Origin of the sequence: Methylobacterium sp. UNCCL125 (genome assembly GCF_900116795.1) — a bacterium.
Lineage (GTDB): Bacteria > Pseudomonadota > Alphaproteobacteria > Rhizobiales > Beijerinckiaceae > Methylobacterium > Methylobacterium fujisawaense.
The window spans coordinates 1-56,235 of record NZ_FPBW01000022.1 but is presented as its reverse complement, the minus strand read 5'-3'; the positions used below and the strand labels follow the sequence as shown (position 1 = coordinate 56,235).

Sequence of the window (56,235 nt, the reverse complement as noted above, 5' to 3'; positions counted from 1 at the left end):
GGCATCGCCTTTTTCTCCGACGGCATGTCACATCCCGCGTCGTCCCCTCGTCTTGACGTCGAACGAGCGCCTCAGCGGCACCCCGCCGCGCCGCCCGGTTCACGCAGGAGACGCGCGTCATGAAGATGGTTGTGATCGGCGGGAGCGGGTTGATCGGCAGGCAGTTGACCGCCGAACTCGGCCGCAGGGGACACGAAGCCGTCGCCGCCTCCCCGCGGACGGGCGTCGACGCCCTGACGGGTGAGGGGCTCGCCGAGGTTCTCGTCGGCGCCGAGGTCGTGGTCGACGTCGCGAACGCACCGTCCTTCGAGGATGCGGCGGTGCTCAATTTCTTCGAGCGGTCGAGCCGCAACCTCCTGGCCGCCGCGCGTCGGGCCGGCGTGACGCACCATGTCGCCCTCTCGATCGTCGGCACGGATCGCCTGGACGGGAACGGATACTTCCGGGCGAAGGTCGCGCAGGAGCGGCTGATCGTGGCGTCCGGCCTGCCCTACACGATCGTTCGTGCAACCCAGTTCTTCGAGTTCGTCGCCACGATCACCGCGGCGTCGGTCGTAGGCGATCGCATCGTCGTCCCCGACGCCGATTTCCAGCCCATCGCCGCCGCCGACGTCGCGGCCGCGCTGGCGGACGTCGCCGTCCACGAGCCCCGCAGCCGGACGATCGAGATCGCCGGACCGGACAGGCTGCCCTTCCGCGACTTCGTCGCCCGATGCGCCGCCGCCGCCGGCGACCGCCGGGCGGTGTCGGCCGACCGCGGCGCACGGTATTTCGGCGCCGCGCTGGAGAAGGGCTCGCTCGTTCCCGAGGATGCTGCCGCGGCGCGCCTCGGATCCACGCGCTTCGCGACTTGGCTCGCGACCGTCTGACGGCCTCCCTCACCACGCTGGACGAACCCCCATGGTCAAAGCACTCATCCTCTCCGCTTGCCTGGCCGGCTTCGCGCTCCCGGTCGGGGCGGCGGAGCTGCGGGCCGGCGAGGCCCGCGTCACGACGATCTTCGACCACCCCCTGCCGGGCATCCCCGGCAAGAGTCTGCGCGGCGTCCTCGTCGCGTACGGGCCGGGCGGGTCCTCCCCCGCCCACAGGCATGCGCGCTCCGCCTTCATCACCGCGACGGTGATCGAGGGCGCGATCCGCAGCCGCATCAACGACGGGCCTGAGCAGATCTTCCGGGTCGGCGAGAGCTTCGTGGAGCAGCCGGGCGACCACCACGCCGTGAGCGCCAATGCCAGCGCCACGGAGCCGTCCCGCCTTCTCGCGGTGTTCGTCGTCGACACGGACGACCGCGACCTGACCGTGCCGGACCGGCGGTGACACCCCCTCCGGCCGCGTGCGAGGATCCCCGGGTCTCGCCATCGCTCCGCAGACAGATCCCATGCCGCCGACCGACACGCAGACCGACGCGGCGACCGCCACCTTCGAGGCCCATCGTCCGCGCCTCCTGCGCATCGCCTACCGCATGCTCGGCTCCCGCAGCGAGGCCGAGGACATGGTGCAGGACACGTGGCTGCGCTGGATCGCGGCGGATCGGGGCGCGGTCGCGGCCCCGTATCCGTTTCTGGCCCGCATCGTGACCCGGCTCTGCCTCGACCAGATGAAGTCGGCCCGCGCCCGCCGGGAGACCTATGTCGGCGCCTGGCTGCCGGAGCCCCTGGTCGAGACGGGGGAGGACGGCGTGGACGAGGACGATCTCACGCTGACGCTGATGATGGCGCTGGAACGCCTCTCGCCCCTCGAGCGCGCAGCCTTCCTGCTCCACGACGTGTTCGGCATCCCGCTCGGCGAGGTGGCGGACACGCTTGATCGGGAGGCGGCCGCCGTGCGTCAGCTCGCGGTGCGCGCCCGCCGGAACGTGCAGTCCGCACGGCCGCGCTTTCCCGTGGCGCGGGAGGAGGGCGAACGGATCGCCCACGCCTTCTTCGCGGCCTCCGCCAGCGGGGACATCGCGACCCTGCGCACGCTGCTCGCGGAGGACGTGGTGCTCTGCTCGGACGGCGGCGGCAAGGTCCTGGCCTTTCCCAACCCCATCGTCGGGTCGGAGCGCCTGCTCCGTCTCTTCGCGGGCGTCCGGCGCAAATGGGGGCCCGAGCGGGCCGCGCTGGTCGCGCCGGTCTGGATCGACGGATTGCCGGGATACATCAGCCGGGAACGCGGCGATCTCCTTCAGACGACCGCGCTCGCCATCGAGAACGGTCGGATCGCCGCCCTCTACATCACCCGCAACCCCGACAAGCTCCGCCATGTGCTCCGTCAGGTCCTGCCGCCTGTGGCGGGCGCAGCCGGCACCGGGCCGCATGCGGAGCCGCAACCGCGCGGATCCGGGGAGCGGCGCCCGGGAGGGGCGGTTCCTTGACCGCATCGCCGAGAGCGGCCGCGCATCCGCCCGGCCCCGAGGCCCCCGGAATCGCGCTGGCTCTCTCCGCATCACGGAAACTTGAACCGAAATTTAATCGTGTTCGTTGACGTTTCGCCTGATGCACACAGGTGGAACCATGTCCTTGCTCTCCAACGCTAAAATATTGACAAAGCTGTCAGCGGTCATCGTGCTTATCGGTGGAGTGATCGGTGGCTGTATTTGGTTTGCGCAGGCGCGGATCGGCCAGATCGATAAGGCCTACAGTTCTTTCATCGATCGCGATGCGAAGGCGGTTGCAACGGCGCGTCGCCTGAATCGCAGCGTCTTCGAGATGAATTACTGGGTGTATCGCATCCTCGCTGAGACAGACGAAGCTCAGATGAAGGTGGCCAACACTGGATTCGACGACGCCATCCCCACCCTGACAAAGGCTCTGGCCGACCTGCGCCGACTCGCGCCGGATTTTGGCGCGCGCATCGACGAGCAGGCGGCCCGTATCCATCAGTTCGTCCAGCAGGTCTCCGAGGTTCGCCAGCTCTGCCTGGCGGGCCGGAACGCCGAGGCCCTCGCGCTGGTCCATCGTACGATCGACCCGACCTTCGTCGCCATGGTGCAGGGCAGTTCGAAGCTCGGGAACGACATCGATGGCGCGATGGAGAAGGGCTCGGCCGAACTGACCGAGCAGACCAACGCCACCCGCATCTCCCTGGTGTCGTTCAGCGCGCTCGGCTTGCTGGTCGGGCTCGCTGCGGCCGCCCTCGTGACGATCGTCGGCATCACGCGCCCGCTCGGCAGATTGGTCGTCGTCCTGCGACGCATGGCGCAAGGGGAGATCGAGGCGGAGATCCGGGAGGCTGGCCGGGGCGACGAGATCGGCGCGGTCGGCCGGGCAGTGGAGGGGATCAAGGCCCTGGTCGCCCGCAAGGCCGCCGAGGAGGCCGAGGTCAAGCGGCTGGCCGACGCGGCCGCGGCCCAGGCGCGCCGGCGCACCATGATCGAACTCGCCGACGGGTTCGAGCGGGCGGTCGGCGGCGTCGTCGGCATGGTCTCGTCCTCGGCCACGGAGCTGCAGGCCACCGCCCGGCAGATGACTGCCACCGCCCAGGAGACGGCCTCGCAATCCACCACCGTGGCGGCCGCCGCGGAAGAGGCCGCCGCCAACGTCCAGACCGTGGCGGCCGCCGCGGAGGAGCTGGGCTCGTCGGTGCAGGAGATCGGCCGGCAGGTCACCGGCTCGGCCCGGCTCGCGCAATCGGCGGTGGGCGAGGCCGACCAGACCGCCGCCCTGGTCCAGGCGCTCAGCCAGACCGCCGCCCGGATCGGCGACATGGTCGGGATGATCTCCGGGATCGCCGGGCAGACCAACCTGCTGGCGCTCAACGCCACGATCGAGGCGGCGCGGGCCGGCGCCGCGGGGCGGGGCTTTGCGGTGGTGGCTGCCGAGGTGAAGGCGCTGGCCGAGCAGACCGCCAAGGCGACCGAGGAGATCGCCCGGCAGATCGGCGCGGTGCAGGAGGTGACCGGGCAGGCCGTGACGGCGATCGGCGGGATCACCGGGCGGATCCGGGAGATCGACGGCGTGGCGACCTCGATCGCCGCGGCGGTGGAGCAGCAGGGGGCGGCGACGCAGGAGATCGTGCGCAACGTGGCGCAGGCCTCGACCGGCACCACCGCGGTGACCGGCACCATCGCGGGCGTCGCGCAGGCCTCCGAGGAGACCGGCGCCGCGGCCAGCCAGGTGCTCGCCTCCGCGTCCGAACTCTCGCGCCAGTCCGAGCATCTCGGTGCCGAGGTCGCCCGCTTCCTCGCAACCGTCCGCGCCGCCTGACGAGCCCCTGGCCGGATCCTCCCGGTCCGCCCTCCCGGCGCGGGCCGGCTCCGCCGCTTGCGGGCCGGCCCGACGGCGGTGCAGGGGCAGGGCGCGGATTGCGGGGGCCGGGTGGCGCCCATTGAGACCGGGGCGTCCTCGGCCGACGGCCTTGAGCAGGCCGTCGGCCTTCGCCTGCACGACCCGTTCCCGGCAGAGGGGCCTGGAGCCCCCCAGGGAACGGGCTTGGCGTGGTCCAGCCCTGTCGGCGCGCGTCGTCGGCGCGCGTCATGGAGATGCCCGCACCATCCCGATCCCGGCCGGGACGACCGGACGCGTCGAAGCCCTGGGGCGCACCTATCTGTCGGGGGCCGACACGGGGGCCGACACGGGGGCCGACACGGGGGCCGGCGCGGTCAGCCGGGCCGCGCGGTGCGTGCGTGCATGGCGCAGGGTGGCGTCCGGCGGCAGGGTGCCCACGGAAACCTTCGGGACGGCGATGCGCTGGGACAGGTAGATGCCGCTGTGCCCGGAGCACAGGTAGGCCAGGAAGCAGGCGGTCGCGATGTAGACGCCGTGCGTGGCGCCGAACAGCTCGATACCCATCAGCGTGCAGGCCAGCGGCGTGTTGGCCGCTCCGGCAAACACGGCGACGAACCCGAGGCCGGCCAGGAGATCCACCGGCGCCCCCAGCACCCCGGCCAGCGCGTTGCCGAGGGCCGCGCCGATGAAGAACAGCGGCGTGACCTCGCCGCCCTTGAACCCGGCGCTCAGGGTGACGACCGTGAACAGCATCTTGAGCGCCCAGCTCCAGGGATGCACCTCCGGACCGAAGAAGCGGGCGATGGTCAGCCCGTGCGGATCCGCCGACCAGACGCCCAGTCCCAGGTAATCCCGCGTGCCACAGAGGTAGACCAGGGCGATCACCGCGAGGCCGCCCGCCACGGGGCGGAGGGGCGCGAAGGCGATGACCCGCTTGCACCATCCGCCGAGCATGTGGTTCGCCTCGGCGAACACCAGGCCGGCCAGTCCGAAGGCCACGCCTGCCACCGCGACCTTGGCCAGGAGCAGCGGCTCGACCATGTGCGTGCCGACGGCTCCGGCGTGGTCGTCGATACGGTAGGCCCCGTGTTCGATGCCCCACAGCTGACAGGTCCAGTCGCCGACCACGGCCGCGACGAGGCAGGGCACGAGGGCCGCATATTCGACGCGTCCGACAGCGAGGACCTCGAGCGCGAAGACCGCGCCGGCCAGTGGCGTACCGAAGACGGCGCCGAACCCCGCGGCGATCCCGGCCATCAGCATGATCCGGAAGCTCGGCGCATCCAGGCGGACCGCCTTGCCGAAGGCGCTTGCGAGGCTGCCGCCCAGTTGGACGGCCGTGCCTTCGCGGCCCGCCGATCCGCCGAACAGATGCGTGACCACCGTGCCGAGGAAGATCAGCGGCGCCATGCGCAGGGGCACGCCGCCCCCGGGCACATGGATCTGCTCGACGATGAGGTTGTTGCCGCCCTCCACGGACTGGCCGAAGCGATGGTAGAGCAGCCCGATAGCCAAGCCGCCGAGCGGCAGGAGAAACAGCAGCCCGGGATAGGCGAAGCGCGCCCGGGTGGCCGCATCGAGGCTCCAGAGGAAGGCCGCGCACAGGGAGCCCACGGCGGCGGCCATGGGCAGCAGAATCAGGATCCAGCGCGCGACCGAGACGGCATGATCGTGCCGCGTGCGGACAAAGGCCGCTACGTTGAAGCGTGTGAACAGATTTTGGAAGGTTGCGCGCATGACATCCCCTTGATGCGATGCCGCAAGACTTTGCGGGATCGCAAGAAGTAGGAGTCATCAGCCTGACGGCGGTTCGGCCTTGATGGCCCGGCAGACACCATTGCCGTCCTCGAGAGATACGGGACCCCTCCGAACCGCGTCAAGGCCCTTCGTGCAGGCCTGCGGCGTCCGGGGGGCGAACCCGTCGCTCCCCCGAGGGTGGACGCGGAGACAGCGGATCCGGTCGGCCCTCGGGGCGCCGGGACCCGCACAGACCTGCCCCACGGGCGGCCGGTCGCCGCCGCGATCACGACGGCGCCCGCGTGGACGGTCGCATCGGCGGCGGTGTGTCTCAGCGCTTCACAAAGCCGATGTCGGCGGCCACGGCGCTCAGCCGCTCCGGCGCGCGCTCCTTCCGCTCGCTGTATCGGTCGACGAGGTCGTCGGCCCGCTCCCGGGTCAGCAGCGTGAACTTCATCAGCTCCTCGCACACGTCCACGACGCGCTCGTAGAGCGGCCCCGGCTTCATCCGGCCGGCCTCGTCGAACTCCTTGTAGGCCATCGGGACCGACGACTGGTTCGGGATCGTGATCATCCGCATCCAGCGGCCGAGAATCCGCAGGCTGTTCACGGCGTTGAAGCTCTGCGAGCCGCCGGACACCTGCATCACGGCCAGCGTGCGGCCCTGGGTCGGCCGCACGCTGCCTTCGGAGAGCGGCAGCCAGTCGATCTGGCTTTTCATCACGCCGGTCAGCGTGCCGTGCCGCTCCGGCGACACCCACACTTGGCCCTCGGACCAGATCGAGAGGTCGCGCAGCTCCTGCACCTTCGGATGATCGGCGGTCGTGTCGTCGGGCAGGGGCAGGCCGTGCGCGTCGTAGATCCGCACCTCGCCGCCCATGGCTTCCAGGAGCCGGGCGGCCTCGTAGGCGAGGAAGCGGCTGAACGAGCGCTCCCGCAGGGAGCCGTAGAGGATCAGGAACCGGGGGGCGTGGGTGAGCGGCTTGACCGCCTCCAGGCGCGCGCGGGTCGGCACCACGAAATGCGCGGCGCTCAGGTTCGGCAGGCCATCGGTGAAAGGCTGGCGCGGCTTGTCCAAGGTTCAGCTTTCTTGTACGTTCAAAGAGTGATTTGAAGATTGTAACGAATATGGACGAGCCGCAAGCCCTCGCCGCCTTCGCGGCCCTCGCCCAGGAGCACCGTCTGCGCCTGGTGCGGGTGCTCGTGACCGCCGGCCCGGACGGGCTGGCCTCCGGCGTGCTGGCTGAGGCGGTGGGCGTCTCCGCCGCCACCGTGTCCCATCATCTCAAGGAACTGAGCCACGCGGGCCTGGTCGCATCGCGGCGCGCGGGCCGCTCGATCATCTACAGCGCCGCCTACCCGGCGCTGTCCGGCCTGATCGCCTTCCTGATGAAAGATTGCTGCCAGGGCCGCCCGGAGGTCTGCACCCCGGCGATGGCCGCCCTGGCACCCTGCTGCCCCGCCCTTGGAGAGACCGCCCATGCCTGAGCCGTTCGACGTCGTGATCTACCACAACCCCGAATGCGGCACGTCCCGCAACACCCTCGCGATGATCCGCAACGCCGGCATCGAGCCGCACGTGATCGAGTACCTCAAAACCCCGCCCGCGCGGGCGCTGCTGGTGCAGCTCCTGGCCCGCGCCGGTCTGTCGGTGCGTGCGGTGCTGCGGGAGAGCGGCACGCCGTTCGCGGAGCTGAACCTCGGCGATCCCGCGCTGACGGATGCGCAGCTCCTGGACGCCATCGCGGCGCACCCGATCCTCCTCAACCGCCCGCTGGTGGTCACGCCCAAGGGCGTGCGCCTGTGCCGACCGTCGGAAGCCGTGCTCGATCTTCTGCCGGTGCAGCAGGGCGAGTTCGTCAAGGAAGACGGTGAGCGGGTCGTGGACGAGCACGGCCGCCGCGTCGCCACGGCCTGAGCCTCACACCGATCCATAAGACGAAAACGCCCGGATGCTCGCGCTCGCCATTTTTCTTGCCACCCTCGTGTTCGTCATCTGGCAGCCCAGGGGCCTCGGGATCGGATGGAGCGCACTGGCCGGCGCGGGGGTCGCTCTCGCCGCGGGCGTGATCCATCCGGGCGACATTCCGGTGGTCTGGCATGTCGTCTGGGACGCCACGTTCACCTTCGTGGCGCTCATCATCCTCTCCCTGCTGCTCGATGAGGCCGGGTTCTTCCATTGGGCGGCCCTGCACATCGCCCGCTGGGGCGGCGGCCGGGGCCGGCGGCTGTTCCCGCTGGTCGTGCTCCTCGGCGCGGCCATCGCGGCGGTGTTCGCCAACGACGGCGCGGCGCTGCTGCTGACGCCGATCGTGCTGGCGATCCTGCTCCGGCTCGATTTCAAGCCGGCGGCGGCCCTGGCGTTCATCGTCGCCTGCGGGTTCGTGGCGGACAGCACCTCCCTGCCGCTGGTGATCTCCAACCTGGTCAACATCGTCTCCGCCAACTTCTTCGCCGTGACCTTCGGCCGGTACGCCGCCGTGATGGTGCCGGTGAACTTGGTGTCCCTGGCGGCGACGCTGCTGGTGCTGTGGGCCTATTTCCGGCGCGACGTGCCGGAAGCCTACCCGGTCGATGCCCTCGAACGCCCGGCCGACGCGATCCGCGATCCGCTGGTGTTCCGGGCGGCGTTCCCGCTGCTCGGCGTGCTGCTCGCCGCCTACTTCGTCACCGCGCCGTTCGGGGTGCCGGTGTCGGCCGTCACCTGCGCCGGCGCGGCGGTGCTCCTGCTGCTCGCCAACCGGGGCGGGATCATCCCGATCCGCAAGGTGCTGACCGGCGCCCCCTGGCAGATCGTGCTGTTCAGCCTCGGCATGTACCTCGTGGTCTACGGCCTCCGGAACGCCGGCCTGACCGACGCGCTGGCGAAGGGCCTGGTCTGGCTCGCCGGCCACGGCCCGTGGGCCGCCACCATCGGCACCGGCTTTGCCGCCGCGATCCTGTCGTCGCTGATGAACAACATGCCGAGCGTGCTGATCGGGGCGCTCGCGATCGAGCGGGCGCCGGACCTGTCGCCGCTGACCCGCGAGCTGATGGTCTACGCCAACGTGATCGGCTGCGACCTCGGGCCGAAGTTCACGCCGATCGGCAGCCTCGCCACCCTGCTCTGGCTGCATGTCCTGGACAGCAAGGGCCAGAGGATCACCTGGGGCCAGTACATGAAGGTCGGTCTGGTCATCACCCCGCCCGTGCTGCTGGCCACGCTGCTGGCGCTGGCGGCCTGGCTGCCGCTGCTCGGTCCCCGGTAGGCCGCGCGTGTCCGGGGGGAGGCGCTGGCCGGTGATCTCCGCCCTCGGCGTGATCGAGATCCTCGCCTGGGGGTCCTCGTTCTACCTGCCCGCCGTGCTCGCCGGCCCGGTGGCGGAGAGCACCGGCTGGCCGCTGGCCTGGGTGGTCGGCGGTCTGTCCCTCGGGCTCCTCGTTGCCGCGTTCGCCGCGCCGCATGTCGGGGCGGCGATCCACCGCCACGGCGGCCGTCCGGTTCTGGCGCTGGCGGCGCTGCTGCTGGCGGCCGGCCTGATCACGCTGGCCGCCGCGCCGGTCCTGCCGGTCTACCTGGCCGGCTGGCTTCTGCTGGGGCTCGGCATGGGCTGCGGCCTGTACGATCCGGCCTTCGCCACCCTCGGGCGCCTCTACGGGGCGGCGGCACGGCCGGCGATCACCACCCTGACCCTGTGGGGCGGGTTCGCCAGCACCGTGTGCTGGCCGCTCTCGGCGTTCCTGGTCGCGCAGGTCGGCTGGCGGGGCGCCTGCCTCGCCTATGCCGGCCTGCATCTCGGGGTCACGCTGCCGCTGGTGCTCCTGCTGATCCCGAACCCGCCGGCGGCGGCGGCGGAGCACCGCGCGGCGCGCACCGGCCCTCTGTCCGCCGCCGAGCGGCGGGCGTTCCGGCTGTTCGCCGGGGTGCTGGTCCTCGGCGGCGCGATCATGGCGCTGGTGTCGGTGCATCTGCTGACGCTGCTGCAGGCGCAGGGCGTGGCGCTGGCGTCCGCCGTGTCCTACGCGGCGCTGATCGGCCCGGCGCAGGTCGGCGCCCGCATCGTGGAGATGTCGTTCGAAGGGCGGCATCACCCGCTCTGGACTCTCACCGCCGCCCTGGGCCTGGTGGCGCTGGGTTTGGTGCTGCTGGCCCTGAGGCTGCCGGGCGTCGGGATCTGGCTGGTGCTCTACGGCGGCGGCAACGGGATCTATTCGATCGCGCGGGGCACGGTGCCCTTGGCCCTGTTCGGTCCGGTGCGCTACCCGCTGGTGGTCGGCCGCCTGGCGCGGCCGGGGCTGGTCGCGCAGGCGCTCGCCCCGCCGGCCGGCGCGTTCGTGCTGACCCAGGCCAGCCCGGAGGCCCTGTTGTGGCTCTTGCTCGCCCTGAGCCTCGCCAATCTCGGGCTGGTCGGCGCGCTGTGGCATCTCCACCGCGCGGAGCGGTGAGACGGCGGCCAAGCCGACAGGCAGGGGATCGCGACACCGGCCCCGTCCCGCCGGCCGACGGGAGGGGGGATCGCGCGACCGCGACGAACCCTGCATGTTCGGCTGTTCGGGGCTCGGTCCATCGTCCCACTCCGCCGGGTCCAAGATCGGCCGATCCCCTCGCCTTGGCGGCGCCCGTCTTTCACAGGTGAATCATCGCGGGCCGTCGATCCTGGGCGCGCCGAAATACCGTGATGCAGGTGTATCGTTGGGTCTGTTGCTGTCCCGTATCGGTTGGGACGTTTAAATAAGACGTAAATACATCGTGTGCCCGATCTGACGGGGGATCGCGGGATTCGGTAGTCCGCCTTGGTTGATAACAATTTTTGAGGCCATGGCTCAGCTGCGAAATGTGCTATCGATAGAGCACAGGCGACCGAATCGGGCCCGTTTGCGCATCGAACCTGTATTGTCGCAGGGCGGGGCATCTGTGTTGGGCCGCCAAAGTCAGGATCGACCGGGTTGTCCGGTTGGCGCGCTGCGCGGGTGTGTCGATCATGATGTTTGCCGTTCCTGCCCTGCTGATGGAGCTGGCGTTGGCGACGCCGGTCTCGGACACGATGCCGGTCTTCGACGTTCACGGCAGCTGCCGGGCGGCGACGCAGCAGATGACCCTCGATGCCGGCCGGCAGAAGCTCTGCCTCGAGGATGAGGGGTCGGCGCGGGCCGAGGTCGAAAAAAAGTGGTCCAGCTACCCGGCCGGTGACCGGACACGCTGCGCGGCGGAAGCGCAACTCGACGGCCTGCCCAGCTATGTCGATCTGCTCGAATGCCTGACCCTCGCCCGGGAAGCCAAGGCCGAGGATGGTCAGTAGCCGCGGCAGGACCGAGGCCAAAGACCATCCGTAACGATCTCAGGTTGAGGGCCGGCCGTGCCGATCGTGCTGCAGCTTCCCGGATCCGTCCGTCTTCTCGCCCTCGCGGCCATCGCCGGATGCGCCGCCGGTTGCCGCGATTCGAACCAGTACGTCCCGCCACCGCCGCCCGGCGTCTCGGTCTCGCAGCCGGTCGTGCGCACGGTGACGCGCTACTTCGAACTCACCGGCAACACCAAGGCGTTCGCGGCCGTCGATCTCGAGGCGCGGGTCCAGGGCTTTCTGGAGGCGATCACCTACAAGGACGGCGCCGTGGTGAAGGCGGGCGCGCCGCTCTTCGCCATCCAGCGCAACACCTACGAGGCGCAGCTCAAGCAGGCGCAGGGCGCCCTGGCGGCGCAGCAGGCCGCCCTGGCGAACGCCCAGTCCGAATATCAGCGCCAATCCACGCTGGGGCGGCAGGAATTCGCCTCGCAGGCCCGGGTCGAGGACGCGAAGACCAAGCAGGACCAAGCCAGCGCCGCCGTCATGGAGGCGCAGGCCAACCTCGACATCGCCACCATCAACCTCGGCTACACGCAGGTCTCCGCGCCCTTCGACGGCGTGGTCACCAACCACCTGGCGGATGTCGGGGCGCTCGTCGGCATCAGCGGGCCGACCAAGCTGGCGCAGCTCGTCCGCATCGATCCGCTCTACGTCTACTTCAACGTCAGCGAGCAGCAGGTGCTGCTGGTCAAGCAGCACCTGCGCGCGACGCAGCAGCCGCTGGGCGATCTGGCCAAGATACCGGTGGAGATCGGCCTGCAGACCGAGACCGGCTATCCGCATACCGGCCGGCTCGACTACCTCGCGCCGCAGGTCGATCCGTCCACCGGCACCCTGCTGGCCCGGGCGCTCATCGAGAACGGCGATCACGCGCTCCTCCCGGGCCTGTTCGTGCGGGTCCGGATCCCGGTCGGCCGCGACGACAAGGCGCTGCTGGTCCGCGACGACGCCATCGGGACGAACCAGCAGGGCAGCTACGTGCTCACGGTCGGGGCCGACAACACGGTCGCGCAGCGGGTGGTGACGCTCGGGGCGCGGGACGGGCGGTACCGGGTGATCGAGGCGGGGCTCGCCCCCGGCGACTGGGTCGTCACGGACGGCATCCAGCGAGCCATCCCCGGGGCCAAGGTCGCACCCCAGAAGTCGGCGGTGGCCGAGGCCTCCCCAAGCCCGGCGCCGCTTCAGCGGTGAGACACCGGCCGGTGCGCCCGGCCGAGCCCGCGAGACCGATGGTCCAGGGCACCGATCCGCCCGGTCACCGGAGGCCGGCATCCGCCCATCCGCGGCCCGCCGATGCGGCGGACCGCCCCTGAGACGCCGGCACCGAGGGCCAACGGCATGATCTCGCGCTTCTTCATCGAGCGGCCGGTCCTGGCCAACGTGCTGGCCCTGATCATGGCGCTGGTCGGCGCGGTGTCGCTCCTCAACCTGCCCGTGTCGCAATACCCCAACGTCGTGCCGCCGACGGTCCAGGTCACCACGCGCTATCCGGGTGCGAGCGCCCGCACGGTGATCGACACGGTGGCGCTGCCGATCGAGCAGCAGGTCAACGGCGTCGAGGGCATGCTCTACATGCAGTCGACCAGCGCGAGCGACGGCACCTACACCCTCACGGTCACCTTCGCGATCGGGACGGACGGCGATCAGGCGCAGGTGCTGGTGCAGAACCGCGTCGCGATCGCGATGTCCTCGCTGCCGCAGGCGGTCCAGGTCCAGGGCGTCACGACCCAGAAGAAATCCACCGCAATCCTGCAATTCGTGACGCTGTCGGCCACCGACGGGAAGTTCGACAGCCTGTTCCTGTCGAATTACGGCGTGATCAACGTGCAGAACGAGCTGGCCCGGCTCCCCGGCGTCGGCAACGTCACAGTGTTCGGCGCCGGCCAGTACGCGATGCGGATCTGGCTGGACCCCGATCTGCTCCAGGCCCGGGGCCTCACCCCCGACGCCATCATCAACACCGTGCAGCAGCAGAGCCAGGAGGTCACCGCCGGGGCCCTGGGGATGCCGCCGGTGCCGACCGGACAGGATTTCCAGTACACCCTCAACATCAACGGTCGGCTGAACGACGCCCCGGACTTCGAGAACATCATCATCAAGGCGGACGCGCAGGACGGCGGCCGCATCACCCGCCTGCGCGACGTCGGCCGGGTCGAACTCGGCGCGCAGACCTACAGCCAGTCCTTCACCCTGAACGGTCAGGCCGCCGCCGGCATCGGCATCTACCAGCTGCCGGAGGCGAACGCGCTCACGGTGGCGAACGCCGTCGGCACCCGGATGGCCGAACTCGCCAAGACCTTCCCGCCGGGCCTCGTCTACGCCATCCCGTTCGACACGACCGCGTTCGTCCAGGCCTCGATCCACGAGGTCTACAGGACGCTGTTCGAGGCCGCCGTGCTGGTCCTGATCGTCATCCTGGTCTTCGTCCAGGACTGGCGGGCCATGCTGGTGCCGGCGACGACGGTGCCGGTGACCATCATCGGCGCCTTCGCCGCCATGGCGGCGATGGGCTTCAGCGTGAACCTCTCGACGCTGTTCGCCATCGTGCTGGCGATCGGCATCGTGGTGGACGACGCCATCGTGATCGTCGAGGGCGTGGCCCACCATATCGACGAGGGCCTCTCGCCCCGGGCGGCGGCCGAGAAGGCGATGGAGGAGCTGTTCGGCCCGATCATCGGCATCACCCTGGTGCTCATGTCGGTCTTCGTGCCGGCCGCGTTCCTCCCCGGCCTGACCGGGCAGCTCTACAAGCAGTTCGCCCTGGTGATCGCCGCCACCGCGCTGATCAGCGCGATCAACGCCGCCACGCTGAAGCCGACCCAATGCGCCCTGTGGTTGCGCAAGCCGGTGCCGCCGGAGAAGCGGAACCTGTTCTACCGCGGCTTCAACCGCGTCTACGGGGTCGTCGAGGGCTGGTACGCCCGGCTGATCGCCCACATGGTCCGGCGCAGCGGCCTCATGGCCGTCCTCGCGCTCCTGCTGATCGGCCTGGCCGGATGGGGATTGACCCGCCTGCCCACCGCCTTCCTGCCCACGGAGGATCAGGGCTACGTGCTGATCGGGGCCCAGCTGCCCGACGGGGCCTCGAAGGAGCGCACCGACGCGGTGATGCAGCGCATCAGCGCGCAGGCGAAGGCGACGGCCGGCGTCGACAACGTGCTCACCATCAGCGGCATCTCGGTCCTCGATTCCAACGCCACCCTGCCCAATGCCGGTGTCGCCTACGTCGTCCTCAAGGACTGGGACGCCCGGGCCAGGGAGAAGGGCCAGGATCTGCGCAGCCTCTACGACCGCTTCAACACGATGCTGGAGGGCGTCGAGGACGCCGCGACCTTCGTGCTCATCCCGCCGCCGATCCAGGGCATCGGCAATGCCAGCGGCTTCACCATGCAGGTGGAGCTGCGCAACGGCGACTTCGATTACCCCCTGCTGGAGAGCCTCGCCCGGACGATCGTCGCCGACGGGAACGCGCAATCGGGCTTGCGGAAGCTCAACACCTCGTTCCGGGCCGGCGTGCCGCAGATCGCGATCGCGGTGGACCGGATCAAGGCCGAGGCGCTCGGCGTCACGGTCGGGCAGGTCTTCTCGACGCTCTCGAGCTACGTGGGGTCGTCCTACGTCACGCAGTTCAACAAGTTCGGCCGGACCTTCCAGGTCTACGTGCAGGCCGCGCCCGATTACCGGCTCCGCCCCGAGGACGTCGAGAACCTGAAGGTGCGCGCCGGCAACGGGGCGATGGTGCCGCTCGGCACCATCGTGGAGATCAAGACCGTGCAGGGCCCGTCCCTGATCAGCCTCTACAACCTCTACCCGACCGCCACGATCGTGGGCGGGGCGGCGCCGGGCTTCAGCTCCGGGCAGGCGCTGGACCTGATGCAGCAGATCGCCGCCAAGGTGCTGCCGCCGGGCACCGGCTATGACTGGACGGCGATGTCGTACCAGGAGAAGGCGGTCGGCGCGCAGATCTACCTCGTGTTCGGGCTCGCCATCCTCCTCGTCTACCTGGTCCTGGCCGGCCAGTACGAGAGCTGGATCCTGCCGCTGGCGGTCCTGCTCGGGGTGCCGCTGGCGCTCCTGGGCACGGTCGGGGCGCTGCTGCTGCTCGGCGTCGCCAACAACCTCTACACGCAGATCGGCCTGATCCTGCTGATCGCGCTGGCGAGCAAGAACGCCATCCTGATCGTCGAGGTCGCCCGCGAGAAGCGGCAGGCCGGTCTCGACATCGCGGCCGCGGCCGTGGAGGCGTCGCGGCTGCGCTTCCGCCCGATCCTGATGACCTCGTTCGCCTTCATCCTCGGCGTCCTGCCCCTCGTCACCGCCTCCGGGGCCGGCGCTGCCGCGCGCAAGTCGATCGGCATCACGGTCTTCAGCGGGATGCTGGCCTCGACCTGCCTGGCGGTGCTGTTCGTGCCGTGCTTCTACGTCATCCTGCAGCGCGTCGAGGAGCGGCGCGCGCAGGGGCGGCAGCCTGTGCCGACCGGGACCGCATCCTCGGCCCCCGAGAGGGTCTGACACCGTGACGGAGGGCGCGCATCCCGGATTGCGTCGGGTCCCGGGGGGCGGCGTGGCGGGTCCAGCCTGACGCCGCCGCGAGGATTTCGGCTCCTGGCGCGTCCCCCGCAACAGGGCGGTCGAGCGTACCGCGACACCGGGGATCGGACGCCCCGCCGCTTCACCGCGTGACGATGCCGGGCTCCTTCGGACTGGGCCGGCGCTGCAGGATGAGAAGCCCGGCCGAGTAGATCAATGAGACGAGGAGGGCGGCACACAGGGCGGCGGCGGCACCGAGGGCCTGGACCGTCAGGTGAAGCGTGAGCAGCGCCAGGCCGAAGCCGAAGACGCCCCGGATCGCAATGCTGGCCAAGCGTGCCATCGCGCCCCCGCCGATCCGGCGATGCAGGATCACGAAGGTGCTCGTCAGGGTGACCGGAAAGGCGGCGACCACCCCGGTCCGCGCCGGTCCCAGGGCCGAACTGACAGCCAGGACAACCGCCACGAACAGGGCCACGGCCGTCGCTCGGGCCAGGAGATGCACCGGTCGCGGCCGCGCGACGACCGCGCTCCGGACGAGGGAGGTTCGCACCGCCTGCCGGGTCGCGACGGCCCCCGCGCCATAGACGAGTGCGTTGAGCCCGAGGGCCGTCAGCGGCGTCCAGGACGCGGCGGATACGGGGATGGCCACCGCCAGCCATGCCAGCGTCGCCGGACCGAGGGTCGAGCCCAGATCCCGGCCGCTGGCCCGCAGGGCGTAGACGGTCAGGAACAGGCCCGTCGCCGCATTGGCGGCGAAGCCGTTGAGGGCCGCCCCGGCGACGAAGTCGGTATCGTGTTCCAAGGCCATGAACACGTAGGCCGGCCCGGCCGAGACCGGCAGGCTGACGATGAGGGCGCCCCAGACCGGTCCGAGGAGTTCCGCCAGCACGGAGGCCAGCACGACGACGGTTCCCGAGGCCAGCGCCCGGACCAGGGCTGTTACCCATATCGCTGCCACGGCCGCTTCCCCGGCATCGCACCGCCGATCCGGATCGACTTCGGAGCCGCGGCTTCGCTATCACGGGCGCCGGGCCTGGGCCAAAGTCACGGGCTCCGACAGGCGCCGGCCCCGACCGGAGATCAGCCATGCGACAGCTCCCCCGACGCCCGATCCTGTTCCTGCTGGCCGGGCTCGCCGCCGCCCCGGTCTCCGCCGCCGAGACGGGCAGGGGGCACCGCGTCGTGTTCCAGGTGGACACAGCCGACCCGGCCACGATGAACCTGACGCTCAACAACGCCACCAACGTGGTCGATCATTACCGCGCCAAGAACGAGGCGGTGGAGATCGACATCGTCGCCTTCGGGCCGGGCCTCGCCATGTATCGGGCCGACAAATCCACCGTGGCCGACCGGATCGCGCATTTCGCCGAGTCCGGCTTCCCGTCGAAGATCCAGTTCTCGGCCTGCAACAACACCAAGACCGCCATGGAGAAGGCCGAGGGGCATCCGATCCCGCTGCTGCCGCAGGCGACGATCGTTCCCTCCGGCGTCGTGCAGATCATGGAGCGGCAGGAGCAGGGGTGGAGCTATGTGCGGCCGTAGGGTGATCTGCCGGCGCGCGGCCTGCGCCGCCGCCGGTCCCGCGGCGGTGCGGGACGGGCGCGACTTCCGAAGTCCCGGCCGAGGAGCCGGTCCACCGACCGGGATCAGGGGGCGCGGCAGTCCATCGCGGCCGTCGCCTCGATCACGCTGAGGGCCCTGCGCCGGACTTCCAGCGTCACCTTCGGGCTGTCCGAGACGATGGAGGCCTCCCGTTTCAGCGTCGCGTCGCAGGCGCATGAACTGTACCCGGCCGTGTCATAGCAGGCATCGTGGCGCATGCATGCGGCGTCCAGGTCGTCGGTCGGCGGCAACCCCTCGCCGCGCTGCCCCTTCCCGCAATAGTTGCCGTGAAACAGTTCCTTGCCGGCAATGACTTGGCCAAGCTCGCCCTTGGGCGGGGCCGGCGCCTCGGCGCGGCCGCCCGGGTTCAGGTCGTTGGCCGGGCCGCCGGCCTTGGATCCGGACGAGCGGAGCGTCTTCGGGATATCGGACCGTTCGTCGGGCTCGTTCAGCGCCCCGCCGGCCCGCCCGTTCGGATCGGAGACATCCGGAAGGGGCGGGGGCGGCCCGGGGCGAGGCTCCCCGTCTTCGGCGGATGGAGGCGCCACAGGCGCCTGTGCGAGCGCACCCTGAGAGGTCAGGACGACAACCGCGAGGACAATCGCACGGACGAGGGTCATGACCGGTCCCGATGGCTAAGGCGCAGGCGCGCGCAAGGTGTCTCGGCCCAAGCGGGGTGCGGTCTGCCCGGGCCGGCGAGGCGAGGATATGCCCGCGACGGATCTAGTAGCGGTTGTCCCGGTACCCGCGGTAGCGACGCTCCTCGAAGACGCGCGCATCCCTGCGGCCGTAGCCGCCCATGTCGCGATGGCGGCGATACCCGTGCGCGGGCGCCCATGCAGGCGGGCCGCCGGGGCGGAAGCCGCGTTCCCCACGGGCCCAGGGCGGATCGGCCAGGGCGGCGGACGAGGTCCCGAGAACGCCTCCCGCCAAGGTCAGTGCGCCGAGCAGGAACAACGTTGGCGTGCGAAACATGGAGCCTCCCTCGCAGCGGGGTTGGTCCCGGTGCGGCTCAGATACGGCGCTCGGGGCAAATCCGTTCCACGCGCCGCGCAGCACCATGGGCCCATGCGACGACTGAGATGCGCGGTTTGAGCCGGCCAGACGTGCGACAGATCGGCAGGAACAACCTCAAAGAATTTCTTTAGTATTGAGGTCGGCGATATCTCCGGTCTTCGAACATCGGGCGATACTTTCGAGACATCGAATTTTTCTGGAACGGTCGCGGCCACCCTGCCGTTTAGGGGCTCCAACACAGGAGACGCTCAATGCGAAGCTTCCCGATCATCATTCTCGCCACTCTCGCTCTCGGCGGCAGCGCCATGGCCGCCGAGCAGGGGGCTTCGTCCAAGGCGCCCGGCCACGAGATGCAGGACCGCGGAAGCCGGGCGGGGAGCCCCGGCGCATCCGGCTATGCTCCCGGACACGAGATGAAGTCCGGCGGGATGGAATCGACCGGTTCGACCACGCGGACCGGCGGCACGGCTACCGGTACGTCCGGCACCGGTTCGACCGGAACCCACCGCTGACGCACCTGCTGCGCCCCTTCCGGCCCTGTCGGCCGGTCGGGGCGCAGTTCCGCGGGCGGTCGGAATCTCCAGCGCGGTCATCGTCGCCCTTGCACCGCGCCAAGCCACAGATCCGCTGAGGGCCCCGTCCGGAACGCCCGCCGGGGCACCGTCCGGCGCCGGCTGTCCGGGCCAACGCCGACGGGCCCGCCGGCGTGCAACCGCTTTCGACCCATTCGACTTACCGACCGGATTCATCGAGCCGAAGGGGCATCGCCATGCCGATACGTTTGGTCACGACCGTTCTGTTTCTGTCCACCGCGGCAACCTCCGTCTGGGCCGCGCCGATGTCCGCCGACGAGAAGGCGGCGTTCCAGCAGCAATGCATGGGCGACTTCACGACCTTCTGCGGCGACCTGACCCCGGAGGATGGTCCCGGAACACAGGCCTGCTTCGAGAAGAACATGGCGAAGCTCTCCACCGGCTGTCGGGAGGCCATACAGAGCTTCAAGCAGGCGAAGCGCGGCTGAGCCGTCGGCCGCTCAGCCCGAGCGGGCACGCCTGGCGCTGCCGGGACAGGCGCGCAGCCGAAACCGTCGGGGCTTTGGAGGGGGGCTTTGGAGGGATGACCCGCCGGGTGTGACCAGGGTCCTGCCGATCTCCTCGCGCCGGCGGGGTCGGCCGTTCCATCTGGCTCGGGCCCGGCGGAAACGCCCGGCCTGAGCGGGCTTCTCTGCGCCACAGCCGCTTCGGCGCATCGCCACCTCTGGCACGAGCGCGCCCTGCGTCGCATACTTCCCGGCAGCGGCAGATCCACACCCGCCGAGAGAGGCTGACGCCGATGCGCGCGCGCCATGCGGAAAGCCACCTGATCGAGCGCATCGGCTGGTTGCGTGCCGCGGTGCTGGGCGCCAACGATGGGCTCGTATCCACGGCCAGTCTGATCGTCGGCGTGGCGGCCTCCGCCGCCGCCGCCAGCGATATCCTGGTCGCCGGTACGGCGGGCCTCGTCGCCGGCGCGATGTCGATGGCGGCCGGTGAGTACGTCTCGGTGAGCTCCCAATCCGATACGGAGCGGGCCGACCTCGCGCGCGAGCGGCGCGAGCTCGAACAGGACCCGGCGGCCGAGCGGGAGGAGCTTGCGGGGATCTACGTCTCGCGCGGCCTCGACCACGATCTCGCGCTGAAGGTCGCCGACCAGCTGATGGCGCGGGACGCCCTCGGCGCCCATGCCAGGGACGAACTCGGCATCTCCACGTTCACCACGGCGCGCCCGATCCAGGCTGCGCTGACCTCGGCGGCGACGTTCTCCGCGGGCGCGGCCATGCCCCTTCTCGTGGCCGCGGTCTCTCCGGCCGACTATCTCGTCGTCTCGGTGTCCGCAGCTTCGCTGACGTTCCTCGCTGTGCTCGGGGCGTTGGGCGCGAAGGTGGGCGGCGCAGCGATCCCGCGGGCGACCGCGCGGGTTGCGTTCTGGGGGGCCCTGGCGATGGCGGTCACCGCGGGGATCGGGCATCTCGTCGGCAAGGTTGTGTGACCGCTCGGCCGGAGACACGGCGGAGGCGCAAGCCAAGGATCACGGAGCGCTGGGCGGCATTGCTGTTGCGCGCGTTACGCAGCGTCGGGCTCAGCGCGAGCCGATCTGCCCGACAACACGGTCAATCTCATCGATGACGCTCACCAGGAGTTTCGCCTGCTTGTCCAGATCGGCGACTGCCGGGCGGCCCGGCGTGTCCGTCGTCCACCAACGACCGTTATCGATGACGTCGACCAGCCGGCCGAGGCGGGCGTGCTCACGTTTCAGGGTGTCGATAAACTCCTTGCCGCTCTGCATGGACCCCTCCCTCTTGGACGGCCGAGCCGAGACTTGCCCCCGGAGCGGACCGCTTGAACGTGCGCAATCCCTTGTGTCGGCAAGGGAAGCGGCGATGGCCAGGGCCTTGATCCATTTCGGTTTGTTGAGACGGATACTGGCAAATAGCGACGTCCGACGCGACGATGACGTCGCGGCACATGGCATCCGGGCAACTGCCGCCGCGTCGGTCGTGCACCGGAGACGACCGCGACGGCGCGCGCCGAGGCTTCGCGCTGGGCAGAGGTGACTCTGGCGGGGTCGGGTTCAGGCCGTGCGGGTGCCGCGGTGGTCGCAGTCATGATGAGCCTACCTGTTCGCGCTCCAGCGACCGGCCGATCGAAGTCGAACTCGCATACAAGGTCAGCCTCGCGTCGTTGAGCCAGATCAACGCCAGGCCGCTGTTCCCGAGTCCGTTGCGAATGCGCGGATTGCTGCCGGCACGGTGGACACCACACTCAGCGGGTTCGGGCCGGTTCTCGAACTCCACCGGGCCTGCGGGAGCCGAGCGTCGCGTGCCACCCGGCCGCTTTGTCGAAGCGCGGGGGGCGGAGCGGCATCAGCGGAGCGGGTCTGCCCCTGCGCCGGATCGCCAGGACGGGCGCAGCCGCCACGACGCATGCCGTCATGCGCGCCTGCACCGCCGGTCTCGCCATCACACCCCAACCGGGTATCGGTGACACCCCCAGCGGGCCCCGCGAGGGACTTCGATGGCCGGGGCGCATCCGGCGCCCAGGACGTGGCGATGCCGACGGAATGGCATGCCTCAGATCGAACGCCGATCCTGAGGTCCTGAGCGGTTGATCAACATCAATGTGTGACCCCTCGGGGCAGGTAACCTGAATTCGGTTGCGCCCACGGCCGACCGCATCGCTGACGACATTGCGCGTGACGAGGGACATCTCTCGCTGGGGAGGGTTTCATGACGCTGGCGACACTGGTGCAGGTGACGGCCCTCACCACACTCCTCGCAGCCGGCTCGCTGTCCAGCGCAGGTGCTCAGACATCAACGGGCCCGGAGAACACGCCGGACCCAGCCTCCCCGCCCAACCGACCCAGCATGATGGGGCGGGGCATGATGAGCGGCATGGGAGGACTGGGCCATGGCGGCATGTGTGGCATGATGGACCACATGATGGACGGGATGATGGCCGGCGGCCTCCGAATGCGGATGATGTTCGCGATTGCGGATACGGACGGGGACGGTTCTCTCTCGTTCGACGAAGTGACGGCTATCCATAAGCGTCTCTTCAACGCGGTCGACGCCAACAAGGATGGAAAGGTGACCCCCGAGGAGCTTCGGAAATTCTTCTCGGATCGGTAGTCGAAGCTCACAGCAAGCCGCAGAGACCGAGCGGGACCAGCCCGCGCAGCCGCCACCTCGTCCTCCGCCCAGCCCGGCCTTGGGCCGGCGATGAGGCGGGTCGGCGATCCCATGAGGCATGAGCGTGCCGGCGCACCCGGCGCCTTCCACGGGCGAAGGGTCGGGGTGCGGGCGCGCGATGAGGTGCGGATCGGAGGCCGACCGCAGATGGGGCGCCGCCGCCATGGCCACGCCGTTCGGCGAGCCCGGCGCCACCCGTGTGACCGGCACCCGGCCTTCGCCGCGCCGGCCGGCCGGCGGGTCGATCCGCCGTCCCGGTGACCCCGCCTCGAACAGCGCCTCCGGGACCACGCGCGGGACCACGCGCGCGTGGGCCGCCGCCCATGACACAGATATGCTCAAGCATCTCCTCATCGTGCCGGTGGCCGTCGTCGGCGGCTTCCTCGTCGCGACGGGGTGGCCCGCCGCCCCCGACGCGTTGCGGGCTCTGCTGACCGGTGCGCGGCATCCGCCCAGGATCGCGGGCCCGGGGGGGACGCCGGCGGCTGTTCCAGAGCCGGAACGGGCCAGGCGCGTTCGCCTCACGGACGATCAGGTCGCCAAGGCCAGGATCCGCCCCAGACGGCCTTCCGGTCCTGCCGGCCGCGCCGTCGGCCCGGATGGCCGCCGGCTTCATCGGTCGGTGCCCTGCTTCGCATCGACCGGCAGCCGGACGACCGGCGCGCGCCGCCGCTCGGGCTCGGGAGACGGGCCTCGTTCCGGGCCCGGCCTGAGCGCGGGAAACTCCGCCGCCGTCACCGTTTCCACGTCGAGGAGGAGCGCGGCACCGCCCTCCAGATCCTGCCGCCGCCGTCTCAGGATCTCTGTCGCCGTCTCGAATGCCCCCGCCACGATGTCCCGGCCGGCAACGTCGATCTCGCGAGCCGTCAGGTCGGACGCGTTCGGCCGGTCGCTGCCGATCTCGGACAGGAACGGGTTCGCGGGTGGCAGATAGGTGCGCTGGCCGACCTCCGGCGTCATCCCGTGCCGGGTCACCATCTCCAGCGCGATCTGGGTCGCGCGCTGCAGGTCGTCCGCGGCACCGGTCGAGACATCCCCGTCGAAGACCAGCGCCTCGGCCGCACGGCCGCCGAGCAGGACCGCGATCCGGTTCCGCAGCGCGCTCGCCGTGATCAGGAACCTGTCCTCGGTGGGACGCTGGATCGTGTAGCCGAGCGCCCCGACGCCGCGCGGGATGATCGAGACCTTCAGGACCGGATCGACACCCGGCAGGCTCGCGGCAACGAGGGCGTGTCCCATCTCGTGGAACGCCACGCGCCTGCGCTCCTCCGGCCCAAGCACGCGGCTGCGCTTCTCAAGCCCGGCCACGATCCGCTCCATGGCGGCCGTGAAGTCGGCATAGGTGACGTCCGCGCCGCCGCGCCGGGTCGCCACGATGGCGGCCTCGTTGACGAGATTGGCGAGGTCGGCACCGGTGAATCCGGGCGTGATGCCCGCCACCTCGTCCAGGTCGAGCTCCCCGGCGAGCCGGACCTTGCCGACATGCACCTTCAGGATCTCGACACGGCCCTTCCTGTCGGGGCGGTCGACGAGCACCTGCCGGTCGAAACGGCCGGGCCGGAGGAGCGCCGGATCCAGGACCTCCGGCCGGTTCGTTGCAGCGAGAAGGATCACGCCGGTGGTCGGGTCGAACCCGTCGAGTTCCGCGAGGAGCTGGTTGACGGTCTGCTCGCGCTCGTCGTGGCCCCCCAGGATCTGGGTGCCGCTGCGGCTGCGGCCGAGGGAGTCCAGTTCGTCGATGAAGATGATGGCAGGCGCGGCCTCGCGGGCCTGCTCGAACAGGTCTCGCACCCGGGCGGCGCCGACGCCGACGAACATCTCGATGAATTCGGCCCCCGAGATCGAGAAGAACGGCACGCCGGCCTCGCCGGCGACGGCGCGCGCGAGCAGCGTCTTGCCGGTGCCCGGCGGCCCGACGAGCAGGATGCCCTTCGGTGACCGCGCCCCGAGCCGCCCGAAGGACTTGGGATCCTTGAGGAAGGCGACCGTTTCCTGCAATTCGGCCTTGGCCTCGTCGACGCCGGCCACGTCCTTGAACGTCACCTTCGTGTCGGTCTCGACATAGACCTTGGCCTTCGATTTTCCGATGGCCATGAGGCCACCGAGGCCGCTCCGCCCGGACACGCGGCTGAAGAGGGCGCGCCACAGAAAATAGACGGCGAAGGCAGGCAGGATCCAGGAGAGGAGGCCCGTCATGAAGCCCGTGGATGGGGCTCCCTTGACCACCACGCCCTTGGCCGAAAGCCTGTCGGCGAGGGCTGGATCGACGCGCGTCGCCACCACGTACCGGTGGCCGTTGTCCGCCGGCTCCTTCAGCGTGGCCGCAATCCGGTCGGTGCCGACGGTCGCCTCGGCGATCTTTCCCTGGGCGACCAATTGCTCGAACTGACTGTAGGGGATCGCGTCCGTCTGGCTGAAGCCGACCCAGAGATCGTGGACGAGCAGGACGCCGAAGGAGGCCGCTGCCACGGACCAGAGCGCCCAGCTCAACTTGCGCTGACTCGGGTCCATGAGCGCCTCCCACGTCGCTTCGGGAAGTGCGCCGTTCGGCCGCTCGTCGCTTTGCGCCAGCTCAAATGTCTCGGCCCGTCTGCGACCGCCGCGCGGGGTGGCGACATCCGTCGGTCGAGCGGGCTTAACGCGCAGCCTGTTCGGAGCCGCGGTCGAACGCGGCTCCGCATGACGCCGCAGCGAACCTCCGGTCGCCCCACGCGGACCGGCATGGGGGGCGGCTGCCGTCCGTGACGGGCAACCGTGCTTTGCTGGCTGGATCGGCGCCGAACCCATCGCCGATCAACATCCCGGGGATGGCCCCTCGGCGTGCGTCGCGGCGGGGATCGCTCACGGAGGGGAGAGGGCGGGCGGTCCCGGTCCCGCAACCGAGATCCGCCGCCCGCTCCAGGACGACGGTCTCATCCGCCGACGCCCTTGACCGTCAGGGGCCGGTCCATCGCGATGACGAAGGCGGCGCCTCCGGCGAAGACCGTCATGGGAGCCCCCCGGTCGAGGGCGACACGCAGCACACGGGTCGTCCCGTCTATGGCCACGGCCAGGTCCCGCCCGCGCCACCGGATCCTGAAGTCGAGGCTCTGCCAGTCGGCCGGCAGGCACGGATCGAAAGCGAGCCCGTCAGCCCGCAGCGACAACCCGGCGAAGCCGAGGATCGCTATCATCCAAACCCCGCCGAGGGCCGCGACGTGGATGCCGCCGCCGATCGCCACATGGGTGTCGGCGAGATCGATTGCCGCGCTTCGGCGGAAGTAGCTCAGCGCTGCCTCGGCACGCCCCAGCCGCGCGGCCGCGAGGCCGTGCATGGCCCGGCTCAGGGAGCTCCCGTGCCCGCATCGGGGCTCGTAATGGTCGAAGTTGGTCCCGCCGCTCGCGCCCGGAAAGGCCTCGGGCAGGAGGGCCAGGAGCGCGACGACGTCGGCCTGCTTGATGACCTGCGCCCGCTGCGTCCGCTCGCGCCCCAGCACGACATCCATCGGCACCGAGCGCCCGGCATAGGCGTTCAAATCGACCGTCTCCAAGGCCGAGAAGCCCGCGAACTGCTCGAACAGCCCCGTGGCCGGATCGAAGCCGGTGGCGATGGCCTCCGCCGCCTCACGCCAGTGCGCCAGTTCCGCCTCGCCGAGGTCCAGACTCCGCGCGAGGCGCGCCCACGTCTCCGGCCAGCGGGCCTGCACGAGGGCGGCGACGTCGAGGCCGCGCGCGATGGTCCACCGGGCCATCCCATTGGTGAAGGCGTTGTCGTCCACGCCCTCGTGATACTCGTCCGGCCCGATGACCGTGCGGATGTGACGTCGGCCGTCCGCCTCCAGCGCCGCACGCCAGGTCCAGAAACGAGCCGTCTCCAGGATGATCTCAGCCCCAGCCTCCTGCAGGAAGGCTTCGTCCTCGGTCGCCTGCCAGTATTGCCACACCGCATAGGCCACGTCGGCGCTGATATGCTGCTCCTGGCTGCCGCAGAGGACGTCCAGGATCTTGCGGTCCGGGCCGACCGTCTGGGCGGGCGTGACCTCCGACCCGCTATCGGCCGATTCCCAGGCGTAGAGGGCGCCCCGACAGCCCATCTGCGCGGCCTTGGCGCGGGCCGCGTCCAGGGTGCGGAAGCGGTACATCAGGAGGGTGCGCGCGGCCTCCGGCCAAGTCAGCGCGTAGAAGGGCACGAGAAAGATCTCGGTGTCCCAGAAGACGTGGCCGCGGTAATCGTCCCCCGTGAGGGCGCGGGCTGCGACGGAGACGTGCGGGTCTTCCGGATTCGCCGCCCCGTTCAGGTGGTAGATGGCGAAGCGCAGTGCGGCCTGGGCGGCGGCGTCACCCGTCACCCGGATGTCGCTGCAGCGCCAGCGCTCGGCCCAGGCCGCCTCGTGGCGGGCGAGGATGCCGCGCCAGCCGAGCGTGCGCGCGGCGGCCAGTTCCTTGCGGGCCCGGGCGCCCGCATGGACGTCGGTGGCGTGGTGGCGGGTCACCGCGATGATGCGCCGGAAGGTCACGATCTGGCCCGGCTGGGCGGTCCAGCTCCAGTTCCAGGTCAGGTCGCCCCGCATCACGGGCTGACGCTCGATCCCGTCGACCTCCAGGGAGGCCGCCGCCGCGATGGCGAGGCTCCGGCCGGATCGCCAGGTGCGCCACGCCTTCAGGTCGAGTTCCGCCCGTTCCGGCGCGAGTTCGAAATCCGTGGGCCCGAACGCGGCCTCGAAGGTGAGGTCGCTGACCCCGCTCTCGATCCGAAGCTCGATCACCTGCATGCCGATCGCACGCGCGTGCAGCGACACCAGCCGCAGGGAGCGCAGGCAGACATCGAGCGGGGCGTTGCAGGTCTGGCGGGCCTCCATGAACAGGGCCCCCCGTCGCATGTCCAGGGTCAGAGCCCGCGAGGACCGGTCCGGGCAGCGCATGAGCGGGCCGTCCGGCAGGAGGATGCGGACCTGCGTCCAGTCGGGGGCCGGCACCAGTTCCGGAACCACGCTGTCGGGCGTCGGCGTGTCGAACAATCCGGCGACGTAGATCCGCGGCGGAACAGCCCGGCAGGCGCCGAGATGGGAAGCCAGCCCGCCCCGCACGCCGAGAAAGCCGTTGCTGAGGGCGAAGCGGGTTTCGAAGGTGCTCTCCCGCAGCAATTCGTATCCGGTCTCGCGCAGCAGCCAGGACGGATCGCCTCCAGCGATCATGTCTTCGGCCAAGGTGTCGGCCACGCTCATGCGGCATCTCCCGAAGACGGCGGCGCGATATGCTCGATGCAGATCTCGTCGAAACTCGTGACCACCCGGTCGGCCCCCGCTGCCCGCAATCCGTCGGCGTCGCCGAGGCGGGCGATGCCGATGGCCGTCATGCCGCCGGCCTTGGCGGCCCGGATGCCCACGGGGGCGTCCTCGGCCACGAAACAGCGGGCCGGGACGACCCGCAATTCGGCGGCGGCCAGCAGAAAGATCTCGGGGTCCGGCTTGCCGTGGCGCAGGGCGCGGCCGCAGATGCGGGCCGCGAACGCGTCGAGCAGCGTCCGGTCCGGGCTCAGCGGCACCGCGCGCATCATGGCCTCCGCGTTCTTCGAGGACGAGGCCGCCGCCAGGGGCCAGCCCCGGTCGGCGAGGGCCCGGACGAAGCGGAGGGCGTCCGGAAAGGCCGTCACGCCCTCGGCCGCAACGATCCGCTCGAGACAGCGCTGTTTCGCATCGGCGTAGGCCGACACGAGGCGCTCGGTATCCGGTAGACCCAGCGCGGCGAGGGCCGCGCGGGCGCCGTCGATCCGGGCCTTTCCGGCGACCTGCGCCTGATACAGGGCGGTGGTGAAGGGCCGAGGATCCGCGACGCCGGCGAGCGCCTCGCGCCAGGCACGTTCATGCGGGGACGCCAGCAGGACGCCGTCGACGTCGAAGATGAAGGCGGGGGCGCTCGGGCGGCGCGTGATCGGTGGAGGCCTCATCCCGTCGCTCTCCCGGCCGAGTGGCGCGTCCTGCGGATCAGCCATCTCCCGGTCGCGCCGAAGACCAGAACCGACCTGGCGTCGGCGCGGGAGAGCATCCGGCCGCCGATTGTCAGGAGCGCCAGTGACTTGCGGGCTGGGCCGGCCTCGAGCCTCTCCGGCGACCGATGCGCGTCCGGCAGCCCGCCTGCCGGCGACACCCCGCTCGACGGCATCGGGCCGATCAGGACGCAAAGCCGGTGCTGCGGGCCGGTGCGGCCACATCCGCGCGCGGGACGGACCGCTCGGTGAGCCATGCGACCGCCAGCGCCAGTGCTTCGTCGATCGGTCTGGGTTCGTAGCCGAGTTCCCGGCGCGCCTTGCTGTGGTCGAACGCCGTGGAACGCAGCGCAAGGCGCACGCCCTCGCGCACGGCCACCGGACTTCGGTGGGAGATATGATCGGCGAACCACTCGGCAACGATGGCCACCGCCATCGCGAGGCTGCCCGGCAACGCCATGGACGGCATGCGTCGGCCCGTCATCCGCTCCAGCCTGGAGAGGAGCTGCCGCAGCGGCACGTTCTCGCCGCCCAGCACGTAGCGCTGCCCGGCCTGTCCCTTCTCCCCCACCAGACGCAGCCCCTCGGCCACGTCCCGGACATCGACGAGGTTGAGCGTGCAATCGAGGAAGAACGGCGTCTGCCCGGTCAGGAAGAGGGCGAGCATCGCCGCGGGCGGCGTCATGTTCCAGTCGTCCGGTCCGATCGGGACCGTGGGGCTCGCGATCACGACATCGCGGCCCGCCTGCGCGGCGGCGAACGCCGCCTGCTCGGCCAGACATTTCGATCGTGTATAGGGACCGGCCATCCGGTCCAGGGATGGGAGATCGCCGTCGCGCACCCGCGCAGCATCCCGAAACCCCGTGAGCAGCACCGCCTCGGTCGAGCAATGCACGACCCGTGCGGCAGGCGGCGCTGCGGCCAGCAGGCGTTCCGTGCCCTCGGCGTTCACGCGGGCCAAGGCACCCCGCTCGGGGGCCCACAGGTGCGCGTCGCCGGCCAGATGATAGACGCGCGCGATCCCGACCATCGCGGACGACAGGGCGGCGGCATCGAGAATCGAGCCGCGGCGATACTCGGCGTCAGCCGAAAGGCCACGCGGGTCGCCACAGTCGAGCACGCGCACGCTGCGCCCTGTGGCAATGATCGACTGGACGAGATGGCGGCCAATAAAGCCGCATCCACCCGTAACGAGATCGACGGCGGTCATCGGATTTCTCTGGAATTCGATGCGATGCTGATGTCCCGCTCATTTATTGCGTTGATCTCGATCAATTCCGCCGGTGTATTGGTGCGGAATTGGCGGCCAATACAATGCAGCGATTGGGCGGCCCGGGTCGGGCGAGCTGGAGGCTTAGGCCAGATCTCGAATGTGCCGCATCGCTTCGGGTGTCAGGAGGTGAGTGCCCCATCCCTGCCGCACCATCGCCCCGGCGCAGGCCGGCCGCGCGAGGAGCATGAGCGCCGCACCCACCACCGGCAGGACGCTCAAGGGATCGAGACGCACCGGCGTCAATTCTTCGCGCGCCTGCGCGAAGGGTCCTGGGCGGCCGACAAGCTGCAGGATCGACGCGACGAGGTTCCGCCGGCGGGCGCCCCGAAGCGCCGCACCGAGGAGGACTTGCAGGGCGAGCCGCGTGCGCACCCCCGGCCGACCCATGCGGCCGGGCGCGATGCTGTGACCGGCAGATACGCGGACCAGCAGGTCCGCAAGGTTGAGGCCCGCGAGGCTGGCGGCCATCGGCTCGACGAGGCGCGGGTTGCCGTCGATGTAGAGCGGGCGCTCGCCGCGGTCGTCCGTGAAGTAATCGACGGACAATGCGCCGTGCCAGGACAGATGGGAGCCGATCTTTGCAAGATCGCTGGCGACATTGGGGCGATGAACGCTTTCTTTGAGCGCCGCGCCGCCGCCTGCTCCCTCGACGAGCCTGCGCGTGGCGTGGAACCCGACGAGCCGCCCCTCCTGGAAGACGGCCTGCGCCTGCTCGAGGGGCGCGGACACCCATGCCTGCACGAGGATCGGCTCGCCCGGGGTCGCCACATGCGCGAGTTCGGCCGCGGCACGGTCCCGGTCCGCCTCGCAACGGATCAACCAGGTGCTGCGGCTCGCCGTGCCCAGGGCGGCCTTCACGACGAACGGGTAGGCCGCGTGCTGGGCGAGGCTGCGCGGATCGTCGAGCAAATGTGTTGGGGGCTGTTGCAGGCCGAGCTCGGTCAGCAGGCCGCGAAAACCGAGCTTCGTCAGGACGCGCTCGTAGCTTTCGAAGGCCGGAACCGCGAACGCAACCCGTGGGCGCAGTTCGTCGGCCAAGCGGGCGACGAGGTATCCCTGCTCGTGGATGGGCAGGAGGACATCGAATCTCTCCCGCGAGAGCGTCTCGTGGAGGAAGTGTCGAAACCCCTCCGGATCCGTGCCGAGGGGCGGGCAGCGATAGCGGCGGACGACCAAGCGCGAGAACCGCCCGAGGCAGATCCGGGCCGGATCGCAGTAGGCGACCTCGTGCCCGGCGAGCGCCAGGGCCGTGATGGCTTGGCGCGCAGACGTGCTGCTGCCCTCGGTCAGGAGAACGCGCATGCGGTGCTCGTCGCCTCCAGGATGCTCGGCGGCATGCCCGTCGCGCCGAGGCCGTCGAAGCCGGTGTCGATGCCCGTGTCGATGCCTTCAGGGCAGAGCGTCCGTCAGCGCCAGGACGCGCTGATGGCGGAGGCCCGTTATGGTCCGGATACGGGCGCCTCGCCGCGACGAGCAGACGGACACGGCTGTCGCGGCGGGGGTACGCATGGCCGGTTGCGAAGCCACCGCGCCCCGGGCTCGCGGACGTCCAGAAGACCGCCTGCCGCGCGCCACACCCGCCCGGCCGCGATGATTCTGCCGCCTGTCGATCATGGGCGGCCGGCCCTCTGCGAACCCACGGTCCGGGCATGCGTCTCGCAGTCGTCCGCGTCCGGCCGTTCCTCGCGCGTGATCGCCCCGTCCTCGATGTGCACGATCCGATCGGCGAAGCGGAAGAGACGCGCGTCGTGCGTCACGACGAGGACGGCCCGCCCGCGCTGCTTCGCCGCCGATGACAGGATGGCCATGATCGCCCGACCGTTTTCCGAGTCGAGAGCGGCCGTCGGCTCATCCGCGAGGATGACGGACGGATCCGCGACCAGCGCCCGCGCGATCGCGACGCGCTGCTGCTCGCCGCCGCTCAGCTCGCGCGGGAACGCGTTCAGCTTGGCGGAGAGGCCGACATCGGCGAGGACCGCGGCGCTCTTCGCGGTCGCCCTGGGGCCGCGCTCGCTGCGGATATCGAGGGCGAGCTGGACGTTCTCCCCCGCGGTGAGCGTGGAGAACAGATGGTAGGATTGGAAGACAAAGCCGATGTGCCGCCGCCGGATGGCCGCCAGCGCCTCCGGCCGGGCGTCGCCGGTCGGGACGCCGCAGACCCGCACGGTCCCGCTCGTGGGCGTCAACATGCAGCCCAGGATGGACAGCAGGGTCGTCTTGCCGCTGCCCGAGGGCCCGACCAGGACCGTCAACTCGTGGGCGCGGACGACAAGGTCGAGCGCCCGCACCGCCTCGACGCGCGTCGGCCCCTGCCCGTAGGTCTTGCACACCCGCGCGGCTTCGATCGCGGCGCTCATCGGGTGAGCACGCTCGCGGGATCGACCCGGATGATCCGGACGATGGAGGCGATGCCGGAGGCGACGCACATGAGGAGCGTGAGGGCGAAGGCGACCGCCACCAAGGCGGGGGTAATAATCACCGGGGCGACGCTCGTCGCGGTCAGACGCTCGACCCCGATACTGATTACGGTCGCCACCGAGAGACCGATCAGCGCGTTCACGAGCGCCTGGAAGGCGATGACCCTGTAGATGTATCGGTTGGAGGCACCGATCGCCCGGACCATCGCGAATTCGTAGAGGTGCTCCTTCGTGCTGGAGTAGAGCGTCTGCGCGATGATGACGGTCCCGACGATGATGGAGAGCAGGGCGCCCGCGACGAGAGCCGCGCCGGCCCCCGTCCGGTAGAGCCAGAAATTCAGGGACCGCGCGCGAAACTGTTCCGGCGTGAGCGCCTCCATGCCGGAGACACGCGCCTGCGCCTCCTGCCGGATGCGCGCGATATCGGCCCCCGGCTTCGCCCGGATGAGGAAGTACGTGACCAGATTGGCCGGTAATCCGACATAGGATCGGGCGCTGCGGAAATCGGTGAAGACGTAGGGCCGCGTCGTGAAGGAGCGCAGGCCGGAGGTGACCACCCCGACCGTCACCGGGTGCCCGCGAACCTGTGCCGTCTCGCCGCGCGCAGACACGCCCAGCTGGTCTGCGTAGGACCGTTCGAGCGACACGGTGCCGGCGGTCGCGAGATCGTCGAGGCCACCCTCCACGATGTTCCACGGCGCCAGGCCACCGACCGGGTCGGATGCGATGATGAAGATCCCGATCAATCCGCCGTCCGGCGGCAGCCAAGCCGAGAAGCCCGCCACCACCGGGACGGCCTCCGACACCCCGTCGACGGCGCTCAGCTCCTGGCGCATCTCCGCGTCGAGAATCGAGATGTCCTCGAAGTACTGCGTTCCTTTCGAGACGATCCAGAGATCGGCTGCGGTGTGATCGACGATCAGCGTCACCATCCGCCCGAAGCCGTAGAACAAGCCCATCTGCACCAGGATGAGGACGACCGAGAGCACGATCCCGGTGACGGCGGCCACGAACCGAAGCCGATCCTGAAGCAGATTCCGGAGCGCCAGCGTCATGACAAGCGGCATTCGCGTGCTCGATATGTGCCATTGTCATGTAAAAATCAGCATAAATTGCCAGTAATTAGATTGATATGGATCAATTGCGGTGCCATGGCTCTGTATTCACATTCGCTTTGATCTTGATCTGGAGGGCGATATGGGCCGCGCGTGGTGTGTCGCCGGGGCGGCGGCAGCGATGGTCCTGGTCGGTTCCCGCGCTTGCGCAGAAGACGCTTTCGAGGGGCGATACCTGCAGAACCGGCCATGCCGTGGCGACAGGACCGATCCCCCGAGCCTGAGGGTGACGATCACACCGCAGCAGATCACGTACGCGGGCGGAACCTGCGCGATAAAGACCAGGCGCGGCGAAGGGAGCAGGCTCATCTTCGGCGTCGCGTGCCGGTTTCGCAGCGGCATCACGATGGGATCGGACATCGTCTTTACGCGCCAGCGGGGCGGCGTCTGGCACATGACCCAGGGGGATGGGGATTTCGAGGCCGACATCTACAGGTGTCCGGACTGAATCCGAGCCGTGGCTGAAGGGAGCCGGACCTGCTGTCGCCGCCACGTCGAGGCCCCGGCGGTGAGCGCTTCTGCACGACGATCACCGGAGCCTACCTTGTGTGTCGCGGCCCTCTGCAGGGTCACGGTCTCTCGCCCGCCTCAGTCGGGCCATGGGCTGCGTGTGCGTTTCACCTGGTCAGGCGCGCCGACTCGGGTAAGCCGTTTCCGGCCCTGCTCCGACAGGTCACCGAGTGTCTCAGTCGGGTGGTTTTGCGACAGCCTGCTTCTGGGCAAGGGTTTGGAAGACGCAGACGCGGCTGCGGCGGCGACACGCCCGGCTCCCACGTCTGTGCGCGCTGCGTGAGCCTCACGGATTGCCCGAAGGCGATTGCCGGCCAATCCCGATCAGGTCGCCGTGAGACGCTTCTCGTTCGCAGCCACGTGCTCACGGTAGCGGGCGACAACCACGTCGACCGAACCTCCGGTCATCAAGGTGCCCGAGGCCTCGATGAATGCGCTGATTTTCTCGCTGACCATTCGGTGCGCCTCAAGCTGACCGTCGGCACCGCCCAATGCGAGTTTCACAAGCCGAAGTTCGACGACTCTTTGCGCCTCGAGAGCGAGCAGGGTCACGGCATAGGGGTTGTACATCGCGCACTCCGAGCCACGCCGCACGAGAACCGACACGACTGCGACAAACGAAAAGGGCGGCCGAAGCGACCGCCCTCGGGTTGATTGCCGGATCGAGGAGGATCGCTCGACCTTCGGTCCGGCGTCTCAGCGCACGCGCGCTCAGCCCTGCTGCGCGATGCCGGAGAAGGTCTTGCCGGCCTCCTCGATGGCGCGCGCCGAGGTCTCGGAGAGGGCTTTGCCGTCCTGAACCATGGATTGCAGCCCCTCACGGACGAGCTCGCTCTGGATCGCGGAGTACTCCTGCACCGATTTGGCGCGAGCCAGCTTGTTCAGGCCGTCGAGGTTGCGCTGCCACTGCTTCTGGCTCAGCGAAAGCCAGATCCGTGACGTGTCCTGGAAGGCCTGGGTGATCACGGTCCCGCAGCGAACGACTGCTTCCATGTTCTGCTTGGACTGCCGAGCCAAGCGCTCGCTGCCCTCGCCCGTGTAGCCGAGGGTGCGGCTGAAGCGATCCGCGGCTTGGCGCGCTTGGTGCGAGGCCGTCTCGACGCCTTTCTGCACGATGTGCTGGGTGTTCTCCGCGGCGCGCTCGTTGAGATCGACGAACTTGTTCACACCGTCGCGAGCGGCGTCGGCGAATTGTGTGGTCTGCTCGGCGGACTTGTCGGCGTTGGCCTTCAGGGTCTCGGCGGCCTTGTCGAACTGCCTGTTGTGCCTGTTCTGGTCAGTGTTTTGATTGGATGTCATTGTAAATTCCTGTCCTATAATCGATTGGCGATGTCTGCTCTGCGAAATTCAGATGCCAATCGGGATGCGGGGATAGTTATTTATCCCTCTTATTGCGCCTCATTTAAATCGTGCGCCGGATCATATAAACAATGTCTGAAATGAAGATTTGATCCAAATAATGATCCGTGATTTTCCAGAACGGAGATACTTAAATGATAAGTCGCTGATTGCGCTGCACAATAAAAGTTTCGGCAGGATGCACTGCGGTCAGGGTGGGTCGCGTGAGACCGCGACGGCGTATTGGGCGCAGGCCATCCCGTGGTCGCCAACGGCTTGCGAGGCGCTCGCGAGCCCAGGGCTGCCGCGATGCGGTCGTCAGCGGCACGATCCTCGCGGTCGACGCCGCCGATCATGGTCAAGCTGTAGTCCGGCCCCGGTCGGGAGAACCGCCCGAGATCGCCCGTCAGCGGAGCCGCCGCGGGCTTCGGCGCGGGCGTCGAGCGGCCCTTCGGCGCCTGCCGTCTGACGTTCCGCGGGTCCGTCTCGCGAAGCTCGGCCGCCAGGACGTCGACCCTTGCCGGAGCGATCGTGATCCGCCCCGGGTCCCGCCGGCCTCCTTGCCGACGCTCGGCACGCGCTCGCCGTCGCACGCGGTGATCGCGACGAGCTTGGCCATGCGGTCGAGCACGAGCGTCCGGTCGTCGGCGGTCCCGCCGGCGGCATCGAGCGCCCTCTCGATCGCAGCCGTGTTCCGCGCGCGGGTGGCCAGGTCGCCCCGGGTGGCCTCGCGCTCGGCCTGCTTCCGGAGCTCCGTGGTGATCGAGGCGTTCGAAAGGTCGCGGACCGGCAGCGGGCTCTGTCCGCTTCGGAGACGCCAACGAAGGACGCCGGATCGGTGAGACGGGCGGGTTTGCGATCGTCTGCCTGCGAGCGACGACGCCTCAAACCGAACATCGCCTCGGCCAAACTGACGGGCTTCAGACCTGGCCGTGATGGAAGCAGGGGTTACGTCTTGTCCGGCTCGGTCGAGGGGCCGGCAACGGTTCCCAGGCCGTTGCCCAGGTCCACTCCCCTGTGAGGCGGTACTCCGCTCGGCAATACGGGGGCGGTTGCGGGCGCCTCCTGCACCTGTGCGAGGCCGGCGTCCACCTCGTGGATGAGGTCTGCAAAGTCGTAGGGCTTGCTGAGCAGGCGTGTGCCCGGCGGCAGCGCCCGCTGAAGATCCGATCCGGCTCCCGAGGTGACAATGATGCCGACGGCGGGCCAACGGTGATGAACGAGATGGGCAAGGGCAACACCATCACCCACGATGCCGCGCCCCGTCACCAGCATGCTCACCGGGGTCGGTCCTTCGAGCACCGCCAGCGCCTCGGCGGCTGTGCGGACCTCTATGGCCTGAAAGCCAACATCCTCCAGCATGTCGGCCGTGACCATACGGACAAGTTCATCGGCCTCGGCGATGAGGATGGCTAAAGGCCTGCTGTCAGACACAGACATGCTCCGCGTGATCAGGGCGGGAGCGCTCGCTGCTCTCAGGCACTGACGGCCGGGTCCGAAGCCAGTGATTCCCCCTTATGCGCCAATTGTCCGCCGGGCGCGATGACCTTGGTTGTGGCAGCGCGTCACCCGAGGGCGCGCCCTGGTCCGGCCGCCTTTCGCCCAGAGCCGAACTTGCCGGACGGCCCGAATGGCGTCTGTGGACTCCCCTGCTTTCGGGGCGTCCAACAGCGGGCCGAAGGGCCGACATGGGTCGGCAGCGGACGGACCGCGCGGGGTGGGTTTCTGCCGGTCTGCTCCAGGGCGCAGAGACGTTGGAGCGGGCCTTGCCCTCCCGCTTGCTCACGACCCCAAGCAGCCGATCCCACCGGTAAAGATTGGGCATGCGGATGAAGACCAACTCCGCCGGTTCGCTATGGGGCGCCTTCAGCAGACCGCCGTTTGTGGCCGCTTCGAACTGGAGCGTTCCGCTAGGACAAGCCTTACTGGACTGTCAGACACACAGTGCGCTTCCGGGTCGAGCCAAGCCGCTGTCCCATTCGGTCAAGCTGCCGTGCTCAGCTTCGGTATGCTGCCGCGCGCCGCGATCCGATGTGGCTCTCGACGGTTTCTCTGTTCTGACGGTCGGCAAAGCCGGTCCGGCGAGAGGGCGCTGCATTCGGCGCGTCTAGGGGATCGAGATTTTTCCTGAAGCCGCCTGCCTGAGCGGGCAATTCCGAGGAGACGGTCATGGATGTCACCAGACGGATCTTCGCCGCCGGCGCCGCTACGATCCCGTTCGTCGGCTCGGGCCTGCCTCTCGCCCGGGCTCAGAGCACGGCCCAGGACGCGCCACTCATCGGCAACAACGCGGTGGCCGATCCGATCGAGCTGGCGACGGACGCCTATGTCTACGGCTACCCGCTCGTCACCATGGAGATGACCCGGCGCGTGCTCACCAATGTGGCGGCGCCTGAGGGCAAGAACGCCCCGATGGGCCAATTCGCCAATCTGCGCGAATATCCAGACGCGAAGTTCCGGGCCGTCACCGCACCAAACGCGGATACTCTGTACTCCAGCGCCTTCATCGATGTCGGGACAGAGCCCCACCTTCTCAGCATCCCGGAGGAGGACGGCCGATACTATCTCATGCCGATGCTGAGCGCCTGGACGAACGTGTTCGCCGTGCCGGGCAAGCGCACGACGGGAACCGGGCCGCAAACCTACTTCATCGCCGGACCCGGCTGGAGCGGCAGCGTGCCGTCCGGCGCCAAGCTGATCCAGGCGCCGACTAACCTGATCTGGATCCTTGGCCGGACCTACTGCACGGGGGCTCCCGAGGATTATAGGGCCGTGCACGCGCTGCAGGACCAGTACCGGCTCATCCCGGCGAGCGCGGCCGGCAAGCCGTACACACCGCCTCCGGGGCGCGTCGATCCGAGCGTCGACACGAAGACGGCAGTGCGCGAGCAGGTCAACCGCATGGATGCGACGACCTACTTCAACATGCTGGCCACCCTCATGAAGGACAACTCGCCGGCGCTCGCCGATGGGGTTCCGGTCGCCAAGATGGCCTCACTCGGCATCGTGCCGGGCCAGCCCTTCGATCCCGCACGCCTGCCGCCTGCCACCCGCGAGGCAATCGCGCAGGCGCCGAAGGAGGCCATTCCTCGCATCATGGGACACATGAAGACGGCGGGACAGCACGTAAACGGCTGGACCTTCACGACCAACGGCGGCGATTACGGCAAGGATTACCTGCAACGCGCTCTGGTGACGGCGGTCGGGCTCGGCTGCAACTTGCCGCAGGACGCAGTCTACCCGGTGGCCATGGTTGATGCCGCGGGCCGTCGGCTGACCGGCGCCTCGACCTACGTGATGCGTTTCCCGGCCGGCGAGCTGCCGCCCGTCAACGGCTTCTGGTCGCTGACGATGTATGACGCGGACTACTTTTTCGTCGACAACCCGATCAACCGCTATTCATTGAGCCCGCGCGACAGCCTCAAGGCCAACCCGGACGGCTCGGTTGATCTCCTCATCCAGCATGAGAGCCCTGGCCCGCAGCGGGAGGCGAACTGGCTACCTGCCCCGGCCGGGCCTTTCATCCTGATGCTCCGCACCTACTGGCCGAAGGACGTCCTCCTGAACGGCTCCTGGGCGCCGCCGCCGGTCACCCGCAGCTCCAGCGCCACGCTCTAGGCCGCACGGCCGGATCCCTGCCCGAGAGGCAGCGCTCCATAAGATCCAATCCGCGAACGTCCGCCTGCGACGGTGACGCAGTCCGTTGCGACCGCCCCGCCGAAGGCCGGCTCCTCACCCCGAGCCGAAGTCGCTTTACCGCAGGCAAACGTCTCCTTTGAGGACGAGACGAACGCGGTCCTGACGACCGAGATGGGTCGAAACCTGCAGGGCCGCTCAGGGCGAGAGCGGTCCGACCGCTTTCGGACCGCCAGGCAGGGAAGCCGACGTCGGTTCCGCGCCTGCACACGACCCATGGCAGGCCAATGGCAGGCCCGTGACAGGCCCGCTTCGTCGTCACCGCATCGGCCTGATCGCGGGTGAGCACGCTGATGGCCGGTCGATCCGCAGCACCTTCGGTGTCCGCGTGATGGCCGGGGCGACCAAGCTCAATGCCAAATCCGGTTCGTTGCGCTATCCTGCCGCTGACGCGCCGGGGGGAACGCCCTGCTTGGCATAGACGGAAAGAGCCCGCTCATGTTCGATGAATACGGCATTCCACGCGGCGCTGAGTTGAACGAAGTCCCGCTGCCCGCGCTGTATCATTTCGTCTATTGCAGCCGTGCCGCCGACGGCGTCGACGACGCCGAGGGCGGCCGCATCGTCAAGGCGGCCCAGCTCCACAATCTCGCGCATGGCATCACCGGGGTCCTGGTGTTCGGCAGCGGCGTCTTCTTCCAGTGGATCGAGGGGCCGGCTGCCCAGATACACAAGCTGATCGCGCGCCTGCATGGCGATTCGCGCCATTACGATGTCGTTTCGCTGAGCCAGAGCGAGGAAGAGCGAGAGCGTCTCTATCCGGACTGGGAGATGGAGAAGGTCGAAGCCGAGGACATCCGCATGGTCCTGACGGACGCGCTTGAAAGCGCCGAAGACAAGAGCAACATCGCGGCCCTCAAGCGGATTCTCAAGCAACTCGATTCGGGACCGCTCGATTCGCTGGGACGAAGCTGATCGGGCCAGCCCGTAACATCCAGTCCGGCGCCCGATCGGCGTTGTGGGCCAGGACTTCGATGGGCTCCATTCGACCTCGACCGAGCGTCGCAGAGCATCCCGTTCTCCAGGATCGACCGCGTCGCCGTGGCGAACCTCCATTCCAGTCCCTGCGGCTGCGCGGTTGGGCCCGCGAGCCAGTCCGACCACGCAACGACCCTTCACGGGCAAGGGGGCGCGCGATCGCCTGTCTAAGCCCGAGCCCGACCGTTGTCTCGCCCGCGCGCAAAACTTTGTCTTTCGGCCAAGCCGGGCCGCGTTGTCTTATCCCAGGAAATTTGACTTAGCCTTTACATCCGCGCTGACAACAGTTCTCATGCTGCGCAGCGATCGATAGGCCAGCAAGGCCGCCGACGCTGTGGCGCCGGGGGGGACGATGCAGAATTTCGGTTCGTCCGACCATCTGGGGGGCGACGGTCTCCCGCACGATACCGAACGTGCGACCGAGGCTCGTCGGCTCTATGCGCGCAAGCGTGCCGCCGAGGCCGCACGCGAGCGCTGCCTGGCCCTGGGGCAGGTCGTCCAGACCGAGATCATCCCGCAACTGGTTCTGCGCCATCGCGGTTTGGGGACCGAGGGAGCCATACCCGCCTTCAAACCAGACGCGGGACAGATCGCGGCCTTCACCGATCTCACGCTCGCGACGGACGATGGGGCCGTCATCGAGGCTTTCTCGGCCCTGGTGGCGGCCGGCCACCCTGTCGATCGCCTGTTCCTCGATCTCCTGGCCCCCTCCGCGGCTCTCTTGGGCCGGATGTGGGACGAGGATCTGTGCGACTTCGTCGAGGTCACCACGGGCGTGGCCCGTCTCCAACGGCTCGTCGCGCGTTTCCGAGCCGCGCCGGGGACCGCCTCGCGCGATGATCGGCGTCGTCTGCTCCTGATGGGCGCTCCAGGTGAACAGCACACGTTCGGCGTGCGGATCGTCGAGCAATTCCTGCGTCGGGCAGGCTGGGCCGTGTCGATCGGCCTCTCCTCCAGTCCAGAGGAGATCGCCGCTCTGGTGGCGTCCGAATGGTTCGGCGTCGTCGGTCTGACGCTCAGCAGCGAGACGCGCGTCGACCAGCTCGCCACGGCGATCCGCTCCGTGCGCGATGCGTCGAGCAACCGAGCCATCTGCGTGATGGTCGGAGGACCGATGTTTCTGCAGCAGCCGGACCTCGTCCAACGGGTCGGAGCGGACGCATCCGCGGTGGACGCGGCGACGGCCGTGCTACTCGCGCAACGACTGCTCGATCTTGCGGCCGACGAGGCCGGGACGTCTGGAGCAGACGCGGTTGCGACCGAGTGCGGGGCCTGACACCGGCGCAGGAGAAGCAAGGCCCCATCAGCCTCCCTGCGGCTCTGAGGGGTCAGCCTGCCCCCCGGCATCCGGCCGATCGAGCCTCGGAATCGCTCTCAGGGGACGGGCGCGAAGCGGCCGACTGGGGCGGCCCGAAGACGGTCCCTGTGCCGTCTGGCGAAGGGCCAGGGGCCGCTGACTACCCCGGGGCGACGTTGCCGGGCGGCCTGGGAATGGCGGCGTCCGAGAGCCGACGTTCAAGCGGTCGGTCGGGCGGGCGCGTGTCTGCCCCCTCGCGGGGTCAGCCAGGCCGTCACCGGCAGCGGGACGTCTGCGGGCGGGCAAGCCGCTGCCCGGATCCGATCCAGACTCGCGTTGGGCAGGGTGATCCGCCGCCATCTATGATAGACGAGCCGGAGAGTGCGCTGCCCGTCCAGCGTGGAACGTCCTTTTGGAGAGTCGCAGTGGCACGTCCGGACCTTGGTACGAAGCGCATTTGCCCGGTGACGGGCAAGAAGTTCTACGACCTCAACAAGACCCCCGTGATCTCGCCCTACTCTGGCGAGGTCGTCCCCACCTCCGTGTCGCCGTCCTCCGCCCGAGCGGCCGCACCCGTGGTGGCGCGCAAGGAGACGCCGGTCGACGATGAGGAGGAGACGGACGGGCCGGAACTCGTGTCACTGGATGAGGCCGAGGCCGAGGAAGCCGACAAGGACACCGATACCGAGAGCGATGACACGCTCGATATCGAGGACGACGGCGACACGGTCGAGGATGACACCCTCGTGGTCGACGAGGACGACGAGGACACCAGCGACCTGATCGAGGTCAACGACGACGAGGACGATCAGTAGCCGCGCTCAAGCGGATCGCCCGATCCGCCGAACGCTGATCCCTCGCAGGGTCTCGGCGGCCGATCGATCGGGCCGTCGGGCGGCCCATGAGCAGGGCCGATCGCACCGCCATGCGACGGGACGGCTCGTCGCTGTCAGGATCGACCACGGTCGCGGACGCGAAGGCGTGCGCCGCGACGGCCGCAGCCAGATCGAGACTATGGTCCGGCCCGATCGGATGATTCTGCGTCGTCGGTTCCGCGAGGTAGACGTCGATGGCGGCACCGACGTCCTCGATGGCGATGCGCTCGGCGGTTACGAGATCCCAGAGCGTGGCATCGTCCGACATCGGCGACGTCCCATACCGCGCGCGACAGGCCGCAACGACGTGACAGCGAGGACACCCTGATCATCAAGGAGCCCCAAGGGCAAGGCGGTCGCCGGGGGGGCACCCCACGGAACACCGCGGCTCTCGCACAAGGCCGATCCTGCGGCTCCTGCACGGTCTGCTGTCGAGCCCTGGAGATCAAGGCCCTCGACAAGCCCGCGGGGATCCTGTGCCGCCACAACACCGGCACGGCGTGCGGGATCTATCCCGAGCGCCCTGAGGCCTGCGCCCGCTGGGATTGCCTGTGGCGCAAGATCGGAGCCCTGCCGGATGACCTGAGGCCGGATCGGTCGGGCGTGCTGTTCTCGTTGGAGAGCCGGCCACCGGTCGCAGAGGCTCCCGACGCGGCCTGCATCGTCGGTCGCGCGGTGGACGGGGCGCAAGCCTTCGACCGAGGAGCGGTGGCGGAGGCCTTCGCCATGTTCGTTCGCGAGGGGTCGCTGCCGGTGTGGAAGGCCTCCGACCGGGAGGCCACCCTGGTGAGCCGGGGCGGGGCGGTCCCGGCGCGGTGACATCGGTGGCGAGCGGTCCCGCCCAGGTCGTCGCTTCAGCACCGCAAGCCGATACCCGATTCGGCCCGCGATGCTGATGTTAGGCGGATCTGGTCAGCCGATGCCGAACGGCGCGCGCCGGCTGTGATCCCCACGAAGGACGGCTCAGGCGCCCTTCAGGTTGGCGGCGCTCTCCTTGCCACTGCGCCGGTCGGCTTCGACGTCGTAGGAGATCTTCTGCCCCTCGATCAGGTTGCGCATCCCGGCGCGCTCGACCGCCGAGATGTGGACGAACACGTCCTTGCCGCCGTCGTCGGGCTGGATGAAGCCATAGCCCTTGGTCTCGTTGAACCACTTCACTGTGCCGGTAGCCATAGCGTTAACCCTGGTCGTCGGCGCGCCAACGCGGCACGCCGTGAGCTTCGAACCGGCCGGATCAGCCGACCGTTCCATGCGCGGCACCGATCAGACGGCGTTGAACCGACGACCGCACGAACCGTGACGGCGTTTTCCGGGTTCGCTCCGGCCGCCCATCATCTGGGCTATCATTGCGGCTCAGGGAGGCGCAGGATGCCGGTCGACGGATCGCGTGCCTCGAGCGCCAGCAGCTTGGGGCTGGTGTTCACAACGAGAGCGGGCAGGCGCGAATGGCAGACGTCGTAAGCTTCCCGGCCAGGCGCCATTCGTCCTGTGCGCTCTCGCCGTACCGGGCCTACCGGTTCGCGCCGGATGGGAGCGTCAGGTCGACCATCCCGATCGAGGCCGCCAGCGACGCAGACGCGACGGAACGTGCCCTCTGCCTGAGCGACGGAGACCGCGTCGAACTCTGGTCGCGGGCCCGCTTCATAGCCCATGTGGGACCCCTGGACGGTCCGATCGCCACCTCGATCGCGCTGATTGAGGACGAGCCGTCGCCGGATCCGTGAGCGCGGCTTTTCGCGCGTGACGCTCAGCCGGGCGTGAGATCCCGACGCCTGCGACAGGCCCGAGATTCAGGCCGGTCCTCTTGACCGTGCCGGCACCCCATTCAGCCCTCGGTCGGTCCGATGGTGTCGGCCGCATGGGCCTCGCGCGAGCCGAGCGGCTTCGGCTGCCCCCGCGTGCTGTCGCGCGCCGTCTGGCGTTCGATCTCGGCGTTCAACTTGGCCCCCAGAAGCACGATCACGACCGAGAACCAGATCCACGTCATGAACCCGACGCCTGCGCCGAGCGAACCGTAGATCCTGTTGTAGCTGTCGAAGCTGGCCACGTACCAGGAGAACGAGACCGAGGCACAAACCCAGGTGATGGCCGCGGCGACGCCGCCCCAACTCACCCACCGCCACTTGGCCTCGCGCCGGCTGGGTCCGTACCGATACGTCACGGCCAGGCCGATGCTGACGAGGATCAGCAGCCCCGGCCAGCGCACGAGGCGCAGCGTGACGTCGGTCAGCACACCCAGGCCGAGCTGGTCGAGCGCGAGCGGCAGGATGACGACCAATCCGGTGGCCGTCAGGGCGAACACGATGCCGCTCAACGTGAACAGGAAGGTGGTGGCATAGAAGCGCACCAGCGAACGCTTCTCCCGCTCCCTGTAGATCACATTGAGCGCATCGAAGAGGGCGCTCACGCCCGAGTTCGCACTCCAGAAGGCGATCAACACGCTCACCAGCGAGGCCGTGCTGAGCGCGCCGGCGCTCTGCTGGGCGACGCGTATGAGCTGGTCGGACAGGAGGGCGAGGACGCCGCTCGGCAGGACGCCCGAGAGGAGGCTCAGGTGCTCGCTGATGACGTGCGGGTCGGAGAACAGGCTGTAGACCGACACGATGGTCGCCAAAGCCGGGAAGGTCGACAGAAGGGTGAAGAAGGCGACGCCCCCGGCCGTGGTGAAGATGCGGTCGCGCGGGAAGGAGTACAGGATCCTCCAGAGGACGTCCTTCCACCCCAGGGCCGGGATCTGGGCCGGATCATCCGCGGTTCGCCCGCGACCGGGTTCGCGCGCGCGGCTCCGGGCGCGGCTGAGGCTTCCCGTGTCAGGCCGGCGCGTGCTGACGGAGCGCCAATCCTCGCCCTCGTCCTCGCCCTCGTCGTGGTTCTGGTCCGGGCTCACGAGGGATCCTGCGCAGCGCCTTGACCCGGGCGCACTCTACGTCGTTCCGGCCGGCCGCCAATCGCGTCGGCCGTTGCGCCGCATTGAAGCAGACCTTCGGCGTCAGGCCCATCATCGCCATGCGTCGAGGCCCGCCCGAGGTCCCGCAACGGACACGGAGCGCGCCGGCCGGGAAGCCGGGTCGCCCGCCCGTTCCTGCCTTGTCAGATCGACGGCTGCGCGACGCCGCAGCGCCACCATCCTGCGGTCGATCGGCTGAATCGACTGTGCTCGGCTTCGATACGGCGCCGGTTCAGGCTGGGCCGGGCGCTTCTTCCGTCGTCACGCGAAACCCGGTGAGATCGTTGGGCCCGAAGGTGAGCGTCAACGGCACGTCCGCGGCGTCGCGCCCATAGGCGATCAGGATCCGGCCGATCCGGGAGCTGTTGTTGCGAGGGTCGAAGGTATGCCAACGGCCACCGAGATACACTTCCATCCAGGCGGCGAAATCACCGGGCGCATGCGGCAGCGGCAGGCCGATGTCGCTGACATAGCCGTTGCAGTAGCGCGTCGGGATGTTGAGGCAGCGGCAGAACGCGATCGCCAAATGCGCATAGTCGCGGCAGACGCCCCGCTGCTCCTCGAAGACATCGAAGGCCGTGCGGGTTGCACGCGCGTGCTCATACCCGAAGGCGATCCGATCATGCACATAGTCGCAGATCGCCTGCACCCGTCCCCAGCCGGGCGGGACATGTCCGAACAGATCCCACGCGATGGCGGAGAGGCGATCCGTCTCGCAGTACCGGCTGCCGAGGAGAAACAGCACGCTGTCCGAAGGCAGCTTCTCGACCGGGATCTCCGGAGCGTCGAGTTCCTGCAGATCCCCGCTGCCGTGGTCCCGCACGACCGTGTCGGTCTTGAGCATGAAGCGCCCCGCCGGAGCGACCATACGGGTGCACCAATTCCCGAAGCTGTCGCGATAGCCCTCCAGGGGAACGGCCGGGCTCGTGATCAGGTAATCGGGCCGTTCGAGGTCAGGGAAGCGCGATGCGTGGACGTTGAGCGTCGCGATGACGGGCGTGGGCTGCGGAAACTCGTAAGTCATCTCGCAGCCGACAAGAATGCGCATGTGCTCTCTCCTCGATGGCAACCGCGAGATCGGCGCGGGTCATGCCGACAGGACGAATTTCGCAGGGCCCTCGTCGGCGCGATCGCCCTGCGAGCCAACGCATCCGTCACGAGGATGAGGCGCCCGGAGCGAACGGCACAAGCTTGCCGGTTTCAGCCCGGCGGAGGCGGCAGCGGTCGATAGCGAGAGAAGGTCGGTCCAGCCGGTCGATCCACCCCCTCGTGTTGCGCCGAAGCGCCCTCCGGCGATCCGCCTGTCGGCGTGCCGGAGGGCGCTTCGGACCTGTTTCGGCCGGTTAGAAATCCATGCCGCCCATGCCGCCCATGCCGCCGCCGGCGGGCATGGCCGGAGCCTCCTTGCGCGGCGCCTCGGAGATCATCGCCTCGGTGGTCACCAGCAGGCCGGCGACCGAGGCCGCGCCCTGAATGGCCGCGCGCACCACCTTGGCCGGGTCGACGATGCCGGCCTTGAGCATGTCGACATACTCTTCGGTCTGGGCGTTGAAGCCGTAGGTCTCCGAGCTGTTGGCCAGGATCTTACCGACCACGATCGAGCCCTCGACGCCCGAGTTCTGGGCGATCTGACGGATCGGGGCCTCGAGAGCCTTGAGGACGATCTTGATGCCGGCCTGGACGTCGGGGTTGTCGTTCGCGAGCCCCTGGACGGCGGCCTTGGCGCGCAGGAGCGCGGTGCCGCCGCCGGGGACGATGCCTTCCTCGACCGCCGCGCGGGTGGCGTGCAGCGCGTCGTCGACGCGGTCCTTCTTCTCCTTGACCTCGACCTCGGTCGAACCGCCGACGCGGATCACCGCGACGCCGCCCGCGAGCTTGGCCAGACGCTCCTGGAGCTTCTCGCGGTCGTAGTCCGAGGTGGTCTCCTCGATCTGCGCCTTGATCTGGCTGATCCGGCCCTCGATGTCGGCCTTCTCGCCGGCGCCGTCGATGATCGTGGTGGTCTCCTTCTCGATCCGCACGCGCTTGGCGCGGCCGAGCATCGGGAGCGTCACGTTCTCGAGCTTGATGCCGAGGTCCTCGGCGATCATCTGGCCCTTGGTCAGGATCGCGATGTCCTCGAGCATCGCCTTGCGGCGGTCACCGAAGCCCGGCGCCTTCACGGCCGCGACCTTCAGGCCGCCGCGCAGCTTGTTCACCACCAGGGTGGCGAGCGCCTCGCCCTCGATGTCCTCGGCGATGATCAGGAGCGGCTTGCCGGTCTGGACCACGGCCTCGAGCACCGGCAGCATGGCCTGGAGCGAGGAGAGCTTCTTCTCGTGGATGAGGATGTAGGGATCCTCGAGCTCGGCGACCATCTTCTCCGCATTCGTGATGAAGTACGGGGACAGGTAGCCGCGGTCGAACTGCATGCCTTCGACGACGTCGAGTTCGGTCTCGGCGGTCTTGGCCTCCTCGACGGTGATGACGCCCTCGTTGCCCACCTTCTGCATGGCGTGGGCGATCATCTCGCCGATCTCCTTGTCGCCGTTGGCGGAGATCGTGCCGACCTGGGCGATCTCCTCGGACGAGGCGACCTTGCGGGAGCGCGCGCCGATATCCTTCACGACCGCGGCCACGGCCAGATCGATGCCGCGCTTCAGGTCCATCGGGTTCATGCCGGCGGCGACGTACTTCACGCCCTCCCGGACGATGGAGGCCGCGAGAACGGTCGCGGTCGTCGTGCCGTCACCGGCGGTGTCGCTCGACTTCGAGGCCACTTCGCGCACCATCTGGGCGCCCATGTTCTCGAACTTGTCGACGAGCTCGATCTCCTTGGCGACGGTGACGCCGTCCTTGGTGATGCGCGGGGCGCCGAAGCTCTTCTCGATCACGACGTTGCGGCCCTTCGGGCCTAGCGTCACCTTCACCGCACTGGCGAGCAATTCGACACCGCGCAGCATCTTCTCGCGGGCATCGACCGAAAAGCGAACGTCTTTGGCGGACATGGTGGAGCACTCGTCATCTGTCGTTTGGCCCTGAGGCGCGCCACAGCGGGCGCCTCGAAGGGCAGATCGTCGTGAGGCTCTGAGCGGCCTGATCCGCGCTAGGCGACGATGCCCAGGATGTCGGATTCCTTCATGATCAGGAGGTCCTGACCGTCGATCTTGACCTCGGTGCCGGACCACTTGCCGAACAGGACGCGGTCGCCGGCCTTCACCTCGAGCGGGTTGATCTTGCCCGCCTCGTCGCGCACGCCCGGTCCTGCGGCGACGACCTCGCCCTCCTGCGGCTTCTCCTTGACCGTATCGGGAATGATGATGCCGCCCTTGGTCTTCTCCTCGCCTTCGATGCGACGGAGGACCACGCGGTCGTGCAGCGGACGGAATTTCATCGTGGTATCCTGATCGTTCCCAAGCGAGATCCAACCGACATGATTGGCGCTGTCGCGGGAAAGGCTACGGCGAGACTGTCATCGCCGCCCGATCGACGCATTGTTAGCACTCACCGAGTGGAAGTGCTAATCTTATGAGTGGGCCGGAGACTGGCTCATCCGGGCATTGGGGCGCGCGCCTTCGCGGCCGCTCCCGATTGACCCGCGCGGCGACACGACCGTCCGCCTCCCGTGGGTATGGCCAAGGGAGGCGGCGCAGGGAGACGGCGCAGGCCGACGGTCCTTGCACTCGGCCGGGCATCGACGTGCGCCTGGCGGTGGAGGGCTGGCCAGGCGCAGGATGCCATGTCATGGGCAGGGCGGTGATCGATCATCCCCCTTCCTTCCAGCCCCTGTCGCTTGCAAGCTTGGGCTGGTCCGACTTCTTCGAAGTCCAGCGTGAACCCCACGAGGCCGATCTCGCCCCGATGCGGATCGCGACGCTTCACCGGTCTCGCTTGACCGCCCTGTCGGAGGCCGGATCCGTCGAACTGACGCTCGCGATCCACACCAGCACGAGCGACTTCACCGTAGGCGATTGGGTTCTCGTCGATCCGCGAACCCAGACCGTGCATCGCCGTCTCAGCCGCAGGACGGTCATGGAGCGCCGCACCGAAGGCAGCCGGACCCTTCAGGCCGCGGCGGCCAATGTCGACACGCTGTTCATCGTCACCTCCTGCAACGCCGATTTCAATCCGGCGCGACTGGAGCGCTATCTGGCTCTGGCCAATCAAGGCGGCACAATTCCGGTGATCCTCCTCACCAAGGCCGACACGACAGCCGATCTGGGAACCTACCAGCGCCAAGCGTCCGAGTTGCAGCGCGGGCTCGACGTCGTAACCCTCAACCCCCGTCTCTCCGCGGCTGCAGACGCCCTCGCTCCGTGGTGTGGGCTGGGGCAGACCGTGGCGCTGGTCGGCTCCTCCGGCGTCGGCAAATCGACGCTGGTGAACACGCTGGTCGGTCCCGGTCAGGCCCAGGCCCAGCTGACCGGCGGCATTCGCGAGCACGATGCCAAGGGACGCCATACGACCACGTCGCGTTCGCTGCATGCCATCGCCGACGGCGGCTGGGTCATCGACACGCCGGGGATGCGCACGCTGCACGTCAGCGGCGCCGCGGAAGGGATCGAAACGCTGTTCGCCGAGATCATCGAACGCGCGCCCCTGTGCCGATACCGCGACTGCACCCACACAAGCGAACCCGGGTGCGCCGTGCAGGCTGCCGTCGCGGACGGCAGCCTCGCACCTGAGCGGCTGATCCGTTGGCGCAAGCTGTTCGACGAGAACCGGACCAATACACCGACACCGGCTGGTCCACGCAGCCACCGACGTCCTCGCAGGTAGGCTGCGGCCCTGACTGTCCCGCTGCCGCGAGAGCGGGCGCCGGCGGCGCGCTCCGTGCTATGACGCCGGCATGACGCGCTGACCCTTCGCCCACACCCGTGGCAATCCAGGCTGCGAAGGCGGCCTCCTGTTCGGGTGGATCGATACGGTCTCGTCACAACGACCGGACATGCCGGAACCCTGAGTGGCTGGATAAGGTGAGCGTGACCGGAGACCAATCGGACGCGTTGCGCCCGCGACGCGTCGCCGTGCTCGGTGGCACCGGGACGATCGGGCGCGCGACGGTGCGCGCGCTGGTGTCACGGGGCCATGACGTGGTCTGCTTCGTCAGGCGTCGCGCCGACATCGACGACCCGTCAGGGCCGCCCGCTTGCTCCCGACTGCCTCCGGGCGCGACCGCAAGGGTGGTGGATGTGACCGATCCATCGTCCCTCGCCGAGGCGGGTTTCCGCGGCGAGCCGTTCGACGTCCTGGTCTCGTGTCTCGCCTCGCGCACGGGCTTGCCCGACGACGCCTGGGCGATCGATTATCGCGCGCATGTGAGTGCGTTGCATGCCGGGAAGGCGGCCGGCGTGACCCACGTCATCCTTCTCTCGGCGATCTGCGTCCAGAAGCCGGTCCTGGCGTTCCAGCACGCCAAGCGCGCGTTCGAGGGCGTTCTGGCCGGGTCGGGCCTCGATTACACGATCGTACGACCAACGGCCTTCTTCAAATCACTGTCGGGGCAAATCGATCGTTTGAAACGCGGGAAGTCGTTCCTGATTTTCGGCGACGGCACGCTGACGGCCTGCAAACCGATCAGCGACGACGACTTGGGCACCTACATTGCCGCGTGCCTCGACGACCCGGACCGGCGCAATCGCGTGCTGCCGATCGGCGGCCCGGGCGAAGCCGTGACCCCGAAGGCGCAGGGCGAGCAGCTCTTCGCCTTGCTCGGGCGCGAAGCGCGATTCACGCATGTGCCCGTGGCCCTTCTGGACGTCATCATAGTCACTCTGGCCATGCTCGGACGGCTGGTTCCGACCTTGGCAGCCAAGGCCGAACTCGCGCGCATCGGGCGCTACTACGCGACGGAATCCATGCTCGTTCTGGATCCGGTGACGGGGCAATATGATGCGCGCGCCACACCGTCGACCGGCTCTGAAACTCTCTTCGACTATTATGCGCGCGTGATCCGAGGCGAGGCCGTTGCCGAGCGCGGCGACCACGCCGTGTTCTGACGGCGCGCCGTCTGGACGCCCGCAAGCGGGCCGCAGGGCCGCCCAAGCGGGGCGGAAGCCGACGCGCCGACCGGCGTCAGCTTCTCCGCTTCACCCACGTCGAGGCAGCCTGACCATCGTCGGCCGGAACCGGCGGGCGCCGGTGATCGCCTGAGAGCCTTGGTCGGGTGGATTGCGGCCGGCCTGCTCCCGAGCCGGGGGTGGCGCGAACAGGCACGTCCGGCGCGTCCTCGCGCGCCTGACCACAGGTCTCCCGGGGCTGCTGCTGCAACGGGGCGTGGGCGGTCGCGGACCACGTTGCCGACCGGTCTTGGGGCGGATCTGCCAGCCATCGCCTGCCGGGGTGACCGGGCGAATGTGTCTCAGATCGACAGCCCGGCTTGGAGAACGATGTTGGGTCCAGGACCGGACCGACGTGTGAGACGAGGATGTCGTTCATGAGGGTTGCACTCTTCGCCGTCGCGGCCTGCCTGGCCTCCCCCCTGGGCGCCGCCGAGGATGCGGGACAGACGGTCGCCAGCGAGGGCGACTGGGTGCTCAGGAAGGCCGGTCACCCGTCGAGCGGGGACGCTGGCTGCATCCTGGCGCCGAAGACCCGATCGCGTATCCAGATCGTCGGCGACCGGCTCGAGGTGACGGGTCTGCCGAAGAATTCCATCCTCAACTATCAGTATCGGATCGACGACGGGCCGGTGTCGAACGCAATGTTTCCCACGGCGCAGATGCAGGAAATCGGGGTGATTTCGCTGAATGGCGATGTGCTCAAGAGCATCCTGAACGGCCGACGCTTCAGCATCCGCCTGCTCGACAGATGGCACGAGGCCATCACGGAGGAGATCAGCCTCGCCGGCCTGCGCAGCCTGCGCGACCAGCGCGCGGACGCCTGCAAGTCGTCAGGGGCCGAGGGACAGCCGAGCCGAGCGCCCGGCTCCGGGTGAACGCCTCGGTCCCGTTCGGCACCCAGGTCATCCTGCCGGTTCGGCCGCGATCTCTCGCGGCACATCCGCGGATGCGCGTCGATCTCGCCGAGCACAAGGGCCTGTCCGGCGACGTGGTGCGCCTGATGGCGCTCGGCGGCGCCGGCCTCGCACGGTTCGGCCGGTCCTACGTCTCCGCGGATCTCGCCGCAGGGCGGCTCGCGCCGGTGCTGGAGCCGTTCAGTCCCGCCATTGCCGACCGGTGCCGACGTCTTACCTGCTGCGCCTAACGACAGGCCTCGACGCGGCGTCGGGGGGGAGAGGACATCATGAAGAGTCTCACCGCCACCCTGGCGGCGGCATTGTCCATCGCGCTTGCGAACGACGCGACGCGCGCGGCCGAGCCCTCCGCCGCGCCGGCGCCTGCCATCGAGCAGGTCGCACAATTCGACGGCGCCATGCCGACGGGCATCACTGTCGCGCCCAACGGGCGGATGTTCGTGAATTTCCCGCAATGGGGCGACAACGCGCCCTTCACCGTGGGGGAGGTGGTGAACGGGACGACGGTGCCCTATCCCGATCTCGCGACGAACCAGCCCGATCCGGCCGCCCCGGCCGCGCATTTCATCTCCGTGCAGAGCGTCGTCGCCGACGGCGCGAACCGGCTCTGGGTGCTGGATACGGCCGCGCCCGGCTTCCGCCCGCCGCAGCCGGGCGGTGCCAAGCTGGTGGCGATCGACCTCGCCACGAACACGATCGTCCGTACCATCGTCCTGCCCGACAGCGTCGTTTTGCCGACGACCTATCTCAACGACGTCCGCTTCGACCTGCGCCAGGGCGAGGCCGGCGTCGCCTACATCACCGACAGTTCCAACGCCGGCATTGGCGGGATCATCGTGGTGGACCTCGCCACCGGAAAGGCATTCCGCCGCCTCTCCGGCCATGCGAGCACCGCGCCGGAGCCCGACTTCACCCCCGTCGTCGATGGCGAGCCGCTGATGAACCGCCCCGCCAACGGGCCGGCGAAGCCGGTCCGCGTCGCCAGCGATGCCATCGCGCTCTCGGCGGACGGGTCGCTGCTCTATTACGGCCCGCTCTCCGGCCGGACGCTCTATGCCGTGCCGACCGCCGCCTTGCGCGATCCCCGGGTGAGCGAGGCTGATCTCGCCGGCCAGATCCGCGACATGGGCGCCAAGGGCGCCTCGGACGGGATCGCCGAAGACGATCGCGGCCGGGTCTTCGCCGGCGATTACGAGCACAACGCCATCCGCGTGCTCGACCAGGGCAAGTGGTCCACCGTGGTCACCGATCCGGCCATCAGCTGGCCCGATACGCTGTCGATCGGGCGCGACGGTTACCTGTACTTCACCGCCAACCAGTTGCACCGGCAAGCGGGCTTCCACGAAGGCCGCGACCTTCGCCGGAAGCCCTACGCGGTGCTGCGCATCCGGATCGACAGCGGGCCCGTCCTCCTGACCCGCCCCTGAGACCGCGTCGCGGCTGAGGCCTGCGCCGGATCGCGTGGACGTTCTCCGGCGACAGATCCGACGCCCGGCTGCCGTGATGACGGACCTCGCCGCGCCTCGCCGCGCCGGGGAGCCTTCTCGAGGGGGCGAGATCGGCGAACCGAAAAGCTGCCCGGCATGACCCCGTGCCAGAGCCTCCCCACGACCTTGAGCGCGGGGGCGCTGCCGCCAAGCTCCAGGGCCGGAAGCTGCGGCGGCGGGGACGGTTCCGGGATCCGCCCGTTCGGCTCCATGGATCCGCGTTGCGGCGGTGGATGATCGGCGCGCGAGAAAGCACTCTTGATCGCGTCATGCTGGCGTCGGATCTGCAGGATCCCGTCCGCCTTTTGCGGTGTCCCGACGTCGAAGCGGGCCGGCGGCTTTCGGCCAAGCCAAGCGGCGTGCATCGCCGGCGTCTCGACGCGCCGGGTGGACGATCTCGTGCGGGCCATGGGTCTGTCGGGCATCTCGAAGTCGTCGGTGTCGAAGCTCTGCAAGGACATCGAAGAGCGCGTGAACGCCTTCCAGCAGCCCGATCAGGACGCGGCGCGCACCGCTCTCCAGCATCCGGCCGAGCAACTCCGTAATCGCTGGCCGAAACTGGAGGACCTCATCGAAGGCACGGGCGACGATGTTCTGGCTCGCCTCAGCTTCCCGATCCGGCATCGGACGGAGCTACATTCGACGAATCCGTTGGCGGCCCTCACCCCGACGCTGACCGACGACACCATCACCCTTCCACCGCGAGCCGCCTGACGATGGCCGCGCCCATTCCATCCCGCAAGTCCACCGCATTGACGGACGAAGCCGATCAACTCGCATCGGATGCGCGAGCGGGACGTGCTGGGGTTTCAGCCACAGACCTGAGGCGGTCCGCCGCATTTTGCCAAAGGGGAACCGAGATCACATCTCACGCGGTTCGTCCTGAGCCTTCGACATCGGCCGCGACATGATCGCGGGTTTAGCTCCATGGCCTCCATCAAAATTCGTGCGTCCGCTGACGGGACCTTTGCGGTCTGCCGGAATGGATCCGCCGTCGCCTCTGGCCTGACTCGAGCCCAGGCCGACCACCTGGTGACGGTGCTCGGCTGGATTTCCTGAGGCCACCGAGATCCCTCCCGCCGCCTGCACTGGATGTGCGAGCGGCGTTCATCGGGAAGAGCCGGTTTGGATTGAAATGTCTCGAATCAGACATTAGGCCGCCGCCGCCGGCTTCAGGCTGGCCGTCCACGTCCGCCTACCGTTCGCCCCTCAGCGACAAGGGCGGGCGTGGATGCCAAGGGGGCGCGAAACGCTAACCCCCCAAGCTCGGCTGCGTCGTCGCTGGCTTGGCGAACCCTCGCTGAAACTTCCTGCTCCCCCACGCCGTAGCGTAGGCGTTCCAGGCCGACGTGGAGGCGCTGCGGTGACGTTGATCAGTCTGGCTTGCTTCGTGGCTGGAACGGCTTCAGCCGCGGCGTCTCTCATCAGCGACCGTCTGCGCGTCATTCTAGAAGCCGCGGGTGGCTCCTTGTTTTTGGTCGGCCTCTGCGTGCTCGGCGCAGAGCTGCCGCTGTTCAGATAGGGCCCACCGCAGCCTCTGGCGCGCTGACCCAGACCGATGGTTCAGGGGATCGGCTGACTGCGGCGAGGATGTCGGTGGCGGAATTGGTCCAGACGAAGGGTTTGGCGCGCCGAGTGTGCTCGGTGATGTCGCGTTTGATCGCCGCCTGCAGGTCGACGACGCTGGTGAAGGAGCCGCGTCGCAACCGACGACGGATCAGCGCCGGGAAGAAGCCCTCGGCCGCGTCGAGCCACGAGGCCGATGTCGGCGTGACGTGGAACGTCCAGCGCCGGTGGCGGGCGAGCCTGGAGCGCCCCTTCGGGTGTTTGTGCGTGGTGACGTTGTCGAGGATCGCCTGGATCGCCTTGTCGGACGGGACGGCGGCCTCGACGGCGTCGAGGGACCGGATGAACTCACGGTTCCGGTGGCGCTGCATGCCGCGGCCGAGCACCGTGCCCGCCAGGACGTCGAGGGCTGCAAACAGCGTCGTGGTGCCGTGACGGGCATAGTCGTGGTTCGGGCGGCGGGATGGCCGGGGGCGAGCGGACGGTCGGGGCGGGTGCGCTCCAGCGCCTGGATCCGGTTCTCCTCATCCTGAGCCGGTCGAAGGATCGTCGATGGACAGCACCACCGCGTGGGCGGGTGGGTCTTGTGTCGTGGCCAACCACGTCTTCGACCTGGGCGGCGAGGGCCGGATCGCGCGAACGCTTGAAAGCGCGCAGCCGGTGCGGCCGGAGGCGGTGAGCTTTCCGGATCCGCTGCACGGCGCGTAACGAGATCCCCACAGCACGGGCTACGGCACGGCCGGTCCAGCGGGTGACCTCGCCCGGCGGCTCCCCGCAGGTCAGCGCCGGCACCCCGGCGACCGTCTCTGTCGAATGGGGTGGTGCCCCGGTCGGGCGCGTCTTGTCGCGCAGCAGACCTTCGACGCCCGCCGGGCGACGTCCTGGACGCTCAGGCGCTCGGCCGAGAGCAGAACGATGCGGGCGCGCCGGACGTGCTCGAGCGGGCGAGATCGATCCTCAGCGATCGCAGAGAGCCAGGCCGTGTCGGTTGCCGTGGGAAGCGCGCAGACGGTCTGAGCCATTGCCCAGGCGCGTCCAGCTGATCCCACTCGTGAATCCTGCGTCCGCGTCGCTGCACGAGCGCTCGCTCAAGATGACATCGTACTGCGAGAACTCATGGTGACCGTCAATGTCGGAAGATGAACCGTCGGGCCCGCTCGGACTGAGGATTGGTGAAGAAATCCGTTGGCGCCGCAATCTCTCGGATGCGGCCCCCGTCCATGAAGACGATTGTGTCGGCGATTTCGCGCGCGAAGCTCATCTCATGGGTTACGATCACCATGGTCAGCCCCTCCCGCGCAAGCTCGCGGATGACGCTCAGCACCTCTCCGACCATCTCGGGGTCGAGGGCGCTGGTGGGCTCATCGAAGAGGATGACCTTGGGCCTCATGGCGAGCGCGCGACTGATCGCGACGCGCTGCTTTTGACCGCCGGACAGCGTGTGCGGGTAGACGTCGGCCTTCTCGGTGAGGCCGACACGGGCCAGGATCGCGCGGCCCTCCTCCTCGGCCTCTCGCTTGGGGCGGCCGAGGACGTGGACCGGCGCCTCGGTCACGTTGCCGAGCACGGTCAGATGCGGCCAGAGGGCGAAGTGCTGGAACACCATGGCGATGCTGGTTCGCGTGGACGCCAGCTCGCGCCGTGCCATCGGCCTCGTGGCCCTGCCAT

General features: G+C 69.2%; 52 protein-coding genes, 2 pseudogenes and 1 riboswitch. Of the genes and pseudogenes, 30 read left to right on the top strand and 24 right to left on the bottom strand.

All coding sequences use genetic code 11. From position 1 onward, the window contains the following. Positions 1-119: 119 nt before the first annotated feature. The 4 genes from BM396_RS21725 (at position 120) to BM396_RS21710 (ending at position 4,187) form a co-directional block, all read left to right on the top strand. Positions 120-869 carry an SDR family oxidoreductase gene (locus BM396_RS21725; RefSeq protein WP_043384023.1) on the top strand — a complete coding sequence of 250 codons (750 nt, stop codon included), beginning with the start codon at positions 120-122 and terminating at the stop codon, positions 867-869. Between the two features lie 31 nt (positions 870-900). Beyond that, complete coding sequence (locus BM396_RS21720) at positions 901-1,317, top strand: cupin domain-containing protein (protein ID WP_043384020.1); 417 nt, start codon at positions 901-903, stop codon at positions 1,315-1,317. A 61-nt stretch (positions 1,318-1,378) separates the two neighbouring features. Further along, positions 1,379-2,356, top strand: a complete 978-nt coding sequence (locus tag BM396_RS21715) for a sigma-70 family RNA polymerase sigma factor (RefSeq protein WP_051976113.1) — start codon at positions 1,379-1,381, stop codon at positions 2,354-2,356. A 139-nt stretch (positions 2,357-2,495) separates the two neighbouring features. Next, positions 2,496-4,187: a methyl-accepting chemotaxis protein gene (locus BM396_RS21710; protein ID WP_043384017.1), complete on the top strand. Its 1,692-nt coding sequence runs from the start codon at positions 2,496-2,498 to the stop codon at positions 4,185-4,187. Between the two features lie 336 nt (positions 4,188-4,523). Here the strand turns inward: BM396_RS21710 and BM396_RS21705 are convergent, their stop codons facing one another. Then, on the bottom strand, positions 4,524-5,945 hold the full coding sequence (locus BM396_RS21705) for a voltage-gated chloride channel family protein (protein WP_051976112.1): 1,422 nt from the start codon (positions 5,943-5,945) through the stop codon (positions 4,524-4,526). A gap of 41 nt (positions 5,946-5,986) precedes the next feature. After that, a riboswitch (Fluoride riboswitch) is annotated at positions 5,987-6,059 on the bottom strand. A 217-nt stretch (positions 6,060-6,276) separates the two neighbouring features. Further along, positions 6,277-7,023, bottom strand: a complete 747-nt coding sequence (arsH, locus tag BM396_RS21700; RefSeq protein WP_043353686.1) for an arsenical resistance protein ArsH — start codon at positions 7,021-7,023, stop codon at positions 6,277-6,279. A gap of 50 nt (positions 7,024-7,073) precedes the next feature. Between arsH and BM396_RS21695 the strand changes: the two genes are divergently transcribed. From BM396_RS21695 to BM396_RS21665, 7 genes are all read left to right on the top strand, one after another. Then, on the top strand, positions 7,074-7,433 hold the full coding sequence (locus BM396_RS21695; protein ID WP_043353685.1) for an ArsR/SmtB family transcription factor: 360 nt from the start codon (positions 7,074-7,076) through the stop codon (positions 7,431-7,433). After that, positions 7,426-7,863: an arsenate reductase (glutaredoxin) gene (gene arsC, locus BM396_RS21690; RefSeq protein ID WP_043353683.1), complete on the top strand. Its 438-nt coding sequence runs from the start codon at positions 7,426-7,428 to the stop codon at positions 7,861-7,863. The genes BM396_RS21695 and arsC overlap by 8 nt, the downstream gene beginning before the upstream one ends. A 34-nt stretch (positions 7,864-7,897) precedes the next feature. Further along, positions 7,898-9,193 carry an arsenic transporter gene (locus BM396_RS21685; RefSeq protein WP_043384014.1) on the top strand — a complete coding sequence of 432 codons (1,296 nt, stop codon included), beginning with the start codon at positions 7,898-7,900 and terminating at the stop codon, positions 9,191-9,193. Positions 9,194-9,200: 7 nt separating this feature from the next. Further along, the gene (locus BM396_RS21680; protein ID WP_043384011.1) at positions 9,201-10,370 is read left to right on the top strand and encodes an MFS transporter; all 1,170 of its coding nucleotides are present in this window, start codon (positions 9,201-9,203) and stop codon (positions 10,368-10,370) included. 536 nt (positions 10,371-10,906) lie between these two features. Beyond that, entirely contained in the window at positions 10,907-11,224 is a 318-nt protein-coding gene (locus BM396_RS21675) for a hypothetical protein (RefSeq protein WP_236952735.1), read from the top strand. A 57-nt stretch (positions 11,225-11,281) separates the two neighbouring features. Next, complete coding sequence (locus BM396_RS21670) at positions 11,282-12,460, top strand: efflux RND transporter periplasmic adaptor subunit (RefSeq protein WP_051976111.1); 1,179 nt, start codon at positions 11,282-11,284, stop codon at positions 12,458-12,460. 147 nt (positions 12,461-12,607) lie between these two features. Next, complete coding sequence (locus BM396_RS21665; protein WP_043384006.1) at positions 12,608-15,781, top strand: efflux RND transporter permease subunit; 3,174 nt, start codon at positions 12,608-12,610, stop codon at positions 15,779-15,781. Between the two features lie 160 nt (positions 15,782-15,941). Here the strand turns inward: BM396_RS21665 and BM396_RS21660 are convergent, their stop codons facing one another. Next, positions 15,942-16,760: a hypothetical protein gene (locus BM396_RS21660; protein ID WP_043384002.1), complete on the bottom strand. Its 819-nt coding sequence runs from the start codon at positions 16,758-16,760 to the stop codon at positions 15,942-15,944. Between the two features lie 128 nt (positions 16,761-16,888). On the opposite strand from BM396_RS21660, the gene BM396_RS21655 reads away from it, so the two are divergent. Next, positions 16,889-17,344, top strand: a complete 456-nt coding sequence (locus BM396_RS21655; protein ID WP_043353674.1) for a DsrE family protein — start codon at positions 16,889-16,891, stop codon at positions 17,342-17,344. A gap of 104 nt (positions 17,345-17,448) precedes the next feature. On the opposite strand, the gene BM396_RS21650 is transcribed toward BM396_RS21655, so the two are convergent. Next, complete coding sequence (locus BM396_RS21650; RefSeq protein ID WP_107059924.1) at positions 17,449-18,024, bottom strand: phospholipase A2 family protein; 576 nt, start codon at positions 18,022-18,024, stop codon at positions 17,449-17,451. Between the two features lie 103 nt (positions 18,025-18,127). Next, positions 18,128-18,379, bottom strand: coding sequence for a hypothetical protein (locus tag BM396_RS21645; RefSeq protein WP_081948690.1), 252 nt, complete (start codon positions 18,377-18,379; stop codon positions 18,128-18,130). Between the two features lie 293 nt (positions 18,380-18,672). Between BM396_RS21645 and BM396_RS21640 the strand changes: the two genes are divergently transcribed. From BM396_RS21640 to BM396_RS21630, 3 genes are all read left to right on the top strand, one after another. Further along, positions 18,673-18,933 (top strand): hypothetical protein, encoded by a 261-nt coding sequence (locus BM396_RS21640; protein WP_043353670.1) that lies wholly within the window; start codon positions 18,673-18,675, stop codon positions 18,931-18,933. 257 nt (positions 18,934-19,190) lie between these two features. After that, positions 19,191-19,442 (top strand): hypothetical protein, encoded by a 252-nt coding sequence (locus BM396_RS21635; protein ID WP_043353668.1) that lies wholly within the window; start codon positions 19,191-19,193, stop codon positions 19,440-19,442. 311 nt (positions 19,443-19,753) lie between these two features. Continuing rightward, a complete protein-coding gene (locus BM396_RS21630; protein ID WP_043353666.1) occupies positions 19,754-20,449 on the top strand; it encodes a VIT1/CCC1 transporter family protein in 696 nt (231 codons plus the stop codon). Between the two features lie 90 nt (positions 20,450-20,539). Here the strand turns inward: BM396_RS21630 and BM396_RS21625 are convergent, their stop codons facing one another. Then, complete coding sequence (locus tag BM396_RS21625) at positions 20,540-20,746, bottom strand: hypothetical protein (protein WP_043353665.1); 207 nt, start codon at positions 20,744-20,746, stop codon at positions 20,540-20,542. Between the two features lie 940 nt (positions 20,747-21,686). On the opposite strand from BM396_RS21625, the gene BM396_RS21620 reads away from it, so the two are divergent. Beyond that, on the top strand, positions 21,687-22,088 hold the full coding sequence (locus BM396_RS21620; protein ID WP_043383999.1) for an EF-hand domain-containing protein: 402 nt from the start codon (positions 21,687-21,689) through the stop codon (positions 22,086-22,088). A gap of 672 nt (positions 22,089-22,760) precedes the next feature. Here the strand turns inward: BM396_RS21620 and ftsH are convergent. From ftsH to BM396_RS21580, 7 genes are all read right to left on the bottom strand, one after another. After that, on the bottom strand, positions 22,761-24,659 hold the full coding sequence (ftsH, locus tag BM396_RS21615) for an ATP-dependent zinc metalloprotease FtsH (protein ID WP_075380941.1): 1,899 nt from the start codon (positions 24,657-24,659) through the stop codon (positions 22,761-22,763). Positions 24,660-25,060: 401 nt separating this feature from the next. Beyond that, positions 25,061-27,352, bottom strand: coding sequence for a glycoside hydrolase family 65 protein (locus BM396_RS21610; RefSeq protein ID WP_043383996.1), 2,292 nt, complete (start codon positions 27,350-27,352; stop codon positions 25,061-25,063). Beyond that, positions 27,349-28,074, bottom strand: a complete 726-nt coding sequence (locus BM396_RS21605) for an HAD family hydrolase (protein ID WP_043383993.1) — start codon at positions 28,072-28,074, stop codon at positions 27,349-27,351. The genes BM396_RS21610 and BM396_RS21605 overlap by 4 nt, the downstream gene beginning before the upstream one ends. Before the next feature lie 223 nt (positions 28,075-28,297). After that, a complete protein-coding gene (locus tag BM396_RS21595) occupies positions 28,298-29,323 on the bottom strand; it encodes an NAD-dependent epimerase/dehydratase family protein (RefSeq protein WP_043383989.1) in 1,026 nt (341 codons plus the stop codon). 144 nt (positions 29,324-29,467) lie between these two features. Further along, entirely contained in the window at positions 29,468-30,688 is a 1,221-nt protein-coding gene (locus BM396_RS21590) for an ATP-grasp domain-containing protein (RefSeq protein ID WP_043383986.1), read from the bottom strand. A 308-nt stretch (positions 30,689-30,996) separates the two neighbouring features. Further along, positions 30,997-31,743: an ABC transporter ATP-binding protein gene (locus tag BM396_RS21585; RefSeq protein WP_051976110.1), complete on the bottom strand. Its 747-nt coding sequence runs from the start codon at positions 31,741-31,743 to the stop codon at positions 30,997-30,999. After that, a complete protein-coding gene (locus BM396_RS21580) occupies positions 31,740-32,870 on the bottom strand; it encodes an ABC transporter permease (RefSeq protein ID WP_043383985.1) in 1,131 nt (376 codons plus the stop codon). Before BM396_RS21580 ends, BM396_RS21585 begins: the two co-directional genes overlap by 4 nt. A gap of 79 nt (positions 32,871-32,949) precedes the next feature. On the opposite strand from BM396_RS21580, the gene BM396_RS21575 reads away from it, so the two are divergent. After that, complete coding sequence (locus BM396_RS21575; protein WP_244538928.1) at positions 32,950-33,366, top strand: hypothetical protein; 417 nt, start codon at positions 32,950-32,952, stop codon at positions 33,364-33,366. A gap of 386 nt (positions 33,367-33,752) precedes the next feature. Here BM396_RS21575 and BM396_RS21570 read toward each other — a convergent pair whose 3' ends face one another. From BM396_RS21570 to BM396_RS21560, 3 genes are all read right to left on the bottom strand, one after another. Next, on the bottom strand, positions 33,753-33,998 hold the full coding sequence (locus BM396_RS21570; RefSeq protein ID WP_043356801.1) for a hypothetical protein: 246 nt from the start codon (positions 33,996-33,998) through the stop codon (positions 33,753-33,755). 141 nt (positions 33,999-34,139) lie between these two features. Continuing rightward, entirely contained in the window at positions 34,140-34,727 is a 588-nt protein-coding gene (locus tag BM396_RS21565; protein ID WP_043356803.1) for a phasin family protein, read from the bottom strand. 987 nt (positions 34,728-35,714) lie between these two features. Further along, entirely contained in the window at positions 35,715-36,206 is a 492-nt protein-coding gene (locus tag BM396_RS21560) for a response regulator (RefSeq protein WP_075380933.1), read from the bottom strand. Positions 36,207-36,935: 729 nt separating this feature from the next. On the opposite strand from BM396_RS21560, the gene BM396_RS21555 reads away from it, so the two are divergent. The 4 genes from BM396_RS21555 (at position 36,936) to BM396_RS21540 (ending at position 41,552) form a co-directional block, all read left to right on the top strand. Further along, a complete protein-coding gene (locus BM396_RS21555; protein WP_043383978.1) occupies positions 36,936-38,384 on the top strand; it encodes a DUF1254 domain-containing protein in 1,449 nt (482 codons plus the stop codon). Positions 38,385-38,900: 516 nt separating this feature from the next. Then, positions 38,901-39,377 (top strand): BLUF domain-containing protein, encoded by a 477-nt coding sequence (locus BM396_RS21550; protein WP_051976109.1) that lies wholly within the window; start codon positions 38,901-38,903, stop codon positions 39,375-39,377. Between the two features lie 397 nt (positions 39,378-39,774). Next, positions 39,775-40,716, top strand: coding sequence for a cobalamin B12-binding domain-containing protein (locus tag BM396_RS21545; RefSeq protein WP_244538927.1), 942 nt, complete (start codon positions 39,775-39,777; stop codon positions 40,714-40,716). 446 nt (positions 40,717-41,162) lie between these two features. Then, positions 41,163-41,552, top strand: coding sequence for a TIGR02300 family protein (locus BM396_RS21540; protein WP_043356817.1), 390 nt, complete (start codon positions 41,163-41,165; stop codon positions 41,550-41,552). Here the strand turns inward: BM396_RS21540 and BM396_RS21535 are convergent. Continuing rightward, positions 41,527-41,880 carry a hypothetical protein gene (locus tag BM396_RS21535; RefSeq protein ID WP_043383977.1) on the bottom strand — a complete coding sequence of 118 codons (354 nt, stop codon included), beginning with the start codon at positions 41,878-41,880 and terminating at the stop codon, positions 41,527-41,529. The two genes, BM396_RS21540 and BM396_RS21535, sit on opposite strands and share 26 nt — an antisense overlap. A gap of 335 nt (positions 41,881-42,215) precedes the next feature. On the opposite strand from BM396_RS21535, the gene BM396_RS33445 reads away from it, so the two are divergent. Continuing rightward, positions 42,216-42,431 (top strand): hypothetical protein, encoded by a 216-nt coding sequence (locus BM396_RS33445; RefSeq protein WP_244538926.1) that lies wholly within the window; start codon positions 42,216-42,218, stop codon positions 42,429-42,431. Positions 42,432-42,575: 144 nt separating this feature from the next. On the opposite strand, the gene BM396_RS21525 is transcribed toward BM396_RS33445, so the two are convergent. Beyond that, on the bottom strand, positions 42,576-42,785 hold the full coding sequence (locus BM396_RS21525; RefSeq protein WP_043356824.1) for a cold-shock protein: 210 nt from the start codon (positions 42,783-42,785) through the stop codon (positions 42,576-42,578). Between the two features lie 272 nt (positions 42,786-43,057). Between BM396_RS21525 and BM396_RS21520 the strand changes: the two genes are divergently transcribed. Further along, positions 43,058-43,336: a hypothetical protein gene (locus tag BM396_RS21520; RefSeq protein ID WP_043356826.1), complete on the top strand. Its 279-nt coding sequence runs from the start codon at positions 43,058-43,060 to the stop codon at positions 43,334-43,336. Positions 43,337-43,437: 101 nt separating this feature from the next. Here the strand turns inward: BM396_RS21520 and BM396_RS21515 are convergent, their stop codons facing one another. The 4 genes from BM396_RS21515 to BM396_RS21500 form a co-directional block, all read right to left on the bottom strand. Continuing rightward, positions 43,438-44,499 (bottom strand): YihY/virulence factor BrkB family protein, encoded by a 1,062-nt coding sequence (locus BM396_RS21515; RefSeq protein ID WP_043383975.1) that lies wholly within the window; start codon positions 44,497-44,499, stop codon positions 43,438-43,440. 292 nt (positions 44,500-44,791) lie between these two features. Next, a complete protein-coding gene (locus BM396_RS21510) occupies positions 44,792-45,607 on the bottom strand; it encodes a transglutaminase-like domain-containing protein (RefSeq protein ID WP_043383973.1) in 816 nt (271 codons plus the stop codon). A 295-nt stretch (positions 45,608-45,902) separates the two neighbouring features. After that, complete coding sequence (gene groL / locus BM396_RS21505; RefSeq protein WP_091994949.1) at positions 45,903-47,546, bottom strand: chaperonin GroEL; 1,644 nt, start codon at positions 47,544-47,546, stop codon at positions 45,903-45,905. Between the two features lie 98 nt (positions 47,547-47,644). Beyond that, positions 47,645-47,932, bottom strand: a complete 288-nt coding sequence (locus BM396_RS21500; RefSeq protein WP_043356833.1) for a co-chaperone GroES — start codon at positions 47,930-47,932, stop codon at positions 47,645-47,647. A gap of 350 nt (positions 47,933-48,282) precedes the next feature. On the opposite strand from BM396_RS21500, the gene rsgA reads away from it, so the two are divergent. The 6 genes and pseudogenes from rsgA to BM396_RS21470 all read left to right on the top strand — a co-directional run. Next, complete coding sequence (gene rsgA / locus BM396_RS21495) at positions 48,283-49,317, top strand: ribosome small subunit-dependent GTPase A (protein ID WP_043388147.1); 1,035 nt, start codon at positions 48,283-48,285, stop codon at positions 49,315-49,317. A 248-nt stretch (positions 49,318-49,565) separates the two neighbouring features. Continuing rightward, on the top strand, positions 49,566-50,537 hold the full coding sequence (locus BM396_RS21490) for an NAD(P)H-binding protein (protein WP_051976323.1): 972 nt from the start codon (positions 49,566-49,568) through the stop codon (positions 50,535-50,537). 437 nt (positions 50,538-50,974) lie between these two features. Beyond that, positions 50,975-51,475, top strand: coding sequence for a hypothetical protein (locus tag BM396_RS21485; protein ID WP_043388146.1), 501 nt, complete (start codon positions 50,975-50,977; stop codon positions 51,473-51,475). Continuing rightward, on the top strand, positions 51,472-51,744 hold the full coding sequence (locus tag BM396_RS21480) for a type 2 periplasmic-binding domain-containing protein (protein ID WP_043346403.1): 273 nt from the start codon (positions 51,472-51,474) through the stop codon (positions 51,742-51,744). Before BM396_RS21485 ends, BM396_RS21480 begins: the two co-directional genes overlap by 4 nt. Positions 51,745-51,783: 39 nt before the next feature. Further along, on the top strand, positions 51,784-52,941 hold the full coding sequence (locus BM396_RS21475) for an L-dopachrome tautomerase-related protein (protein WP_043388145.1): 1,158 nt from the start codon (positions 51,784-51,786) through the stop codon (positions 52,939-52,941). A gap of 411 nt (positions 52,942-53,352) precedes the next feature. Next, positions 53,353-53,715: pseudogene (locus BM396_RS21470) on the top strand (transposase); the annotation flags it as partial. Positions 53,716-54,515: 800 nt separating this feature from the next. On the opposite strand, the pseudogene BM396_RS33715 reads toward BM396_RS21470, so the two are convergent. Beyond that, positions 54,516-55,028 (bottom strand): annotated as a pseudogene (locus tag BM396_RS33715) (transposase); the annotation flags it as partial. Positions 55,029-55,119: 91 nt separating this feature from the next. On the opposite strand from BM396_RS33715, the gene BM396_RS33710 reads away from it, so the two are divergent. Further along, entirely contained in the window at positions 55,120-55,275 is a 156-nt protein-coding gene (locus BM396_RS33710; RefSeq protein ID WP_280142410.1) for a hypothetical protein, read from the top strand. 418 nt (positions 55,276-55,693) lie between these two features. On the opposite strand, the gene BM396_RS21460 is transcribed toward BM396_RS33710, so the two are convergent. Next, on the bottom strand, positions 55,694-56,235 hold a 542-nt coding region (locus tag BM396_RS21460; RefSeq protein ID WP_139239530.1), incomplete at its 5' end, for an amino acid ABC transporter ATP-binding protein.

Excerpts from the sequence above, each read along its gene's own strand:
- BM396_RS21475 (WP_043388145.1), top strand. The coding sequence starts at position 51,784 with ATGAAGAGTCTCACCGCCACCCTGGCGGCGGCATTGTCCATCGCGCTT.
- BM396_RS21685 (WP_043384014.1), top strand. The coding sequence starts at position 7,898 with ATGCTCGCGCTCGCCATTTTTCTTGCCACCCTCGTGTTCGTCATCTGG.
- BM396_RS21625 (WP_043353665.1), bottom strand. The coding sequence starts at position 20,746 with ATGCAGAGCGGCAAGGAGTTTATCGACACCCTGAAACGTGAGCACGCC.
- BM396_RS21715 (WP_051976113.1), top strand. The coding sequence starts at position 1,379 with ATGCCGCCGACCGACACGCAGACCGACGCGGCGACCGCCACCTTCGAG.
- BM396_RS21580 (WP_043383985.1), bottom strand. The coding sequence starts at position 32,870 with ATGCCGCTTGTCATGACGCTGGCGCTCCGGAATCTGCTTCAGGATCGG.
- BM396_RS21570 (WP_043356801.1), bottom strand. The coding sequence starts at position 33,998 with ATGTACAACCCCTATGCCGTGACCCTGCTCGCTCTCGAGGCGCAAAGA.
- BM396_RS21650 (WP_107059924.1), bottom strand. The coding sequence starts at position 18,024 with ATGACCCTCGTCCGTGCGATTGTCCTCGCGGTTGTCGTCCTGACCTCT.
- BM396_RS21585 (WP_051976110.1), bottom strand. The coding sequence starts at position 31,743 with ATGAGCGCCGCGATCGAAGCCGCGCGGGTGTGCAAGACCTACGGGCAG.
- BM396_RS21635 (WP_043353668.1), top strand. The coding sequence starts at position 19,191 with ATGCCGATACGTTTGGTCACGACCGTTCTGTTTCTGTCCACCGCGGCA.
- BM396_RS21695 (WP_043353685.1), top strand. The coding sequence starts at position 7,074 with ATGGACGAGCCGCAAGCCCTCGCCGCCTTCGCGGCCCTCGCCCAGGAG.
- BM396_RS21555 (WP_043383978.1), top strand. The coding sequence starts at position 36,936 with ATGGATGTCACCAGACGGATCTTCGCCGCCGGCGCCGCTACGATCCCG.
- BM396_RS21500 (WP_043356833.1), bottom strand. The coding sequence starts at position 47,932 with ATGAAATTCCGTCCGCTGCACGACCGCGTGGTCCTCCGTCGCATCGAA.
- BM396_RS21640 (WP_043353670.1), top strand. The coding sequence starts at position 18,673 with ATGCGAAGCTTCCCGATCATCATTCTCGCCACTCTCGCTCTCGGCGGC.
- rsgA (WP_043388147.1), top strand. The coding sequence starts at position 48,283 with ATGGGCAGGGCGGTGATCGATCATCCCCCTTCCTTCCAGCCCCTGTCG.
- groL (WP_091994949.1), bottom strand. The coding sequence starts at position 47,546 with ATGTCCGCCAAAGACGTTCGCTTTTCGGTCGATGCCCGCGAGAAGATG.
- BM396_RS21655 (WP_043353674.1), top strand. The coding sequence starts at position 16,889 with ATGCGACAGCTCCCCCGACGCCCGATCCTGTTCCTGCTGGCCGGGCTC.
- BM396_RS21485 (WP_043388146.1), top strand. The coding sequence starts at position 50,975 with ATGAGGGTTGCACTCTTCGCCGTCGCGGCCTGCCTGGCCTCCCCCCTG.
- BM396_RS21510 (WP_043383973.1), bottom strand. The coding sequence starts at position 45,607 with ATGCGCATTCTTGTCGGCTGCGAGATGACTTACGAGTTTCCGCAGCCC.
- BM396_RS21560 (WP_075380933.1), bottom strand. The coding sequence starts at position 36,206 with ATGTCTGTGTCTGACAGCAGGCCTTTAGCCATCCTCATCGCCGAGGCC.
- BM396_RS21675 (WP_236952735.1), top strand. The coding sequence starts at position 10,907 with ATGATGTTTGCCGTTCCTGCCCTGCTGATGGAGCTGGCGTTGGCGACG.
- BM396_RS21595 (WP_043383989.1), bottom strand. The coding sequence starts at position 29,323 with ATGACCGCCGTCGATCTCGTTACGGGTGGATGCGGCTTTATTGGCCGC.
- arsC (WP_043353683.1), top strand. The coding sequence starts at position 7,426 with ATGCCTGAGCCGTTCGACGTCGTGATCTACCACAACCCCGAATGCGGC.
- BM396_RS21720 (WP_043384020.1), top strand. The coding sequence starts at position 901 with ATGGTCAAAGCACTCATCCTCTCCGCTTGCCTGGCCGGCTTCGCGCTC.
- BM396_RS21590 (WP_043383986.1), bottom strand. The coding sequence starts at position 30,688 with ATGCGCGTTCTCCTGACCGAGGGCAGCAGCACGTCTGCGCGCCAAGCC.
- BM396_RS21620 (WP_043383999.1), top strand. The coding sequence starts at position 21,687 with ATGACGCTGGCGACACTGGTGCAGGTGACGGCCCTCACCACACTCCTC.
- BM396_RS21710 (WP_043384017.1), top strand. The coding sequence starts at position 2,496 with ATGTCCTTGCTCTCCAACGCTAAAATATTGACAAAGCTGTCAGCGGTC.
- ftsH (WP_075380941.1), bottom strand. The coding sequence starts at position 24,659 with ATGGACCCGAGTCAGCGCAAGTTGAGCTGGGCGCTCTGGTCCGTGGCA.
- BM396_RS21525 (WP_043356824.1), bottom strand. The coding sequence starts at position 42,785 with ATGGCTACCGGCACAGTGAAGTGGTTCAACGAGACCAAGGGCTATGGC.
- BM396_RS21550 (WP_051976109.1), top strand. The coding sequence starts at position 38,901 with ATGTTCGATGAATACGGCATTCCACGCGGCGCTGAGTTGAACGAAGTC.
- BM396_RS21645 (WP_081948690.1), bottom strand. The coding sequence starts at position 18,379 with ATGTTTCGCACGCCAACGTTGTTCCTGCTCGGCGCACTGACCTTGGCG.
- BM396_RS21705 (WP_051976112.1), bottom strand. The coding sequence starts at position 5,945 with ATGCGCGCAACCTTCCAAAATCTGTTCACACGCTTCAACGTAGCGGCC.
- BM396_RS21605 (WP_043383993.1), bottom strand. The coding sequence starts at position 28,074 with ATGAGGCCTCCACCGATCACGCGCCGCCCGAGCGCCCCCGCCTTCATC.
- BM396_RS21565 (WP_043356803.1), bottom strand. The coding sequence starts at position 34,727 with ATGACATCCAATCAAAACACTGACCAGAACAGGCACAACAGGCAGTTC.
- BM396_RS21535 (WP_043383977.1), bottom strand. The coding sequence starts at position 41,880 with ATGTCGGACGATGCCACGCTCTGGGATCTCGTAACCGCCGAGCGCATC.
- BM396_RS21725 (WP_043384023.1), top strand. The coding sequence starts at position 120 with ATGAAGATGGTTGTGATCGGCGGGAGCGGGTTGATCGGCAGGCAGTTG.
- BM396_RS21665 (WP_043384006.1), top strand. The coding sequence starts at position 12,608 with ATGATCTCGCGCTTCTTCATCGAGCGGCCGGTCCTGGCCAACGTGCTG.
- BM396_RS21520 (WP_043356826.1), top strand. The coding sequence starts at position 43,058 with ATGGCAGACGTCGTAAGCTTCCCGGCCAGGCGCCATTCGTCCTGTGCG.
- BM396_RS33710 (WP_280142410.1), top strand. The coding sequence starts at position 55,120 with ATGGACAGCACCACCGCGTGGGCGGGTGGGTCTTGTGTCGTGGCCAAC.
- BM396_RS21610 (WP_043383996.1), bottom strand. The coding sequence starts at position 27,352 with ATGAGCGTGGCCGACACCTTGGCCGAAGACATGATCGCTGGAGGCGAT.
- BM396_RS21630 (WP_043353666.1), top strand. The coding sequence starts at position 19,754 with ATGCGCGCGCGCCATGCGGAAAGCCACCTGATCGAGCGCATCGGCTGG.